The organism is Streptomyces sp. NPDC001816 (assembly GCF_042892235.1).
Lineage (GTDB): Bacteria > Actinomycetota > Actinomycetes > Streptomycetales > Streptomycetaceae > Streptomyces.
In genome coordinates this window covers 860,392-916,537 of the sequence record NZ_JBIATY010000003.1, presented here as the reverse complement: position 1 = coordinate 916,537, position 56,146 = coordinate 860,392, and the positions used below count along the sequence as shown (strand labels likewise).

At 69.6% G+C, this 56,146-nt stretch carries 54 protein-coding genes, 2 tRNA genes, 1 other RNA gene and 2 pseudogenes (2 of these 59 running past the window's edge); 46 read left to right on the top strand and 13 right to left on the bottom strand.

Features of this window, described 5'->3' with window-relative positions:
* Positions 1 to 588 carry the 3' portion of a hypothetical protein gene (locus ACFYZZ_RS15310; protein WP_389175629.1) on the top strand. It extends 297 nt beyond the left edge of the window, so the window shows 588 of its 885 coding nt (coding positions 298-885); the start codon falls outside the window, past its left edge; it ends in the stop codon at positions 586 to 588.
* 93 nt (positions 589 to 681) lie between these two features.
* Here the strand turns inward: ACFYZZ_RS15310 and ACFYZZ_RS15305 are convergent, their stop codons facing one another.
* Entirely contained in the window at positions 682 to 876 is a 195-nt protein-coding gene (locus tag ACFYZZ_RS15305; RefSeq protein WP_386581038.1) for a hypothetical protein, read from the bottom strand.
* Positions 877 to 1,137: 261 nt separating this feature from the next.
* Here ACFYZZ_RS15305 and ftsE point away from each other — a divergent pair, with 261 nt between their 5' ends.
* From ftsE to ssrA, 5 genes are all read left to right on the top strand, one after another.
* The gene (ftsE, locus tag ACFYZZ_RS15300; RefSeq protein WP_386581035.1) at positions 1,138 to 1,827 is read left to right on the top strand and encodes a cell division ATP-binding protein FtsE; all 690 of its coding nucleotides are present in this window, start codon (positions 1,138 to 1,140) and stop codon (positions 1,825 to 1,827) included.
* 36 nt (positions 1,828 to 1,863) lie between these two features.
* Positions 1,864 to 2,781 (top strand): permease-like cell division protein FtsX, encoded by a 918-nt coding sequence (ftsX, locus tag ACFYZZ_RS15295; protein ID WP_386581033.1) that lies wholly within the window; start codon positions 1,864 to 1,866, stop codon positions 2,779 to 2,781.
* A 67-nt stretch (positions 2,782 to 2,848) separates the two neighbouring features.
* Positions 2,849 to 4,036, top strand: a complete 1,188-nt coding sequence (locus tag ACFYZZ_RS15290) for a S41 family peptidase (RefSeq protein WP_389175626.1) — start codon at positions 2,849 to 2,851, stop codon at positions 4,034 to 4,036.
* Between the two features lie 58 nt (positions 4,037 to 4,094).
* Complete coding sequence (gene smpB, locus ACFYZZ_RS15285) at positions 4,095 to 4,637, top strand: SsrA-binding protein SmpB (protein WP_389175782.1); 543 nt, start codon at positions 4,095 to 4,097, stop codon at positions 4,635 to 4,637.
* 111 nt (positions 4,638 to 4,748) lie between these two features.
* Positions 4,749 to 5,117: a transfer-messenger RNA gene (ssrA, locus tag ACFYZZ_RS15280) on the top strand.
* A 416-nt stretch (positions 5,118 to 5,533) separates the two neighbouring features.
* Here the strand turns inward: ssrA and ACFYZZ_RS15275 are convergent.
* Together ACFYZZ_RS15275 and ACFYZZ_RS15270 are read right to left on the bottom strand one after the other, a co-directional pair.
* A pseudogene (locus tag ACFYZZ_RS15275) lies at positions 5,534 to 5,626 on the bottom strand (LacI family DNA-binding transcriptional regulator); the annotation flags it as partial.
* Positions 5,627 to 5,705: 79 nt separating this feature from the next.
* On the bottom strand, positions 5,706 to 6,974 hold the full coding sequence (locus ACFYZZ_RS15270; protein ID WP_389175625.1) for an MFS transporter: 1,269 nt from the start codon (positions 6,972 to 6,974) through the stop codon (positions 5,706 to 5,708).
* A gap of 84 nt (positions 6,975 to 7,058) precedes the next feature.
* Here ACFYZZ_RS15270 and ACFYZZ_RS15265 point away from each other — a divergent pair, with 84 nt between their 5' ends.
* From ACFYZZ_RS15265 to ACFYZZ_RS15255, 3 genes are all read left to right on the top strand, one after another.
* Positions 7,059 to 8,024, top strand: a complete 966-nt coding sequence (locus tag ACFYZZ_RS15265; protein WP_389175623.1) for a LysR family transcriptional regulator — start codon at positions 7,059 to 7,061, stop codon at positions 8,022 to 8,024.
* Positions 8,025 to 8,198: 174 nt separating this feature from the next.
* A complete protein-coding gene (locus ACFYZZ_RS15260; RefSeq protein ID WP_389175622.1) occupies positions 8,199 to 9,587 on the top strand; it encodes a nitrate/nitrite transporter in 1,389 nt (462 codons plus the stop codon).
* 85 nt (positions 9,588 to 9,672) lie between these two features.
* Positions 9,673 to 10,833 (top strand): uroporphyrinogen-III synthase, encoded by a 1,161-nt coding sequence (locus tag ACFYZZ_RS15255; protein ID WP_389175620.1) that lies wholly within the window; start codon positions 9,673 to 9,675, stop codon positions 10,831 to 10,833.
* Positions 10,834 to 10,868: 35 nt separating this feature from the next.
* Here the strand turns inward: ACFYZZ_RS15255 and ACFYZZ_RS15250 are convergent, their stop codons facing one another.
* Entirely contained in the window at positions 10,869 to 11,408 is a 540-nt protein-coding gene (locus ACFYZZ_RS15250; RefSeq protein ID WP_389175618.1) for a DUF1772 domain-containing protein, read from the bottom strand.
* 315 nt (positions 11,409 to 11,723) lie between these two features.
* On the opposite strand from ACFYZZ_RS15250, the gene ACFYZZ_RS15245 reads away from it, so the two are divergent.
* Positions 11,724 to 12,257: a helix-turn-helix domain-containing protein gene (locus ACFYZZ_RS15245; protein ID WP_389175616.1), complete on the top strand. Its 534-nt coding sequence runs from the start codon at positions 11,724 to 11,726 to the stop codon at positions 12,255 to 12,257.
* On the opposite strand, the gene ACFYZZ_RS15240 is transcribed toward ACFYZZ_RS15245, so the two are convergent.
* A complete protein-coding gene (locus tag ACFYZZ_RS15240) occupies positions 12,208 to 12,747 on the bottom strand; it encodes a peptidoglycan-binding protein (RefSeq protein WP_386580854.1) in 540 nt (179 codons plus the stop codon). The genes ACFYZZ_RS15245 and ACFYZZ_RS15240 overlap by 50 nt on opposite strands.
* 323 nt (positions 12,748 to 13,070) lie before the next feature.
* Between ACFYZZ_RS15240 and ACFYZZ_RS15235 the strand changes: the two genes are divergently transcribed.
* From ACFYZZ_RS15235 to ACFYZZ_RS15210, 6 genes are all read left to right on the top strand, one after another.
* Complete coding sequence (locus tag ACFYZZ_RS15235; RefSeq protein ID WP_389175614.1) at positions 13,071 to 13,667, top strand: CGNR zinc finger domain-containing protein; 597 nt, start codon at positions 13,071 to 13,073, stop codon at positions 13,665 to 13,667.
* A 279-nt stretch (positions 13,668 to 13,946) separates the two neighbouring features.
* A complete protein-coding gene (locus ACFYZZ_RS15230) occupies positions 13,947 to 14,531 on the top strand; it encodes a sigma-70 family RNA polymerase sigma factor (RefSeq protein ID WP_079071569.1) in 585 nt (194 codons plus the stop codon).
* 50 nt (positions 14,532 to 14,581) lie between these two features.
* On the top strand, positions 14,582 to 15,346 hold the full coding sequence (locus tag ACFYZZ_RS15225) for an anti-sigma factor family protein (protein ID WP_389175612.1): 765 nt from the start codon (positions 14,582 to 14,584) through the stop codon (positions 15,344 to 15,346).
* A gap of 60 nt (positions 15,347 to 15,406) precedes the next feature.
* Positions 15,407 to 17,785 carry a HelD family protein gene (locus ACFYZZ_RS15220; RefSeq protein WP_389175611.1) on the top strand — a complete coding sequence of 793 codons (2,379 nt, stop codon included), beginning with the start codon at positions 15,407 to 15,409 and terminating at the stop codon, positions 17,783 to 17,785.
* Positions 17,786 to 18,139: 354 nt separating this feature from the next.
* Positions 18,140 to 19,570, top strand: coding sequence for an NAD-dependent malic enzyme (locus ACFYZZ_RS15215; protein WP_389175609.1), 1,431 nt, complete (start codon positions 18,140 to 18,142; stop codon positions 19,568 to 19,570).
* A gap of 279 nt (positions 19,571 to 19,849) precedes the next feature.
* Positions 19,850 to 20,131, top strand: coding sequence for an HU family DNA-binding protein (locus ACFYZZ_RS15210; RefSeq protein ID WP_018549700.1), 282 nt, complete (start codon positions 19,850 to 19,852; stop codon positions 20,129 to 20,131).
* A 107-nt stretch (positions 20,132 to 20,238) separates the two neighbouring features.
* Here the strand turns inward: ACFYZZ_RS15210 and murA are convergent, their stop codons facing one another.
* The gene (murA, locus tag ACFYZZ_RS15205) at positions 20,239 to 21,579 is read right to left on the bottom strand and encodes a UDP-N-acetylglucosamine 1-carboxyvinyltransferase (protein ID WP_389175607.1); all 1,341 of its coding nucleotides are present in this window, start codon (positions 21,577 to 21,579) and stop codon (positions 20,239 to 20,241) included.
* Between the two features lie 265 nt (positions 21,580 to 21,844).
* Here murA and ACFYZZ_RS15200 point away from each other — a divergent pair, with 265 nt between their 5' ends.
* The 10 genes and pseudogenes from ACFYZZ_RS15200 (at position 21,845) to ACFYZZ_RS15155 (ending at position 32,063) form a co-directional block, all read left to right on the top strand.
* Entirely contained in the window at positions 21,845 to 22,417 is a 573-nt protein-coding gene (locus tag ACFYZZ_RS15200; protein ID WP_386580864.1) for a YqgE/AlgH family protein, read from the top strand.
* 29 nt (positions 22,418 to 22,446) lie between these two features.
* The gene (locus ACFYZZ_RS15195; protein ID WP_031159440.1) at positions 22,447 to 22,728 is read left to right on the top strand and encodes a DUF3039 domain-containing protein; all 282 of its coding nucleotides are present in this window, start codon (positions 22,447 to 22,449) and stop codon (positions 22,726 to 22,728) included.
* Positions 22,729 to 23,138: 410 nt separating this feature from the next.
* Positions 23,139 to 23,282, top strand: a complete 144-nt coding sequence (locus tag ACFYZZ_RS15190) for a hypothetical protein (RefSeq protein ID WP_389175604.1) — start codon at positions 23,139 to 23,141, stop codon at positions 23,280 to 23,282.
* Positions 23,279 to 23,910, top strand: a pseudogene (locus tag ACFYZZ_RS15185) (carbohydrate ABC transporter permease). Before ACFYZZ_RS15190 ends, ACFYZZ_RS15185 begins: the two are co-directional and overlap by 4 nt.
* A gap of 1 nt (position 23,911) precedes the next feature.
* On the top strand, positions 23,912 to 25,537 hold the full coding sequence (locus tag ACFYZZ_RS15180; RefSeq protein ID WP_389175602.1) for a beta-N-acetylhexosaminidase: 1,626 nt from the start codon (positions 23,912 to 23,914) through the stop codon (positions 25,535 to 25,537).
* A gap of 224 nt (positions 25,538 to 25,761) precedes the next feature.
* Entirely contained in the window at positions 25,762 to 26,655 is an 894-nt protein-coding gene (locus tag ACFYZZ_RS15175) for an FAD binding domain-containing protein (RefSeq protein ID WP_389175600.1), read from the top strand.
* Positions 26,652 to 28,280, top strand: a complete 1,629-nt coding sequence (locus ACFYZZ_RS15170) for a 2Fe-2S iron-sulfur cluster-binding protein (protein WP_389175599.1) — start codon at positions 26,652 to 26,654, stop codon at positions 28,278 to 28,280. Before ACFYZZ_RS15175 ends, ACFYZZ_RS15170 begins: the two co-directional genes overlap by 4 nt.
* Positions 28,277 to 30,586, top strand: a complete 2,310-nt coding sequence (locus ACFYZZ_RS15165; RefSeq protein ID WP_389175597.1) for a xanthine dehydrogenase family protein molybdopterin-binding subunit — start codon at positions 28,277 to 28,279, stop codon at positions 30,584 to 30,586. Before ACFYZZ_RS15170 ends, ACFYZZ_RS15165 begins: the two co-directional genes overlap by 4 nt.
* Positions 30,583 to 30,708: a hypothetical protein gene (locus tag ACFYZZ_RS15160; RefSeq protein WP_386580881.1), complete on the top strand. Its 126-nt coding sequence runs from the start codon at positions 30,583 to 30,585 to the stop codon at positions 30,706 to 30,708. Before ACFYZZ_RS15165 ends, ACFYZZ_RS15160 begins: the two co-directional genes overlap by 4 nt.
* A 194-nt stretch (positions 30,709 to 30,902) precedes the next feature.
* Entirely contained in the window at positions 30,903 to 32,063 is a 1,161-nt protein-coding gene (locus ACFYZZ_RS15155; protein WP_389175595.1) for an SUKH-4 family immunity protein, read from the top strand.
* Positions 32,064 to 32,088: 25 nt separating this feature from the next.
* Here the strand turns inward: ACFYZZ_RS15155 and ACFYZZ_RS15150 are convergent, their stop codons facing one another.
* The 3 genes from ACFYZZ_RS15150 to ACFYZZ_RS15140 form a co-directional block, all read right to left on the bottom strand.
* Positions 32,089 to 32,877, bottom strand: coding sequence for a VOC family protein (locus tag ACFYZZ_RS15150; RefSeq protein ID WP_389175594.1), 789 nt, complete (start codon positions 32,875 to 32,877; stop codon positions 32,089 to 32,091).
* A 192-nt stretch (positions 32,878 to 33,069) separates the two neighbouring features.
* Complete coding sequence (locus ACFYZZ_RS15145; RefSeq protein ID WP_389175593.1) at positions 33,070 to 34,008, bottom strand: sigma-70 family RNA polymerase sigma factor; 939 nt, start codon at positions 34,006 to 34,008, stop codon at positions 33,070 to 33,072.
* Positions 34,009 to 34,018: 10 nt separating this feature from the next.
* Positions 34,019 to 35,212 carry an NAD(P)/FAD-dependent oxidoreductase gene (locus ACFYZZ_RS15140; RefSeq protein ID WP_389175592.1) on the bottom strand — a complete coding sequence of 398 codons (1,194 nt, stop codon included), beginning with the start codon at positions 35,210 to 35,212 and terminating at the stop codon, positions 34,019 to 34,021.
* 434 nt (positions 35,213 to 35,646) lie between these two features.
* Here ACFYZZ_RS15140 and fxsT point away from each other — a divergent pair, with 434 nt between their 5' ends.
* The 4 genes from fxsT to ACFYZZ_RS15120 all read left to right on the top strand — a co-directional run bounded on the left by fxsT (position 35,647) and on the right by ACFYZZ_RS15120 (position 41,185).
* Positions 35,647 to 38,187, top strand: a complete 2,541-nt coding sequence (gene fxsT, locus ACFYZZ_RS15135; RefSeq protein WP_389175590.1) for an FxSxx-COOH system tetratricopeptide repeat protein — start codon at positions 35,647 to 35,649, stop codon at positions 38,185 to 38,187.
* Positions 38,188 to 38,593: 406 nt separating this feature from the next.
* Positions 38,594 to 39,430 (top strand): Shedu anti-phage system protein SduA domain-containing protein, encoded by an 837-nt coding sequence (locus ACFYZZ_RS15130; protein WP_389175588.1) that lies wholly within the window; start codon positions 38,594 to 38,596, stop codon positions 39,428 to 39,430.
* Positions 39,431 to 40,155: 725 nt separating this feature from the next.
* Entirely contained in the window at positions 40,156 to 40,617 is a 462-nt protein-coding gene (locus ACFYZZ_RS15125) for a GntR family transcriptional regulator (protein ID WP_389175586.1), read from the top strand.
* Position 40,618: 1 nt separating this feature from the next.
* On the top strand, positions 40,619 to 41,185 hold the full coding sequence (locus ACFYZZ_RS15120) for an HD domain-containing protein (protein ID WP_389175584.1): 567 nt from the start codon (positions 40,619 to 40,621) through the stop codon (positions 41,183 to 41,185).
* On the opposite strand, the gene ACFYZZ_RS15115 is transcribed toward ACFYZZ_RS15120, so the two are convergent.
* Together ACFYZZ_RS15115 and ACFYZZ_RS15110 are read right to left on the bottom strand one after the other, a co-directional pair.
* On the bottom strand, positions 41,173 to 41,646 hold the full coding sequence (locus tag ACFYZZ_RS15115) for an NUDIX domain-containing protein (protein ID WP_389175582.1): 474 nt from the start codon (positions 41,644 to 41,646) through the stop codon (positions 41,173 to 41,175). The genes ACFYZZ_RS15120 and ACFYZZ_RS15115 overlap by 13 nt on opposite strands.
* Before the next feature lie 2 nt (positions 41,647 to 41,648).
* Positions 41,649 to 42,407: an XRE family transcriptional regulator gene (locus tag ACFYZZ_RS15110; RefSeq protein WP_389175580.1), complete on the bottom strand. Its 759-nt coding sequence runs from the start codon at positions 42,405 to 42,407 to the stop codon at positions 41,649 to 41,651.
* 652 nt (positions 42,408 to 43,059) lie between these two features.
* On the opposite strand from ACFYZZ_RS15110, the gene ACFYZZ_RS15105 reads away from it, so the two are divergent.
* The 15 genes from ACFYZZ_RS15105 (at position 43,060) to ACFYZZ_RS15035 (ending at position 54,948) form a co-directional block, all read left to right on the top strand.
* On the top strand, positions 43,060 to 43,350 hold the full coding sequence (locus ACFYZZ_RS15105; RefSeq protein WP_389175780.1) for a hypothetical protein: 291 nt from the start codon (positions 43,060 to 43,062) through the stop codon (positions 43,348 to 43,350).
* Positions 43,347 to 44,012 (top strand): GGDEF domain-containing protein, encoded by a 666-nt coding sequence (locus ACFYZZ_RS15100; RefSeq protein ID WP_389175578.1) that lies wholly within the window; start codon positions 43,347 to 43,349, stop codon positions 44,010 to 44,012. Before ACFYZZ_RS15105 ends, ACFYZZ_RS15100 begins: the two co-directional genes overlap by 4 nt.
* A complete protein-coding gene (locus ACFYZZ_RS15095) occupies positions 44,012 to 45,121 on the top strand; it encodes a conjugal transfer protein (RefSeq protein ID WP_389175576.1) in 1,110 nt (369 codons plus the stop codon). The genes ACFYZZ_RS15100 and ACFYZZ_RS15095 overlap by 1 nt, the downstream gene beginning before the upstream one ends.
* On the top strand, positions 45,121 to 45,471 hold the full coding sequence (locus ACFYZZ_RS15090) for an RRQRL motif-containing zinc-binding protein (protein WP_389175574.1): 351 nt from the start codon (positions 45,121 to 45,123) through the stop codon (positions 45,469 to 45,471). Before ACFYZZ_RS15095 ends, ACFYZZ_RS15090 begins: the two co-directional genes overlap by 1 nt.
* Before the next feature lie 17 nt (positions 45,472 to 45,488).
* Positions 45,489 to 45,884 (top strand): DUF6251 family protein, encoded by a 396-nt coding sequence (locus ACFYZZ_RS15085; RefSeq protein ID WP_389175572.1) that lies wholly within the window; start codon positions 45,489 to 45,491, stop codon positions 45,882 to 45,884.
* 76 nt (positions 45,885 to 45,960) lie between these two features.
* Positions 45,961 to 46,158, top strand: a complete 198-nt coding sequence (locus ACFYZZ_RS15080; protein WP_389175570.1) for a DUF6257 family protein — start codon at positions 45,961 to 45,963, stop codon at positions 46,156 to 46,158.
* Between the two features lie 90 nt (positions 46,159 to 46,248).
* Positions 46,249 to 48,330, top strand: a complete 2,082-nt coding sequence (locus ACFYZZ_RS15075) for a cell division protein FtsK (protein ID WP_389175568.1) — start codon at positions 46,249 to 46,251, stop codon at positions 48,328 to 48,330.
* Positions 48,331 to 48,740: 410 nt separating this feature from the next.
* Positions 48,741 to 48,929 (top strand): hypothetical protein, encoded by a 189-nt coding sequence (locus ACFYZZ_RS15070; protein ID WP_389175566.1) that lies wholly within the window; start codon positions 48,741 to 48,743, stop codon positions 48,927 to 48,929.
* On the top strand, positions 48,926 to 49,132 hold the full coding sequence (locus ACFYZZ_RS15065) for a hypothetical protein (RefSeq protein ID WP_389175564.1): 207 nt from the start codon (positions 48,926 to 48,928) through the stop codon (positions 49,130 to 49,132). Before ACFYZZ_RS15070 ends, ACFYZZ_RS15065 begins: the two co-directional genes overlap by 4 nt.
* A gap of 171 nt (positions 49,133 to 49,303) precedes the next feature.
* Entirely contained in the window at positions 49,304 to 50,182 is an 879-nt protein-coding gene (locus ACFYZZ_RS15060) for a DNA primase (protein WP_389175562.1), read from the top strand.
* Positions 50,179 to 50,502, top strand: coding sequence for a hypothetical protein (locus tag ACFYZZ_RS15055; RefSeq protein ID WP_389175560.1), 324 nt, complete (start codon positions 50,179 to 50,181; stop codon positions 50,500 to 50,502). Before ACFYZZ_RS15060 ends, ACFYZZ_RS15055 begins: the two co-directional genes overlap by 4 nt.
* Complete coding sequence (locus ACFYZZ_RS15050; protein ID WP_389175558.1) at positions 50,499 to 52,058, top strand: YfjI family protein; 1,560 nt, start codon at positions 50,499 to 50,501, stop codon at positions 52,056 to 52,058. Before ACFYZZ_RS15055 ends, ACFYZZ_RS15050 begins: the two co-directional genes overlap by 4 nt.
* Before the next feature lie 342 nt (positions 52,059 to 52,400).
* On the top strand, positions 52,401 to 52,628 hold the full coding sequence (locus ACFYZZ_RS15045; RefSeq protein WP_389175556.1) for an excisionase family DNA-binding protein: 228 nt from the start codon (positions 52,401 to 52,403) through the stop codon (positions 52,626 to 52,628).
* An 84-nt stretch (positions 52,629 to 52,712) separates the two neighbouring features.
* On the top strand, positions 52,713 to 53,990 hold the full coding sequence (locus ACFYZZ_RS15040) for a tyrosine-type recombinase/integrase (protein WP_389175554.1): 1,278 nt from the start codon (positions 52,713 to 52,715) through the stop codon (positions 53,988 to 53,990).
* A gap of 277 nt (positions 53,991 to 54,267) precedes the next feature.
* On the top strand, positions 54,268 to 54,948 hold the full coding sequence (locus ACFYZZ_RS15035) for a hypothetical protein (protein ID WP_389175552.1): 681 nt from the start codon (positions 54,268 to 54,270) through the stop codon (positions 54,946 to 54,948).
* A gap of 241 nt (positions 54,949 to 55,189) precedes the next feature.
* Here ACFYZZ_RS15035 and ACFYZZ_RS15030 read toward each other — a convergent pair.
* Together ACFYZZ_RS15030 and ACFYZZ_RS15025 are read right to left on the bottom strand one after the other, a co-directional pair.
* A tRNA-Cys gene (locus ACFYZZ_RS15030) sits at positions 55,190 to 55,261 on the bottom strand.
* 19 nt (positions 55,262 to 55,280) lie between these two features.
* Positions 55,281 to 55,378, bottom strand: a tRNA-OTHER gene (locus ACFYZZ_RS15025).
* A gap of 175 nt (positions 55,379 to 55,553) precedes the next feature.
* On the opposite strand from ACFYZZ_RS15025, the gene ACFYZZ_RS15020 reads away from it, so the two are divergent.
* Positions 55,554 to 56,146 carry the start of an MFS transporter gene (locus tag ACFYZZ_RS15020; RefSeq protein WP_389175550.1) on the top strand. 859 nt of this gene lie beyond the right edge of the window, so the window shows 593 of its 1,452 coding nt (coding positions 1-593); its start codon is at positions 55,554 to 55,556; its stop codon lies beyond the right edge, outside the window.

The following is a 56,146-nucleotide window of genomic DNA, read 5'->3' as shown; positions in this document are numbered from 1 at the left end:
TCCACCGGTGGCACCACCACCGGCGGCGACGACAGCACCGGCGGCACCACCACCATCGGTGGCGTCATCGGCGGCGACACCGGTGGTGACAGCTCGACCGGTGGTGACAGCAGCACCGGTGGTGACAGCTCGACCGGCGGCGACAGCAGCACCGGTGGTGACAGCTCCACCGGTGGCGACAGCTCCACCGGTGGCGACAGCTCGACCGGCGGCGGCAACAGCTCCGGTGGTGACAGCTCGACCGGTGGCGACACCGGCGGCAACGGCAACTCCGGTGGCAACGGCAACTCGGGTGGCAACGGCAACTCGGGCGGCAACGGTTCCTCCGGTGGCAACAGCAGCACCGGTGGCAACGGCCACACCACCCCCGACGGTGGCAACAACAACGCGTCCCAGGAGGAGGGCTCCTCGGCCCTCACCGACACGGGCTCGGACACCTCGGCCCAGGGCGGCGACAAGCAGCTCGCCGAGACCGGTGCCGGGCAGACCGTGTTCCTGATCGTTGGCGCCGCGACCATGATCGCCGGCGGTGTCGGCTTCCGCGTCCTGCCGCGTCTGGTGAACGGCCGGGGCGGCGCGGCCGCCTGAGCGTAGCCTCACGGTCACGCACTGTAGGCACAGTGGAGACGGAAGGGCCCGGAGCTTCGCGCTCCGGGCCCTTCCGGCGTTCCTGAGGCCTTCTTACACGGTCTGGTGCGCCAGCAGCGCCACCGCGGCGATCAGCACCGCCAGCAGTGTGATCAGCGCCATCGGGTTCAGCCCGGCGAAGAAGCCCTCCTGCTGCTGCAGCCGCTCGCGGTTGGCACGGCACACCGGGCACCGGCCCTCACTCACAGGCGACGCGCAGTTCGCGCACACCAACCGGTCGTACGTCATGCGCTCGCCCTCCTTGCACCGGCCATCACACATATAACGCACACGGGAACGAGAACGTTCCCCCTCCACTCTGCCAGGTTCCCGCGGAGCTTGCGCGGGGTGCCGGTACAGCCCGTGCCCCTGGGTGGGGAAGCTCACGCTCGTTGAAAAGTCCCGTACAAAAACGCACAAGCCTCCACCAACCCCGCCCGGACCCTGCGCCCCCGGCCCCGGTTCGCGTATGGTCACGCACATCTACCCCCGGCGACCCGTGGTGCATCCGTGATCCGATTCGACAACGTCTCCAAGGTCTACCCCAAGCAGACCCGCCCCGCGCTCAGGGATGTGTCCCTGGAAGTGGAGAAGGGCGAGTTCGTCTTCCTCGTGGGGTCCTCCGGCTCCGGAAAGTCCACCTTCCTGCGGCTCATCCTCCGCGAGGAGCGGTGCAGCCACGGCCAGGTGCACGTCCTGGGCAAGGACCTCGCGCGCGTCTCCAACTGGAAGGTGCCGCAGATCCGCCGCCAGCTCGGGACGGTGTTCCAGGACTTCCGCCTGCTGCCCAACAAGACGGTCGCGGAGAACGTGGCCTTCGCGCAGGAGGTCATCGGCAAGTCGCGCGGCGAGATCCGCAAGTCCGTGCCGCAGGTGCTCGACCTCGTCGGGCTCGGCGGCAAGGAGGAACGGATGCCGGGCGAGCTCTCCGGTGGTGAGCAGCAGCGCGTGGCCATCGCGCGGGCCTTCGTCAACCGGCCCAAGCTGCTCATCTGCGACGAGCCCACCGGCAACCTCGACCCGCAGACCTCCGTCGGCATCATGAAGCTGCTCGACCGCATCAACCGGACGGGCACCACCGTGATCATGGCGACGCACGACCAGAACATCGTGGACCAGATGCGCAAGCGCGTCATCGAGCTGGAGAAGGGCCGCCTCGTCCGAGACCAGGCCCGCGGCGTCTACGGCTACCAGCACTGACCGCACGAGATCCACGGAAAGGCATAACCAGTCGCCATGCGCGCCCAGTTCGTCCTGTCGGAGATCGGTGTCGGTCTCCGCCGCAATCTGACGATGACCTTCGCCGTCATCGTCTCCGTCGCCCTGTCCCTGGCCCTGTTCGGCGGTTCGCTGCTGATGAGCGACCAGGTGAGCACCATGAAGGGCTATTGGTACGACAAGGTCAACGTCTCGATCTTCCTGTGCAACAAGAGCGACGCACAGTCGGACGTCAACTGCTCCAAGGGTGCGGTCACCGAGGACCAGAAGAAGCAGATCCTCACCGACCTGCACAAGATGCCGATCGTCGAGAAGGTCGCGTACGAGTCGCAGGACCAGGCGTACAAGCACTACAAGGAGCAGTTCGGCAACTCCCCGCTGGCCAGCTCGCTGACGCCGGACCAGATGCAGGAGTCGTACCGCATCAAACTCAAGGACCCGCAGAAGTACCAGGTGATCGCGACCGCGTTCAACGGGCGCGACGGTGTCCAGTCGGTGCAGGACCAGAAGGGCATCCTGGACAACCTCTTCCAGCTGCTGAACCTGATGAACCGGGCGGCGCTCGGCGTGATGGCGCTGATGCTGCTCGTCGCGCTGCTGCTGATCGTCAACACCGTGCGTGTCTCGGCGTTCAGCCGTAGGCGCGAGACCGGCATCATGCGCCTGGTCGGTGCCTCGGGCTTCTACATCCAGGCGCCGTTCATCATGGAGGCCGCGGTCGCCGGACTCATCGGCGGTGGCCTCGCCTGCATCTTCCTGGTGGTCGGGCGGTACTTCACCATCGACCACGGCATGGCGCTGTCCACCAAGCTCACGCTGATCAACTTCGTAGGCTGGGACGCGGTGTTGACCAAGCTCCCGCTGATCCTCGCCACCAGCGTCCTCATGCCGTCACTGGCGGCATTCTTCGCACTGCGCAAGTACCTGAAGGTGTGACACATACCAAGAGGGCCGTACGGACATCCGACCGTACGGCCCTTCGCGTTCCCCTAGACTCACGCCCATGTCAGGCCGCGACCTGTTCTGTCAGCCCCGCCGCATCCGCCGCGGGGCCGCCCTGACATTGGTGTTCGCCGGCGTCCTCGTCGCGGGCGCCGCCACCGGCTCCTTCCCGGACACCGGCCAGGCAGTCGGTGCCGGCCGCAGGGCCGCCGCGGATGCCGCGCACGCGGATCTCGGGCACGAGGACGTGCAGCAGGCCGCCGCGGAGGCCATGGCCGACGGCAAGTCGCCGATGGAGGCCGCCGAGCGGGCCGTCAGCCGCAGCGGCGACCGCTGGGGCGCCGTCTACTCCGAGGGCGAGTACCAGGAGTTCCAGGAGGCCCTCGACGGCCAGTACACCGGCGTGGGCCTGTGGGCGCGGCGCGAGCGGGACGGCCGGATCGCGGTGACCCGGGTGCAGCCCGGCTCGCCCGCCGCCGACGCCGGGATCCGCAGAGGCGACCGGCTGCGCAGCGTCGACGGCGACACGGTCGACGGACGGCCGGTCACCGAGGTCGTCTCCTTACTGCGCGGCGACGCGGAGGACGCGGCCGCCGGCACGACGGTCACGCTCGGCCTGCAGCGCGGCACGCGCGCGTGGACCGAGACCCTGCACCGGGCCAGGCTGTCCACGGACTCGGTGACTGTCCGCAGGCTGTCCGACGGGGTCACCGTCATCCAGATCGCCGCCTTCACCAAGGGCTCCGGCGACGCCGTCCGCGCCGTCGTACGGCAGGCCCCGGCCGACGCCGGCATCGTGCTCGACCTGCGCGGGAACTCCGGCGGCCTGGTCACCGAGGCGGTGGACACCGCCTCCGCCTTCCTCGACGGCGGCCTGGTCGCCACCTACGACGTCGACGGCGCCCAGCGCGCCCTGCACGCCGACACCGGCGGCGACACCGACCGGCCCCTGGTCACCCTGGTCGACGGGGGCACCATGAGCGCGGCCGAGATGCTCACCGGCGCCCTCCAGGACCGGGGCCGCGCGGTCGTGATCGGTTCCCGCACCTTCGGCAAGGGCTCCATCCAGATGCCGACCGAGCTGCCCGACGGCTCGGTGGCCGAGCTGACCGTGGGCCACTACCGCACCCCCTCCGGCCACAAGGTGGACGGCCGGGGCATCACCCCGGACCTGGAGGCGGGGCCGGAGGCCCTCCAGCGGGCGGAGACGGTGCTCACCGGCCTCGGCGATCCCTCCCAGCGCCCTTAATACGCTTCCCACCCACCCCCTCCGTGGTGCGAAAATGGTCTGCACTATGAGCAAGGGAATGTACGTACCGAAGGAGTCCCAGCCCAAGCAGGGCGGTGGGGCCGCGAAGGCCAGGGACGGCGAGAAGGGCGGCAAGCGCAAGATCGTCGCCCAGAACAAGAAGGCCCGGCACGACTACGCGATCGTCGACACCTACGAGGCCGGGCTCGTGCTCACCGGCACCGAGGTCAAGTCGCTGCGTGAGGGACGGACCTCGCTGACCGACGGCTTCGTCCAGATCGACCGGGGTGAGGCGTGGCTGCACAACGCCCACATCCCGGAGTACCACCAGGGCAGCTGGACCAACCACTCCGCGCGCCGCAAGCGCAAGCTGCTGCTGCACCGCGAGGAGATCGACAAGCTGGAGTCCAAGGCCCAGGAGACAGGTCACACCATCGTGCCGCTCGCCCTGTACTTCAAGGACGGCCGCGCGAAGGCCGAGATCGCGCTCGCACGAGGCAAGAAGGAGTACGACAAGCGCCAGACCCTGCGGGAGCAGCAGGACCGGCGTGAGTCGGACCGTGCGATCGCGGCGGCGAAGCGGAGGCAGCGCCGCGTCTAGCCGGGGCCGCCGGGAATAAGCTGGCACCGGCGTGCGTTGGTCACGTAGGATGGCACTGCACTCCACAGAGAGTGCGTCCCCCCTCTCAGGAGGGGATTGAAAAATCAACATGGGGATGATCGGTTTCGACAGCGGCTGTCGAAGCAGGGGAAGCGTGTCGAGGAAGCGGCAATGATCTCGTAAACCATATGTCGCAAAAAATAATCGCCAACACCAAGCGCGATTCCTTCGCCCTCGCTGCCTAAGTAGCGACTTGCGAAGTGTCAGCCCGGGGCTGTTCCCGACCCGGATCCTGGCATCAGCTAGGGAACTAAACCTTGATCCCGGTCACGGGGTGAAGAGGGAAACCAAACAGTGACTGGGCCTGTCGGCGACTTGTTCGCGTGATCGCCGGGGCCGAGAAAATCACAGCGGACTGCACACGGAGAAGCCCTGATTCCGCACCGTTGGACGCGGGTTCGATTCCCGCCATCTCCACGATCGGGAGGCCTCTGGCCTCTCAACCCATGTGGGCACAGGCCCCGCCGCTTCGAGCGGCGGGGCCTGTGTCATGTCAGGGCGGCCGCACACCAGGTGAAGCCTCGCTGACGGCCCAAGTGGGTGAAGGCCCCGCTGCATCGGCAGCGGGGCCTTCACCGTCGTACGGGACATACCCCCGTCATGCCCCGTACGCGCGGGCAGGCCGCGTGATGCGGGTGATCTCCGCGTCGCGCTCCCATTGAATTCTGCATGCCGGGCGACCTCGGCGCGGCGCGGAATAGGCCGGTTTGTCGCACCCCTTGCCCGTCCCACGCCTCTGACCTGCGGTTTGGGACGCGTCCCTGAGACGGAGCGGGACTTCAGGGCGCGCTGCGGGGTGCGGTGCTCGCGCGTTCCGTCAGGCGGGGGGCAGCAGGGTCGCCCGAGATCGGGCGCTTACCGCTGGCGGCGTAGGAGACGGTGCTGGGGGAGACCCCGGCGTGCCGCGCCACATCGGTGATCCTGACCATCGGCTCCCTCGTCGAACCCGTTCGATGAGGGACGTCGAAGCGCTGCGACGGAGGAAGGTAGGTGCGGGCGGTGCAGGCGTCAACGGGTGTGACGGGAATTGCCGTTGACGGCTCGACGGGACGAATGCGCGGCCGTCGCCGCCGAGTTGATGAGCACGGCCGCGCCGGCCGCCGCGGCCGGGACGGCGAAGGCGAGGGCGGGGGAGAAGTGGTCCGCCGCCCAGCCGCCGGCCGCCGAGCCGCACGCGATGCCGGTGAGCAGGCCGGTGACGACGAGGCTCATGCCCTCGTTGAGCCGGTCCGCCGGGGTGCGCTCCTGCACCTGGGTCATCGCGGTCACCATCGTCGGCGCGGTCGCCATGCCGGCCAGGAGCAGCGCGCCCGCCAGGACCGTGAGCGAACCCGCGGTGGCGGCCGCCAGCCAGGGCAGGGTCATCAGCCCGGCCATCGCGAGCAGACACCGGGAGAGGCCGAGGCCGGCCGGCTTCAGCGCCCCGTACAGCAGGCCCGCCGCGCAGGAGCCGGCCGCCTGCAGCGCGAGGACCACACCGGCCGCCGCGCGGTGCCCCTGGGCGTCGGCGTAGGCGATCGTGACGACCTCCATCGAACCGAACACCGCGCCGGTCGCCACGAAGCAGGCCAGCAGCGGCGGCATCCCCGGGCTCCGCAGCGGCGACGGCGCCTTCGAACGGGCCTGCGGCGGCGGCTCGGTCGCCCGCTGCGCGGTGAACAGCAGCATGCCGGCCAGCAGCAGGACGGCCCCGGCGAGTGTGCCCGCCTCCGGGAAGAACGTGCCGGTCAGGAAGGACGCCAGCACCGGGCCGAGCATGAAGCACAGCTCGTCGGCCGCCTGCTCGAAGGAGTTCGCTGTGTGCAGCGCGCCGGGGTCGTCGCGCAGCAGATGGGCCCAGCGGGCGCGGGACAGGCCGCCGATGTTCGGGGTGGCCGCGGTGGCGGCGTACGCGGCGAACAGGGTCCAGTCCGGGGCGTCGTAGCGCACGCACAGCAGCAGCGCGAGGCTGCCGAGCACGGCCGTGAGCGTGGCCGGTACGGCGACCCGGGCCTGCCCGTGCCGGTCGACGAGCCGGGCGATCCAGGGCCCGGCCAGCCCGGTCGCCGCGAGCCCGGTGGCCGTGACGGCACCGGCGAGGGCGTACGAGCCCCGGGATCCGGCGATCATCACGACCGCGCTCACACCGAACATGCCCATGGGGAGGCGGGCGATCAGGTTGCCGGCGGTGAAGGCGCGGGCGCCGGGGAGGGAGAAGAGGTGGCGGTATCCGGCGGGTTGTGCACGTCTGCCGGGTATCTGGATATTCGGGGTGTCTTCGACGGTCTGGTGCGGCATGGCTCTACGTTCACCCGGAGTCGATCTCCGGGTCCAACACCTTCTCGGTGCCGATTCACGCACCCGCGTTGTAAATTGCCCGTCATGCCCGCCGCCATAGAGCCCCGCCTCCTGCGTGCCTTCCTCGCCGTCGCCGAGGAGCTGCACTTCACCCGCGCCGCGGCCCGCCTGTACGTCGCCCAGCAGGCGCTCAGCCGGGATGTGCGGCGGCTGGAGCGGGAGTTGGGTGCCGAACTGTTCGTGCGGACCACCCGGCAGGTGACGCTGACCGCGGACGGCGAGCGGCTGCTGCCGCACGCCCGGCGGGTCCTCGCCGCGCAGGACGACCTGCTCGCCGCCTTCGGCCAGGCCCGGCCGCTGCTGGTCGACCTCAACTCCGCGGGCCTGGCCACCGGCCGCCGCGTGCTGCACCGGGCACGGGAACTCGCCCCCGACTGTGAGCTGATGGCCCGCTACGAGAGCGGCCTCACCGGAGCCGCTGCCGAGCTGCTCGCCGGCCGTCTCGACGCCTCCTTCGGGCGCTTCGCCGGCCTGGATCCCGCCGTGCGCTCCGGTCTTGAGCAGCAGCCCGTGCGCTACGAGCCGATGGCCGTGGTGCTGCCCGAGGACCACCCGCTGGCCGCCCGGTCGACGGTGCCGCTGGCGGCGCTGGCCGGGGAGACGGTGTACGCCGGTGCCGGGAACCCGCGCACCCGGGAGTGGACCGACCTGGCCCTGCGCCTCTTCGAGGGGCGCGGCATCCGGCTCGCGCCCCCTCTTCCCCTGGCGGTCGGGGACGAGGAGTTCGAGCGGATCATGTCCAAGACCCGCGCCCCGATCCTGGCCGTCGTGGACTTCCCGGTCATGCCCCGCACGGTGCTGCGGCCGCTCGTCGACCCCGTGCCGCTGTCGCCCGTCTCGCTCGTCTGGCGCAGGGGGCTGGTCCACCCGGCGCTGGACGCGCTCCGGAGGGCCGCGGCCGAGATCGCGAAGCGTGAGAGGTGGCTACGACAGCCCGCCGACCGATGGATTCCGGCCATCGACGATCGTGTGATGAACCCCTACGGCTGACGCCCGGGGAACGCATGCCCTCCGCCCTCACCGACGGCTCACGCCGCGAGTGAGAGCAACGTTCCCTTCCGGTCACCCACAGCCACAGGCAGGAAACGCGCCCTCCCTACCTTCGGGACTCATCACCGCTCAGCACCCCGAACCACCCGAGCCCCGGAGCACCGTGGAGGCGTCATGACAGCCCCGAGTACAGCCCCCGCCCCGAGCAGCAGCAGGGGAGGCCGCTGGATCGAGAACTGGGATCCGGAGGACGAGGCCTTCTGGAACGCGACCGGCGAGAAGGTCGCCCGCCGGAACCTGATCTTCTCCGTCCTCTCCGAGCACATCGGATTCTCGATCTGGACCATGTGGTCCGTGCTGGTGCTCTTCATGGGCCCGGAGTACGGCCTGACCCCCGCGGACAAGTTCCTGCTGACCTCGATGGTCACGCTGGTCGGCGCCGTCGTCCGCGTCCCCTACACCTTCGCCGTCGCGCTCTTCGGCGGCCGGAACTGGACGATCATCTCCGCCGGCCTGCTGCTCGTGCCGACCGTCGCCGCGTTCGCCGTGATGAAGCCGGGGACGTCCTTCGACACCTTCCTCCTCGTCGGCCTGCTCGCGGGCATCGGCGGCGGTAACTTCGCTTCCTCCATGACCAACATCAACGCCTTCTTCCCCCTCAGGAAGAAGGGGTGGGCGCTCGGGCTGAACGCCGGTGGCGGCAACATCGGCGTGCCGGTCATCCAGCTGGTCGCCCTCGCCATCATCGGGGCCAGCGGCGGTCCGCGTCTGCTGCTGGGCATCTACATCCCGCTGATCCTGGTCGCCGCCGTCCTCGCCGCCCTCTTCATGGACAACCTCTCCTCCGTGAAGAACGACACCGGCGCCGCCAAGGACGCCGCGAAGGACGCCCACACCTGGATCATGTCCTTCCTCTACATCGGCACCTTCGGGTCGTTCATCGGCTACGCCTTCGCCTTCGGACAGGTGCTGCAGGTCCAGTTCGGGCGTACGCCGCTGCAGGCCGCGTACCTCACCTTCATCGGCCCGCTCCTCGGCTCCCTCATCCGGCCCGTGGGCGGCTGGCTCGCCGACCGGTACGGCGGCGCGAAGATCACCCTCTGGAACTACGTGGGCATGGCCGCCGCGACCGGCGTGCTCGTCGTCGCCAGCATGCAGAAGTCGCTGCCGCTGTTCGTGTCGGTCTTCGTGGCGCTGTTCGTGCTGACCGGCCTCGGGAACGGGTCGACGTACAAGATGATCCCGGGGATCTTCCAGGCCAAGGCCGTCGCCAAGGGGCTTCAGGGCGAGGAGGCGGCCGCCTACGGCCGGCGCCTGTCCGGTGCCTCCATGGGACTCATCGGGGCCGTCGGTGCGCTCGGCGGTGTCGGCATCAACCTCGCCTTCCGCCAGTCCTACCTCTCCTACGGCTCCGGCACCGGCGCGTTCGTCGCCTTCCTCGCCTTCTACGGCGTCTGTTTCGTGGTTACGTGGGCCGTATACCTTCGCCGCCCGGCTGGGCAGGTTCACGCCAATGCTGCCGCCTCGGAGGCGAAGCCGCAGCTCAGCTACGCCGAGGTGTGACGTAACACCGGCGACATCAAGCCGAACCGAGCCTGTCACGAGCCGTTGACAGGCTCGTTCGGCATGTGGGTCAGGTAGGAGAGCCATGGACGACGAACAGCAGCAGGCCGGACAGACGGAACACGGGCCCCTCGCGGGCTTCACGGTAGGTGTGACCGCCGCGCGCCGCGCCGACGAGCTGGGCGCGCTGCTCCAGCGGCGCGGAGCCGCCGTCCTGCACGCGCCCGCCCTGCGCATAGTGCCCCTTGCCGACGACGGCGAACTGCTCGCCGCCACCAAGGAGATCATCGACCAGTCGCCGGACGTGGTGGTGGCGACCACCGCCATCGGGTTCCGGGGCTGGGTCGAGGCCGCCGACGGCTGGGGGCTCGGGGAGCAGCTGCTGGCGCGGCTGCGCGGGGTGGAGCTGCTGGCCCGCGGACCCAAGGTGAAGGGTTCCATCCGGGCCGCAGGGCTCACCGAGGAGTGGTCGCCGTCCAGCGAGTCCATGGCCGAGGTGCTCGACCGGCTGCTGGAGGAGGGCGTCGACGGGCGCCGGGTCGCCGTGCAGCTGCACGGGGAGCCGCTGCCCGGGTTCGTCGAGGCGCTGCGGGCCGGGGGAGCGGAGGTGCTTCCGGTGCCGGTGTACCGCTGGATGCCGCCGGAGGACATCGGTCCCGTCGACCGGCTGCTGGACGCCGTCGTCTGGCGCGGGGTGGACGCGCTCACCTTCACCAGCGCGCCGGCCGCCGCGTCCCTGCTGTCGCGGGCCGAGGAACGGGGGCTGCTCGCCGAGCTGCTGGCCGCGCTGAGCCATGACGTCCTGCCCGCCTGCGTCGGCCCCGTCACCGCGCTGCCGTTGCAGGCCCGGGGCGTGGACACCATACAGCCGGAGCGGTTCCGGCTCGGGCCGCTCGTTCAGCTGCTCTGCCAGGAACTGCCCGCGCGGGCACGGTCCTTGCCGATCGCCGGGCACCGGGTGGAGATCCGGGGCCACGCGGTGCTGGTGGACAACGACCTGAAGCCGGTGCCACCGGCGGGCATGTCCCTGCTGCGGGCGCTGTCCCGCCGCCCGGGCTGGGTGGTGGCCCGCGCCGAGCTGCTGCGCGCGTTGCCGGGCGCCGGCCGCGACGAGCACGCGGTGGAGACGGCGATGGCCCGGCTGCGTACGGCACTCGGGGCACCGAAGCTGATCCAGACGGTGGTGAAGCGGGGGTACCGGCTGGCGCTGGATCCGGCGGCGGACGCGAAGTACGCGGACGCGTGAGAGGCCGCTCGGTGTCGCCCGGTGGGCCGCCGACTTCATGCTGTGGTTCTTCCTGTTCGAGGACGTGACGGCGACGCGTCGCCCGGGTTCCGCCCGGAGCGCCCGTGGACCAGCAGTGCCCGCGTCAGGAGTGCCACCGCCGCCGTCGACCCCACCGCCCGGGCCACGTTCCACGCCACCCACGGTCCCTCGAAGTGCTCGCGGAGGGCGGACGGGTCCCCCTTCGCCGCGAGGGCGTTGTTCAGGGGGATGTTGAAGGCCACCGTGATGAAGAAGACCAGGGCGTAGGCCGCCAGGGCCGCCCACGTCCAGCGGGCGGCGGGGGTGGCGCGCAGTTGCCACGCCGACCATCCCGTCAGTGCCAGTGCCCCCATGAAGCTCAGGAAGAACACCGGGTTCTGGATCACGTCGTTGATGTTGCGCATGACCTCGACGTACGTGCGGTCGTCGCTGCGGGCCAGGGCCGGCATGACCGCGCAGGCGAAGATGTAGAAGACCCCGGCGATCAGGCCCATCGCGACCGTGGCCGCGCTCAGGACGACGTTGCCGGTCCGTGCTTCCCTCGTATGCGTCATGCCTTCCAGCCAACCGGAGCAGCCCCCGCCCCGGACATGGCCGAAGCGCGCACCCGCATACGCGGGCGTCCAGCTACGCCGCCGCCTGCACGGCCGTACGACGTTGTGGGTACCGGGTCACCGGCAACGGGCCCGGCGGTGCAGGCAGGTCACGCGGCAAAGGGCGCTCGGCTCACGCCGTGCGACCAGGCGTGCTCCGGGCTGCCGGGCGTGCGCTCTGCCGGATGTTTTCGGCCGGGCGTCAGGCTGACGCCGGACTGTGGTGGGGAGAAGCCGCACCCGCAGACGGCGCGGCGAGCACTCGGGGGGACGAGGATGACACGCTGGCAGCCCCTGCCGGATTCGCTGCCGCGGGAGGCACGGCACCTGGTCGAGCAGCTGCGCGTCCTGAAGGGCCGTACCGGACTCAGCCTTGCCGAACTGGCCCGGCGCACCGCGTACAGCAAGTCGTCCTGGCAGCGGTATCTCAGCGGGGCCAAACTGCCGCCCAGGGGAGCGGCGTCGGTGCTCGGCCGGCTGGGCGGGGCGGACCAGGCGCGGCTGCTGGCGCTGTGGGAGCTGGCCGAACAGGCATGGCGGCCCGGCGGGCCGCAGCCCGCCGGGCCGCCGGCGGAGGTCGCCGCAGCCGATGCCGTGGGTGATGCCGGGGCCGGGCCGGAGCCGGGCGGCGGCGCGCACGGGCGGTGGCGGACGGCGGCGCTGGCCGCGTTCGCCGTCATCGTGCTGCTGGTCGCGGGGTTGCTGTGGGCACTGCCCCGCAGGGCGGGTGACCGAACGGCCGCCCGCCCCCGGGGTGTTCTCAGCCGAGCTGGTCGTAGTAGGCGAGCTTCCAGGGGCCGGTGGCCTTGATCCGCACCCGGTACTTGCCGCTGACGCGCTTGAGGGTGACGTTCCGTGCGTCACCGAGGTACGTCACGGTGCCGCCCGAGGTGGGGCCGGTGAGCCAGCGCTGGGCGAACGCCCAGCTCGGGTCGGTGACGACGCCGTCGTTCTCCGAGAGGTGGTAGTGCTCCTGCCACCACTGGGTGGCCGACTCGGTCTCGGGGCCGAAGGTGCCGTCGATCTGGTTCTTCTTGAAGGTGTGCGTGTCGCCGTCCTCGTCCTGCCACTGGGCGCCGTCCGCGTACAGGACGGTCTGCCACAGGGCCGTGGCGTTGCTCTCCGCGTAGTCGTCGACGCCGAGGTCCTCCTCGTCCTGGAAGTCGTCGGCGACGGCTCCGTTGCCGTCGATGCCGTGGTACGAGGCGGCACTCGCGCCGGGTGCCAGGGCGATACCGGTCGCTCCGGCGCCCAGCAGCGCGGCCGTCGTCATCGCGACGACCCGGGTGCGCATGCTCATGAACGTTTCCTTTCTGAAACCGCCGTCCCCCGTGGTTCCCCCCTGGGGCGGCTCCGGTGCTTTCGCAGGACACAGCGTCATGGCCGTGGGCGGGAGCCACGAGCCCTGCCCGGGTTTCTGGACCGGAAGGGGCCGACCCGCGCTCCGGGCTCCGCCATCCCCGCCGGGGACGGGTCGGGCGGGGAACGCCGTGGGCCGGACGGGACGGCACGCCGAAAGGCGGGCGTGCCACCGGCGGTACAAGGGGTTCCGCAGTCGTGTGCGGGCAGGCACTGTGAAGAGGAGCGACGCAACGTTCCCCTGCCCTAGGCGGTGACAGGCACATGGCACTGGGTACGGCCACGGTCCCGTACGAGCTGCGGTTCGACGCCGGGCGGATCTGCCTGGATCTCCTCGCGACCACCCACCCGGTCGAACGGCTGCACGCCGTGGGGCCGTTGCGCGCCTGGATCAGCGGGTCGGGGCTGGTGCCGCCCGGCACCCCGCTGGACCATGCCGACGTCTCCTGGCTGGCGGGGTTCCGGGAACTGCGCGGGTGCGTCGGCCAGTTGGTACGCACCGCGAACCCGGCGGACTCGAGGTCGTACGAGCGCGCTCTCGTCCGGCTCAACGAGGTCGCCGCCCGTGCAGCGCCCCCGGTCCCGTGCGCGGTGCGCGGCGAGGACGGCACACTGGTGCGGGAGTTGGCGCAGGCGCCCGGGTGCGCGGGGCTGCTCGCGGTCGTCGCGCGGGACGCGGTCGAGCTGCTCACCGATCCGGTGGCGCGGGCGGCCGTGCGCGAGTGCGCGGGGGACAACTGCCCCATCGTGTACCTGGACACGTCCCGCGGGCGCAGAAGACGCTGGTGCTCCAGCGAGGTCTGCGGGAACCGTGAACGGGTCGCCCGGCATCGACGGCGGGTGGCCCTCACACAGGCCTGAGTGTCCGGTACGGGCCTTCTGTCGCATTGCACCCTTGTGGCAGCCGGAGTGATTTCCGCAACACCGCACGGCGCCGCGTTTGTTGACGGTCCGGCGCGGGCAGCTCGGCCGCCCTCGGCGATGTGTCGGAAATGTAAAGATCACGCGGTGGGAATGTGTGCGCATGTCCTGCTCGTCACACCACTCCCAAGAAAACTCCCAGCTCGCTTTGAACATCACGTCGCCCCTGTCCGTACGGGTGGGCGAGCGACCGACTGGGGGAACCCCCGGACACCGGAGGTGGGCGTGCGCAAGGATGCGGCCGTGGCCAATGAACGTGGAACGAGGGCCCGACATCGCATGTCCTCACAGCCCTCGGAACCGGATGAGGAGCTGATGCGTGCGCTCTATCGCGAGCACGCCGGACCTCTGCTTGCGTATGTCCTCAGGCTGGTCGCCGGAGACCGGCAGCGCGCCGAGGACGTCGTGCAGGAAACGCTCATCCGTGCCTGGAAGAACGCCGGTCAGCTCAATCGGGCGACCGGTTCGGTACGCCCCTGGCTGGTGACGGTCGCGCGCCGCATCGTCATCGACGGCCACCGCAGCCGGCAGGCCCGGCCGCAGGAGGTCGATCCGTCGCCGCTGGAGGTCATCCCCGCGGAGGACGAGATCGACAAGGCGCTGTGGCTGATGACGCTGTCTGACGCGCTCGACGACCTGACCCCGGCCCACCGGGAGGTGCTCGTCGAGACGTACTTCAAGGGGCGCACCGTCAACGAGGCGGCCGAAACCCTGGGCATACCCAGCGGAACCGTCCGTTCTCGGGTCTTCTACGCCCTGCGGTCCATGAAGCTGGCACTGGAGGAGCGGGGGGTGACGGCGTGATGAGCAGGTACGGGGGGTTCGGCACGGGTGGTTCGGGTATGTCTGGGTCCATGCAGGGATCTCAGGCTCCGAACGAGCACGAAACCGTCGGCGCCTACGCCCTCGGGATCCTCGACGACGCCGAGGCAACCGCTTTCGAGGCCCACCTCGCGGGCTGTGAGTGGTGCGCCCAGCAGCTGGACGAGCTGGCCGGGATGGAGCCGATGCTGGCCGCCCTCGCGGACCTGCCCGGCTCCGGCAGCACGCCCGCGATCGGCGAGTCGCTGTCCGCCAAGCCGAGCCCAAGACTGGTCGAGAAGCTGGTCGACGAGGTCTCCGAGCGCCGCGCGCTGAAGCGGCGCAAGGGCTTCTACCTGGTCGCGGCCGCTGCCGCGCTGATCATCGCCGGCCCGGTGGCCGTCATGGCGACGAGCGGCGGCAGCGACTCGGGGCAGAGCGCCACACCGCTGGCAGCCACCGCCCGGACGACCTTCGACCAGCTGCCCAAGAAGGTCTCGGGCACGGACAGCACGACGGGCGCCAGCGCGACCGTCGCCATGGGAGAGAAGAACTGGGGCACCTCGACGGTCCTTGAGCTGAAGGGCGTCAAGGGTCCGCTCAAGTGCTCCCTGGTCGCCGTCACCAGCAACGGTGAGCGCCAGACGCTGGGCTCCTGGTCCGTCCCGAAGTGGGGCTACGGCATTCCGGACGCCAAGACGGAGGAGGCCAAGAACCCCCTCTACATCGGCGGTGGCACGGCCCTGAAGCCGAACGAGATCGACCACTTCGAGGTCGTGACGTTCGACGGGAAGAAGCTCGTCCAAGTGGACGCGTAGCCTCGGCGGGCCCCCTTCGCGTACGGTTGACGGCTGCCCAGCACGTCAGAAGGGGGCCCGGTGGCCGCTCAGGCTCAGCAGGAAACCGCGCTCGACTCGGTCCGGGACCGGGAGATCAGCGTCGAACAGGAACACCTCGACCGGGTGTACCGACGCCTCGAGGAGAAGATCCACGAGGCGGAGTTCCTCATGAACGACGCGGCCAAGCGCGGCCAGGTCGGCACGCCCGGCGCGCTCGCCGAGCGGGACGCCCAGGTCTTCCGGGCCGGTATCCACCTGAACCGGCTCAACAACGAGTTCGAGGACTTCCTCTTCGGCCGGATCGACCTGCTGCTCGGCAGGGACGGCAAGAAGGGGCCCGACGGGGCGTACACGGCGGTGGAGCCCGCCGAGGGCGCGGTCCGGCCCGACAACACCGCCGACATCGCCGAGACCCTGCACATCGGCCGGATCGGCGTGCTCGACGAGGACTACTCGCCGCTGGTCATCGACTGGCGGGCACCGGCCGCCGCGCCCTTCTACCGGTCCACCCCGAAGGACCCCGGCCGGGTCGTGAGGCGCCGGGTCATCCGCTCCAAGGGCCGCCAGGTCCTCGGGGTCGAGGACGACCTGATGCGCCCGGAGCTGACGGCGTTCCTCAACGACCGCGAGCTGCCCGTCATCGGCGACGGCGCGCTGATGGCCGCCCTCGGCCAGGCCCGCAGTCACACCATGCGGGACATCGTCTCCTCCATCCAGGCCGAGCAGGACCTGGTCATCCGCGCCCCCGCCGCCTCCGTCACCTACGTCGAGGGCGGCCCCGGCACCGGCAAGACCGCGGTCGCCCTGCACCGCGCGGCCTACCTGCTCTACCAGGACCGCAGACGCTACGCGGGCGGCATCCTGATCGTCTCGCCGACCCCGCTGCTGGTGGCCTACACCGAGGGCGTGCTGCCCTCGCTCGGCGAGGAGGGCCAGGTCGCCATCCGCGCGATCGGCTCGCTCGTCGACGGCGTGGAGGCCACGCTGTACGACTCCCCGTCCGTGGCCCGCGCCAAGGGTTCGTACCGGATGCTGAAGGTGCTGCGGAAGGCCGCCCGGGGCGCGCTGGAGCTGGGGCCGGCCGCTCCGGCGGGGCAGCTCGCCCTGGACGAGTACGACGAGGCCGGCGAGCCGCAGGCCTTCGACGGCCCCCCGTCCCGCCTGCGCGTCGTCGCCTTCGGCCGCCGCCTCGAACTGGAGGCCGCCGAGCTGGAACGGGTCCGCCGCACCGCCCTGGGCGGCACCGCGCCGGTCAACCTGCTCCGCCCGCGCGCCCGCAAGCTGCTCCTGGACGCCCTGTGGGCGAAGTCCGGCGCGGCCGGCCGGCACACCGACCCGGAGCTGGCCGCCGAGCTGCGCTCCTCCTTCGACGAGGACATCACCAGCGAGGACGTCTTCATCGCCTTCCTCGACGCCTGGTGGCCCGAGCTGACCCCGAAGGGGGTCCTCGCCGCCATGGCCGACGAGCGGCGGCTCGGCCGCTGGGCCCGCCGGATCCTCAACCCCGGCGAGGTCCGCAGGGTCGCCCGCTCGCTGAAGCGGGACGGGTACTCCGTCCACGACGTCGCCATGCTCGACGAGCTGCAGGCGATCCTCGGCGCCCCGGCCCGGCCGAGGAAGAAGCGCGAATTCGATCCGCTGGACCAGCTCACCGGCCTGGACGAGCTGATGCCGGTGCGCGAGGAGACCCAGCGCGAGCGGGCCGAGCGCCTCGCGCAGGAACGCACCGAGTACGCGCACGTCATCGTCGACGAGGCGCAGGACCTCACGCCGATGCAGTGGCGCATGGTCGGCCGCCGCGGCCGGCACGCCACCTGGACGGTCGTCGGCGACCCGGCGCAGTCCTCCTGGTCCGACCCGGACGAGGCGGCCGAGGCCCGCGACGAGGCCCTCGGCACCCGCCCCCGGCGCCGCTTCCAGCTCACCGTGAACTACCGCAACCCGGCCGAGATCGCCGAGCTGGCCGCCAAGGTGCTCGCCCTCGCCATGCCCGGCTCCGAGGCGCCGTCGGCCGTACGGTCCACCGGGGTCGAGCCGCGATTTGTGAGAACGAACGATGGCCGCGGCACCGTCGTACGGGACTCCCTGGAGAAGACCGTGCGCGCGGCGGCCGAGCAGCTCCTCGGCCTGGTGGACGGCACGGTCGGCGTGGTCGTCGCGATGAACCGGCGCGAGGAGGCCCGGCGCTGGCTGGCCGGGCTCGGCGACCGGGTGGTGGCGCTCGGCAGCCTGGAGGCCAAGGGCCTGGAGTACGACGCGACGGTCGTCGTCTCCCCGGCGGAGATCGCCGACGAGTCCCCGGCCGGCCTGCGGGTGCTGTACGTGGCGCTGACCCGGGCCACCCAGCAGCTGACGGTGGTCTCGGGAGAACGGGACGAACCGGACGCGGCGGGGGTGCCCGACCTGCTGCGGGACTGAAAGCTGTGAAGTCGGCCGACGGGAATGGCCTTACGGGATCCGTTTGTTAGCCTTGGTGTGGCACCGGCCCGATCCAAGCCCCCGGGCCCAACCTTCGTCCCTCAGAGGGACCACTTGCCGCGAGGCGAGCATGGCGGGTCGGTGTCATGAACGTGTGGGAGGCCCACATCACCCTGTGATGTGGGCCTCTTTCATTGCCTGATCGAATCTCGTATGGTGGAAGTGATTTTCCGAAACTACGCACCCGCTGTGAACAAAACGTCCGCAATCCCGGGCGGCTATCACGTACTCACCGGTAGGTGCGACGATCGGACGGCACAACTCGCGACACGGTGAAAGCAGAGGAAGTCGGCCATGGCAACGGCGCCCAGCGTCTCCTACTCGATGACCATCCGGTTGGAGGTGCCCGCGAGCGGAAGTGCCGTCTCGCAGATCACCACAGCCGTGGAGTCCTCCGGAGGCTCGGTCACGGGCCTCGACGTCACCGCGTCCGGCCACGAGAAGCTCCGCATCGACGTCACCATCGCGGCCACCTCGACCACGCACGCCGACGAGATCGTCGAGAAGCTCCGCGGCATCGAGGGCGTCACGCTCGGCAAGGTCTCCGACCGTACGTTCCTGATGCACCTCGGCGGCAAGATCGAGATGCAGTCCAAGCACCCGATCCGCAACCGTGACGACCTCTCGATGATCTACACGCCGGGCGTGGCTCGCGTGTGCATGGCGATCGCCGAGAACCCCGAGGACGCACGCCGCCTCACCATCAAGCGCAACTCGGTTGCGGTCGTGACGGACGGCTCCGCCGTGCTGGGCCTCGGCAACATCGGCCCCAAGGCCGCGCTGCCCGTCATGGAGGGCAAGGCGGCCCTCTTCAAGCGCTTCGCCGGCATCGACGCCTGGCCGCTGTGCCTGGACACCCAGGACACCGACGCCATCGTCGAGATCGTCAAGGCGATCGCCCCCGGCTTCGCCGGCATCAACCTCGAGGACATCTCCGCGCCCCGCTGCTTCGAGATCGAGGCCCGCCTGCGCGAGGCCCTCGACATCCCCGTCTTCCACGACGACCAGCACGGCACCGCGATCGTCGTCCTCGCCGCCCTGACCAACGCACTTCGCGTCACCGGCAAGGCGATCGAGAACATCCGGGTCGTCATGTCCGGCGCCGGCGCGGCCGGCACGGCCATCCTCAAGCTGCTGATCGCGGCGGGCGTGAAGAACGCCGTCGTCGCCGACATCCAGGGCGTCGTGCACGCCGGCCGCGCGGACCTGGTGGACGCCCCGGCCGACTCCCCGCTGCGCTGGATCGCCGACAACACCAACCCCGAGGGCCTGACCGGCACCCTGAAGGAGGCCGTGCGCGGCGCCGACGTCTTCATCGGCGTCTCCGCCCCGAACGTCCTCGACGGCGACGACGTGGCCGCCATGGCCGAGGGCGCCATCGTGTTCGCGCTCGCGAACCCGGACCCCGAGGTCGACCCCGCAATCGCCCGTCAGACGGCCGCTGTTGTGGCCACCGGCCGCTCCGACTTCCCGAACCAGATCAACAACGTGCTGGTCTTCCCGGGTGTCTTCCGCGGCCTGCTGGACGCGCAGTCCCGCACGGTCAACACCGAGATGATGCTCGCCGCCGCGAAGGCCCTCGCCGACGTGGTGACCGAGGACGAGCTGAACCCGAACTACATCATTCCGAGCGTCTTCAACGACAAGGTCGCGGGCGCGGTCGCCGGAGCGGTGCGCGACGCGGCCAAGGCGGTCGGAGCGGCGTCCGAGCCCTTCGTGCCGTAGGGTTCAGAAGCTGTGGGAGCGACTGTGCAGGGGCTGTGAGGATCGACACGGCAGCCCCCGCACCGGCGCGTCGTGGAACCCCCCACCGGCGGGTGCCCTCTAGGGTGACGGCCCAGCAGGCGTTTTTCGTGTGACTCCCTAGGGTGTTCTCACGACTCCTACGGGTGCCGGATTGGCTTTCCCGCCGCAGGTAGGGGCAGGATGCGTCTCTGGGCGCGAGCGCATCGGCATCGATCTCACCTCACGCCTCAACGGCAAGAAGAACACGGGAGTAACAACATGAACCGCAGTGAGCTGGTGGCCGCGCTGGCCGACCGCGCCGAGGTGACCCGCAAGGACGCCGACGCCGTTCTGGCCGCGTTCGCCGAGGTCGTCGGCGACATCGTCTCCAAGGGCGACGAGAAGGTCACCATCCCCGGCTTCCTGACCTTCGAGCGCACCCACCGTGCCGCTCGTACCGCGCGCAACCCGCAGACCGGTGAGCCCATCAACATCCCGGCCGGCTTCAGCGTGAAGGTCTCCGCGGGCTCCAAGCTCAAGGAAGCGGCCAAGGGCAAGTAAGCGCTCCGCTGAGAGCGCCGATGGGGCGGCACCCGTAAGTCTTCGGGTGCCGCCCCATCGTTGTTGCGGTCAAAAACGGCCTTAAACGCCGGCCGGGCTGGTTGTCGTCAGCCGAGTGCCTTGCCCGGCAGCTCGACCTTCGCGCCCAGCTCCATCAGCTTCTCCATGAAGTTCTCGTAGCCGCGGTTGATCAGTTCGATGCCGTGGACCCGGGAGGTGCCCTCGGCCGCGAGGGCCGCGATCAGGTACGAGAAGCCGCCGCGCAGGTCGGGGATGACCAGGTCGGCGCCCTGCAGCTTGGTCGGTCCCGAGACGACCGCGGAGTGCAGGAAGTTGCGCTGGCCGAAGCGGCAGTCGGAGCCGCCCAGGCACTCGCGGTAGAGCTGGATGTGCGCGCCCATCTGGTTGAGCGCCGAGGTGAAGCCGAGCCGGGACTCGTACACCGTCTCGTGGATGATGGACAGGCCCGTGGCCTGCGTCAGGGCCACCACCAGCGGCTGCTGCCAGTCGGTCTGGAAACCGGGGTGCACGTCCGTCTCCAGCGCGATGGACTTCAGCTGGTCGCCCGGGTGCCAGAAACGAATGCCCTCGTCGTCGATCTCGAAGGCACCGCCCACCTTCCGGTAGGTGTTCAGGAACGTCATCATCGAGCGCTGCTGGGCGCCGCGGACGTAGATGTTGCCGCTGGTCGCGAGAGCCGCGGAAGCCCAGGACGCGGCCTCCAGACGGTCCGGCAGGGCGCGGTGGGTGTAGCCGCCGAGGCTGTCCACACCGGTGATGCGGATCGTGCGGTCGGTGTCCATCGCGATGATCGCGCCCATCTTCTGCAGCACGCAGATGAGGTCCTCGATCTCCGGCTCGACGGCCGCGTTGGACAACTCCGTGACACCCTCGGCCAGTACGGCCGTCAGCAGCACCTGCTCGGTCGCGCCGACGGACGGGTACGGCAGCCGGATCTTCGTACCGCGCAGCCGCTGCGGCGCCTCCAGGTACTGGCCGTCCGCGCGCTTCTCGATGGTCGCGCCGAACTGCCGCAGCACGTCGAAGTGGAAGTCGATGGGCCGGCCGCCGATGTCGCAGCCGCCGAGGCCCGGGATGAAGGCGTGGCCGAGACGGTGCAGCAGCGGACCGCAGAAGAGGATCGGGATACGGCTGGAACCCGCGTGGGCATCGATGTCAGCGACGTTCGCGCTTTCCACATGGGTCGGGTCGAGCACCAGCTCACCGGGCTCCTCACCCGGTCGGACCGTCACCCCGTGCAGCTGCAGCAGGCCGCGTACGACACGCACGTCACGGATGTCCGGAACGTTGCGCAGTCGACTCGGCGCGCTGCCCAGCAGGGCGGCGACCATGGCCTTCGGTACGAGGTTCTTCGCACCGCGGACACGGATCTCGCCCTCCAGCGGGGTTCCGCCGTGGACAAGCAGGACATCGTCGTTGACGGTCATGTATCTCGCGTTCCGATGAGTCGGGCAGGGGTCGGCCGATCACTTAGCGCGGGGGCCGGAGAGACAGGGTAATCGCCGATCGCCCCCCTGCCGTAAGCCCAAGTACCACCCAGCCACGTCATAGCTGTGTCACAACACGAACCGTTCCGCACCGGGCACATGGGGTCACCGCGCGCGGGGCTTGCGCCCACGCGCCCTGAGCTGCGTTCACTCGCCCAACCGATTGGCTCCCCACACCGGGGAAAGATGCGGGATCATGTCTGGCATGACCGAGGTGTCCTCGCTCACAGGGCGGCTGCTCGTGGCCACGCCCGCCCTGGCGGACCCGAACTTCGACCGCGCGGTGGTGCTCCTTCTCGACCACGACGAGGAGGGCTCCCTCGGTGTCGTCCTCAACCGCCCCACCCCGGTGGACGTGGGCGACATCCTGGAGGGCTGGGCCGATCTCGCGGGCGAGCCCGGCGTGGTCTTCCAGGGCGGACCCGTCTCGCTGGACTCGGCGCTCGGCGTCGCGGTCATCCCGGGCGGTGCCAACGGGGACAGCGCCCCGCTCGGCTGGCGGCGGGTGCACGGCGCGATCGGCCTGGTCGACCTGGAGGCCCCGCCGGAGCTGCTCGCCTCGGCCCTGGGCTCGCTGAGAATCTTCGCCGGATACGCCGGCTGGGGCCCCGGCCAGCTGGAGGACGAGCTGGTGGAGGGCGCCTGGTACGTCGTCGAGTCCGAGCCGGGCGACGTGTCCTCGCCGGCCCCGGAGCGACTGTGGCGCGAAGTACTCCGCCGCCAGCGCAACGAGCTGGCGATGGTGGCCACGTATCCGGACGACCCGTCGCTCAACTGATGCCTGTGAGCTTCAGTACCCTTGCTGATATGAGCACTCTTGAGCCCGAGCGCGGGACTGGTACCGGGACCCTCGTAGAGCCGACGCCACAGGTGTCCCACGGCGACGGCGACCATGAGCGCTTCGCCCACTACGTCCAGAAGGACAAGATCATGGCGAGCGCCCTCGACGGGACTCCCGTCGTGGCGCTGTGCGGCAAGGTGTGGGTGCCCGGCCGCGACCCGAAGAAGTACCCCGTGTGTCCCATGTGCAAGGAGATCTACGAGTCCATGGGCAGCGGCGGCGACGACAAGGGTGGCGACAAGAAGTAGGGGTCTCCCCGCCCGGCTGAGGATCGCAAGGCTCCCGGGACGCGTCTGGACGCGTCCCGGGGGCCTTTGTGTTTTCTGGTCACAGAGTGGTTGAGACCTCTTGTCGCCATGTTCATGTTGTTCATAGCCTCTGTGGTGTTGTGCAGAGCGAAACATTCATTGCATATGTTGCAACCTGAAGGCGGATGGTGGAGGCGGCGGACAGAGTCCAAGCGCGTCACCTTCCGCTCGGATGCCGCGCAGGCCTACGGCGACCGGTGCCTGTCCTGGCAGATCGACCGGCGCACGGTTTCGATATGGACGACCTCGGGCCGGGTCAGGGGGATCGACTTCACTGGCAGCCCAGAGCAGTTGGAGCTCCTGGCTTCCTGCCGACAGGGCGAGTCGGACCTTGCGCACCGGGACGGCATGTGGTTCCTGGCGGCGACCCGCGACGTGCCCGAGGTGTCCCCGAATGCCTCGGCTCGGCGATCGGCGTGGTGATGCTGCTGATCCTGCTCGCCGTGACGCTGGGGTACCTGCGGATCCTGCGCCGTGAGGGGGAGGAGCTGTGAATCTTCTTCGGGTGCGTGTGGCGCGGCCGTGGCGGTTCGTTGCAGAGGTCTCGGCCCTGCTGATCGCGGTCGCCGTCGCCTTCCCGCTGTACTGGATGGTGCTGAGCGCCTTCAGACCGGCCGGCGAGATCGAGTCCGACCGGCCCCGGCCGTGGACGCTGTCGCCGTCCCTGGACTCCTTCCGGCGGGTCTTCGGGCAGCAGGAATTCGGCCGTTACTTCGCCAACAGCATGGTGGTGGCGGGCAGTGTGGTGATCGCCTCGGCGGTGATCGCGTTTCTCGCCGCGACCGCCGTCGCACGATTCCGTTTCCGCTTCCGGACCACCTTGCTGATCATGTTTCTGGTGGGGTTCGTGAAAGCCGTGCCACAAGCGCTGGAGCAGGCCGCGTACCTGGAGGGGCGAGCCGCGGGAGATTCCTCTGGCAGATCCTTTTCCCGCTCGTCTTCCCGGGCCAGGTGGGCACGAGCGTGTTTTCCTTCATCTCGGCCTGGAACGACTTCCTGTTCGCCGAGTCCTTCATCATCAGCGACACCTCGCAGTCGACCCTGCCGATGGTCCTGCTGGTCTTCTTCGTACTCGTACAGCGACGCCTGGTCCCGGGACTGGGCGGAGCGGTAAAGGACTGACGTGACTGAACTGATTCCGAACCCCCGTAGCGTCGTCGCCGGTTCCGGCGAGGTGCGGCTGACGGCGCACTCCCAGCTCTACGCCGGCACCGCCACGGAGGGCGTCGGTCACTGGCTGCGCACCGTCCTCTGGCAGGCCACCGGCCTGCCGCTGCGCGAGGGGCGGGAGCTCGACGACACCGAAGGCGACGGCATCGGGCTCCAGCTCGACTCTGAGCTCGGCCCCGAGGAGTACCGCCTCGTCAGCGACTCGACCGGCGTCCTGATCGAGGGTGGCAGCGCGACTGGTGTCTTCTGGGGCGCCCAGACGCTGCGTCAGCTCCTCGGCCCCGACGCGTACCGCAGGGCCCCGCTCAGCCGCGACCGCGCCTGGATCGTGCCGCATGTCACGATCGAAGATGCCCCCCGCTTCCGCTGGCGCGGTCTCATGCTCGACGTGGCCCGGCACTTCATGCCCAAGGAAGGCGTCCTGCGCTACCTGGACCTGATGGCCGCGCACAAACTCAACGTCTTCCACTTCCACCTGACGGACGACCAGGGCTGGCGGATCGAGATCCGGCGCCACCCCAGGCTGACCGAGGTCGCGTCCTGGCGGGCGCGGACGAAATTCGGACACCGGGCCTCGCCGCTGTGGGAGGAGAAGCCGCACGGGGGTTACTACACCCAGGACGACATCCGGGAGATCGTCGCCTACGCCGCCGAGCGGCATATCACTGTCGTCCCGGAAATCGACGTACCGGGCCACTCGCAGGCCGCCCTCGCCGCGTATCCGGAACTGGGCAACACCGACGTCATCGACACCCCCGCGCTGACCGTGTGGGACACCTGGGGGATCTCGTCCAACGTACTCGCCCCCACTGACACCACCCTGCGGTTCTACGAGGGGGTGTTCGAGGAAGTCCTGGAGCTGTTCCCGTCGGAGTTCATTCACGTCGGCGGCGACGAATGCCCCAAGGAGCAGTGGCGCGAGTCGGTCGCCGCCAAGACCCGCATCACGGAACTCGGGCTCGCCGACGAGGACGAGTTGCAGTCCTGGTTCATCGGGCACTTCGACAAGTGGCTTACCGCGCGTGGGCGTCGGCTCATCGGCTGGGACGAGATCCTGGAGGGCGGACTCGCGCCGGGCGCGGCGGTGTCCTCCTGGCGTGGCTACGGCGGCGGCGTCGCGGCCGCGCGTGCCGGGCACGACGTCGTCATGTGCCCGGAGCAGTACGTCTATCTGGACCACCGGCAGGCCCCGGGCGAGGACGAGCCCGTGCCGATCGGCTTCGTGCGCACCCTGGAGGACGTCTACCGGTTCGAGCCGGTTCCGTCCCAGCTCAGCGAGGCGGAGGCCCGTCATGTGCTGGGGACCCAGGCCAACGTCTGGACCGAGGTGATGGAGGACACCGCGCGCGTGGACTACCAGACCTTCCCGAGGCTCGCCGCCTTCGCGGAGGTCGCCTGGAGCCGGCTTCCCGCCCCGCAGGAGCGGGACTTCGCGGACTTCGAGCGCCGTATGGCCGCCCATTACGGGCGACTTGACGCCCTCGGAGTCGCCTACCGGCCGCCCACCGGGCCGCGGCCGTGGCAGCGGCGCCCCGGTGTGCTCGGCCGGCCGCTGGAGGGACCGCCTCCGAACAGATAACGGAAAAAACCTTTCGGGATCACCGAAGAGTGGCAATAGGAATATGCCGGTGAAGCCATGCGAAAACGGACCATCTCCCCGATGAGGTGGGCGAATGCCTCCTAGCGGACCCCCGCGTTCGGGCCTTGCGAAGATGTGCCAGAGTTGCCACGTCCGCCCTGTGAGCACGTACCGTACGGCCACACAGGAGGGACCAGGTGGGGCAGCGGGAAGGGGCAGCCGGTTTGACCACGCACGCACCGCAGGCGGCGCAGGCCGTCACGCTGCCCTCGACACTGGACGAGGCCGTGGCGGCGCTCACCGCCATGCCCACGGCCGTCCCCGTGGCGGGCGGCACCGACCTGATGGCCGCCGTCAACTCCGGCCAGCTCAGGCCCGCCGCCCTGGTGGGCCTCGGGCGGATCAGCGAGATCCGCGGCTGGCAGTACCAGGACGGCCACGCGCTGCTCGGCGCGGGCCTCACCCACGCGCGCATGGGCCGCCCCGACTTCGCGGCCCTGATCCCGGCGCTCGCCGCCGCCGCGCGCGCCGCGGGCCCGCCGCACATCCGCAACGCCGGCACCCTGGGCGGCAACATCGCCACCGCCGCCCCCACCGGGGACGCGCTGCCGGTGCTGGCCGCCCTGGAGGCGACGCTGATCATCGCGGGACCGGGCGGAGCCCGCCGGGAGATCCCGGTGTCGCACCTGCTGGCCGGCGTGGAGATGCTGCGCGGCGGCGAGCTGATCGGCTACGTACGCGTGCCGCTGCTGCACGCCCCGCAGGTCTTCCTCAAGGCGACCGGACGCACCGGCCCGGGCCGTGCGGTGGCCTCCGTGGCCCTGGTGCTCGACCCGGCCCGGCGCGGGGTGCGGTGTGCCGTCGGTGCCATAGCGCCGATGCCGCTCAGGCCCCTGGAGGCCGAGCAGTGGGTCGCCGGGCTCATCGACTGGGACAACGACCGCGCGCTCGTCCCGGAGGCCCTGAACGCCTTCGGGGAGTACGTCGCCGCGGCCTGCATCCCCGACCCCGTCCCGGAGCCGGACGGTTCGGTGGTCCCGCTTCCGCCCGCCGTACTGCACCTGCGGCGCACCGTCGCCGCGCTGGCCCGACGAGCACTGGGGAGGGCGCTGTCGTGACCGACGACCAGCACGGAGAGGGCGCGCCCCAGGGCGGCAGCCGCTGGGACCCGCTGCCCCAGGGCGACTACGACGACGGCGCCACCGCCTTCGTCAAACTCCCCGAAGGCGGCATCGACGCCCTGCTGTCCGGTGACAGCCCCCTGGCCGCCCCCGGCCACGGCTACGTGCCACCGCAGATAACGGCGACCCACGGGACGAGCGCCCCGGCCGCCACCGGCAGCTGGACCGTGCCCGCCGACGGCCACCAGTGGCCCGACCCGAACGCCGTGCCCCAGGAGCAGGCGGCGGACGACCGGTTCACGTACCACCCCGCCGCCACCCAGCAGTGGACCTTCGAGGAGCCTGCGGCCCCGTCCGGGCCCGGGCACGACGTCACCGGGCAGTGGTCCATCCCGGTCGCCGGCGGCGATCTCCCGGACGAGTCGGGCGAGTTCACCACGTCCTCGCTGGTCGAGCAGTGGGGCGGCACCCCTCCGGCCACCCTGCCCGGCGGCGCGCCCGCGCCCTGGGCGACGGAGACCTCGGGCGGGTCGTGGGGGCAGCCGGAGCCCGGCGCCGAACCTCACACCGAACCCCACACGGCCGACGCGTCCCCGGCGCCGGAGTACGCGCCCACGGCGCCGTACGCCGCCACAGGGCCCGCACAGGCCCCTGAGGGCCCCGCTGACGGCCCGGCGCAGCACGGTGAGGCCGCGACCCCGACGGCCCCACAGGAGGCCGTGGAAACGCCGGACACGGCCGCACCCCCCGCCCCGGCGGACCCCGTGCCCCCGGCCGCCCCGGCGGACACCCCGGACACCGCGCCGGAAGCCGCCCAAGCCGACCCGGCCGGCCCACCGGAGGACACCGGGACCGCAGACCCGGTCGAGCCCGCGGCACACACCCCGGCCCCCGAGGACCCGGCGGCCCCCGGACACGACGCCGCCGAGGACTCCGCCCAGGCCTCCCAGGGGCCGCGGGACGACCACCCCCTCGCCTCGTACGTGCTGCGCGTCAACGGCGCCGACCGGCCCGTCACCGACGCCTGGATCGGCGAGTCCCTGCTGTACGTCCTGCGGGAGCGGCTCGGTCTCGCCGGGGCCAAGGACGGCTGCTCGCAGGGCGAGTGCGGCGCCTGCAACGTGCAGGTGGACGGGCGCCTGGTGGCCTCCTGCCTGGTCCCGGCGGTCACCGCGGCCGGCGCCGAGGTCCGTACCGTCGAGGGCCTGGCCGTCGACGGGCAGTCCTCCGACGTGCAGCGGGCGCTCGCCCGGTGCGGTGCCGTGCAGTGCGGTTTCTGCGTGCCGGGCATGGCGATGACCGTGCACGACCTGCTGGAGGGCAACCCGGCGCCGACCGAGCTGGAGACCCGGCAGGCCCTGTGCGGCAACCTGTGCCGCTGCTCCGGCTACCGGGGCGTCCTGGACGCCGTCAAGGAAGTCGTCGCCGAACGCGAGGCGCACACCGCCGCCGACGCTGAGACGGACGGGGACCAGGCACGTATTCCGCACCAGGCGGGCCCGGGCTCCGGCGGCGTCAACCCGTCGGCGTTCGAGGGCCACGGTGTCTTCGACAGTCCCGGCACCTTCGGTACACCGGGACCGCACGAGCAGCACTACGGCCAGGACGGAGGCCAGGCGTGAGCAACGAAGCCGCCACCGCGACCACCGCGGCCGAAGCGGCCCCGGAGGCCGAGCCGCTGCCGCACGGCCTCGGCGCCTCGCTGCCGCACGCCGACGCCCGCGCCAAGACCGAGGGAACCTTCCCGTACGCGGCCGACCTGTGGGCCGAGGGCCTGCTGTGGGCGGCCGTCCTGCGCTCCCCGCACGCGCACGCGCGCATCGTGTCCATCGACACCACCCACGCGCGCGAGATGCCCGGCGTACGGGCCGTCGTCACCCACGAGGACGTGCCCGGCACCCCCCGGTACGGCCGGGGCACGCCCGACCGCCCGGTGTTCGCCTCCGAGGTCGTACGCCACCACGGCGAGCCCATCGCGGCCGTCGCCGCCGACCACCCGGACACCGCGCGGATGGCCGCCGCCGCCGTCATCGTCGAGTACGAGGTGCTCGACCCGATCACCGACCCGGAGCAGGCCTTCGAGGCCGAGCCCCTGCACCCCGACGGCAACCTGATCCGGCACATCCCGCTGCGCCACGGCGACCCGGACGCGGTCGGCGAGGTCGTCGTCGAGGGCTTGTACCGCATCGGCCGCCAGGACCCGGCCCCGATCGGCGCCGAGGCCGGTCTCGCCGTGCCGCGGCCCGACGGCGGCGTGGAGCTGTACCTGGCCTCCACCGACCCGCACACCGACCGCAACACGGCCGCGGCCTGCTACGGCCTGTCACCCGATCGGGTGAAGATCGTCGTCACCGGGGTGCCCGGCGCCACCGCCGACCGCGAGGACCAGGGCTTCCAGCTCCCGCTCGGCCTGCTCGCCCTCAAGACGGGCTGCCCGGTGAAGCTCACGGCCACCCGCGAGGAGTCCTTCCTCGGCCACGCCCACCGCCACCCGACCCTGCTGCGCTACCGCCACCACGCCGACGCCGACGGCAGGCTGGTCAAGGTCGAGGCGCAGATCCTCCTCGACGCGGGCCCCTACGCCGACACCTCCGCCGAGTCCCTCGCCGCCGCCGTCTCCTTCGCCTGCGGCCCCTACGTCGTCCCGAACGCCTTCATCGAGGGCTGGGCCGTCCGCACCAACAACCCGCCCTCCGGCCATGTGCGCGGCGAGGGCGCCATGCAGGTGTGCGCCGCCTACGAGGCGCAGATGGACAAGCTTGCCAAGAAGCTGGGCGAGGACCCGGCCGAGCTGCGCCTGCGCAACGTGCTCGCGACCGGGGACGTCCTGCCGATCGGCCAGACGGTCACCTGCCCGGCGCCGGTGGCCGAACTCCTCCAGGCGGTCCGCGACCACCCCCTCCCGGCCCTGCCCAAGGACACGCCCGAGGATGACTGGCTGCTGCCCGGCGGCCCCGAGGGCGCGGGCGAGCCGGGCGCGGTGCGCCGCGGCGTCGGCTACGGCCTGGGCATGGTGCACATGCTCGGCGCGGAGGGCGCCGACGAGGTCTCCACGGCGACCGTGAAGGTCCACGACGGCGTCGCGACCGTGCTGTGCGCGGCCGTGGAGACGGGACAGGGCTTCACCACCCTCGCCCGCCAGATCGTCCAGGACACGCTCGGCATCGACGAGGTGCACGTGGCACCGGTCGACACCGACCAGCCCCCGGCGGGCGCGGGCTGCCGCGGCCGCCACACCTGGGTCTCCGGCGGCGCGGTGGAGCGCGCGGCCAAGATGGTCCGCACGCAACTGCTGCAGCCCCTGGCGCACAAGTTCGGCATGTCGACGGAGCTGCTCCAGATCACCGACGGCAAGATCACCTCGTACGACGGCGTGCTGTCGACGACCGTCACCGAGGCGATGGACGGCAAGGAGCTGTGGGCCACCGCCCAGTGCCGCCCGCACCCCACCGAGCCGCTCGACGCAGAGGGTCAGGGCGACGCCTTCGTCGGCCTCGCCTTCTGCGCGATCCGCGCGGTGGTGGACGTGGACATCGAACTCGGCTCGGTCCGGGTGGTCGAGCTGGCGGTCGCCCAGGACGTGGGCCGGGTGCTGAACCCGGCGCAGCTGGCCTCGCGCATCGAGGCGGGCGTCACCCAGGGCGTGGGCATCGCCCTGACCGAGAACCTGCGCACGCCCCGCGGCCTGATCCGCCACCCCGACCTGACCGGATACGCCCTGCCGACCGCGCTGGACGCGCCGGACATCCGGATCGTGAAGCTGGTCGAGGAGCGGGACGTGGTCGCCCCCTTCGGCGCCAAGTCGGTCAGCGCGGTCCCGGTGGTGACGTCACCGGCGGCGATCGCCTCGGCCGTCCGCGCGGCGACGGGCCGCCCGGTCAACCGCCTCCCGATCCGCCCGCAAGCCGCGGTGGTCACCCCCCAGTGACCACGCCCCCCGAGGAACCGCGCTACGAACCCCCGCCCAGCGTGGGCAAGTTGTTCGTCTGGATCCTGATCTTCGCGGTGGCGGCCCTGGCGGTCGTGCTGGGCGGCATCTACTTCACGTGAGGTCGACGATCGCGTAACTCCTGGCCGGAGTGGAACGCGCGAGGCTCGCCCGACGTCCTTTCCGACGGGCGTTGTCAGTGGTGCGGCGTAGTGTTCTGGGCAGTGGGGGACCGCCGCTTTCCGAGGGAAGCCGGAGGGCGGGCGGGCATGCCCAGCCCAGGGACCGACGCACCGAGGAAGATCGCGGGGGAGCGATGAGCACGACCGATGCCGGGGTGCCGGCGATCACGCTGACCGAGGCGGAGCTGGACCGGTACGTCACGCACGCGCCGACGCGCGGCCTGCTCACGGGCCCCGGACTGCCCACGGACACCGACCTGTTGACGTTCTCCCCGCTCCGCACGCACGGCCTGCGCACCTTCGGTGACGCCACGGACGGCCCCTTCCACCTGGCGGAGGAGCTGCGCGGCCGCCTGGTGATAGGCGAACTCCTCAACCCCGCGGGCATGGAGCGCGAGTCGATCCTGCTCGACGGCGACACGGGCGAGCTGACGACCGCCTACCTCGTCGCCCCCTCCGACCCCCGCCCCTTCGCCCCCTCCCTCGACATCCTCCTGCGCTTCGCCGCCGTCACGGAGGAACTCGCGGGCCTGCGTGGCCGCTTCTCCTCCCTGTCGGGCCAGTACGGCCCCAGGACGGTGACCGAGGCCTCCCGCCGCCTCCTCGCGCTCTTCGAGGAGGGCACGGACGGCGAGGTCCCGCCGTACTGGAAGGCGGCGGCCCTGATCCGCCCGCTCGCCCTCATCGCCGGCCCCGGCACCACGTCCGGCCTCACCCTGGACGTCCCCGGCCGCGTCCTGGACCAGGAGTTCGGCCACGGCCGGGTGGTCCGCTTCGAGGAGGTGGACTTCCCCGCCACGCTCACCCACGAGCCGACCCGCCGCTTCCTGCGCGAGACGGGCCTGCCGGAGGAGCCGGTCCTCTTCCACGCCGACACGGACGTCCCGCTGCCCACCCTCACCGAGTACTTCACCGGCGAGCGAGCCGGCGAATACCCCCTGGAGGACCTCCCGGCCCACTCCGACCACCTGATCCGCCTCGGCTACCTGGTCGAGGACAACAGCCTGGTGATCGACGGCAGAACGGGCGCGATCCTCACCTTCAGCGAGCCGGAGGCGACGCTCTACCCCCTGAACACCGACATCTCCACCCTGGCCTTCACCCTCTGGCTCCTGCACCACGAGCGCACGATCGACGAGCACCTGGGCAACGAACTGACGACGGAGGCCTACGACCAGCTGGCCGCGGCGATGATCCGGACCCTGACCTCGATCGACCCCACGGCCCTGTCCCAGAACACGGACTGGCACTACTGGACGGAACTGTTCCAGGACGAGGCGGGCGGAGTGCTCTGAGGCGGGTCGCGCCGAGACCGGACTCTCAGCCCATGGCGCTCTTGATGATGGCGAAGGCGGCACCGACGGGGTCGAGGAACATGGCGAAGCGGCCGACCCCCGGCGCGTCGGTGGCCGGGATGAGGACAGTGGCTCCGGCAGCGGTGGCCTTGGCGAACGTGGCGTCGCAGTCACTCACCTCGAAGTAGGGATGCCACTCCGCCGTCGATCCGGCGTCGAGGTTCTCCTGGGGCAGCTGCATCAGCCCGCCGTGGTTCCCCTCCTCACCGGCACCGGACGGGGCCAGCAGCGTGTACGTCAGCTCCGGGCCCATCTGCACATCGTTCATCCGCCAGGAGAAGACCGACCCGTAGAACGCCTTCACCGCGGCGGCGTCGGTGGTGTAGAGCTCGACCCAGGACAGACTGTCGGGGACGCCGACCACCTCCAGGCCGCTGGTCTCGCCCGGCTGCCAGACGGCGAAGTCCGCGCCCGTGGGGTCGGTGAAGGCAGCCATCCGCCCGAAGGAGAAGACGTCCGCCGGAGCGACCCGGACCCTGCCGCCCCCCTGCTCCACGGCCTTGGCGGTGGCATCGGCGTCCGGCGTGTGGAAATACACCGTCCAGGAGGGCCTCGCCCCCTCTTCGGTGAGCGGACCGAGGCCCGCGACCGTCTTCCCGTCCAGCTGGAAGAAGCCGTAGCCGCCCGCCTCCGGTCCCGCCGACCGGAAGTCCCAGCCGAAGACGGCGGAGTAGAAGACGGCGCTCGCGTCGGTGTCCGGGCTGCCCAGATCCAGCCAGTTCGGAGCGCCCGGCACGTACTCGGTCGTCAGCATGGTGTGATCCTCCGCGTGGGTTCGGCACGCCGCCGCCCGCCGCACCAGCTCGGGCGAACCGCGTTTCTCGGGTCCGCACTCAGAAACGAATACACCTCTGCGGGGTTTCGGCCCATGGCTCATCGGGGCGGGGTGAAGGAGCAGCCGTATCCGGCTGCTCCGACTCAGGTCACTGGATTCCGGTGGCCCTGGTCACCACGCGCTGATGACAGGCGCGTCGGGTTCGTGAAGCCGCCAGGCCTCATTGAGGCGCACGAGTCGGCCCGCGGCGGCGATGCCGCGCAGCGACGCGACCTTGCCGTCGCCGACTTCGAACACCACGGCGCCCACGACGCGGTCGTCGATCACGGCGACGACCGCCGGGGAGCCGTTGACCAGTGCGATGTGGAGCGCGGGGGAGCCGCCGGCCAGCCGCCGCTTCGCCGGAGTGGGCTTGAAGCCGGCCCGCACGTAGGAGGCGATGCGCTCGCGCGTCGTGTAGCGCAGCAGCCGCCTGGCCAGTCCGGCGCCGTCCGAGACCGCGGTCGCGTCGGCGGTGAGCATCGCCACCAGCCGTTCGGTGCGCCCCGACATGGCGGCGGCGAGGAACTCCTCGACGATCCGGCGCGCGGAGGCGGGGTCCACCTCGTCGCCGCCCCGGCGCTCGGCGGCGACCCGGCGTCGGGCCCGGTGGACATGCTGCTGGCTCGCGGACTCGGTGATGTCGAGGATCCCGGCGATCTCGGCGTGGGGATACGAGAAGGCCTCGCGCAGGACGTAAGCGGCCCGCTCGACCGGCGAGAGGCGCTCCATGAGGGTCAGTACGGCCAAGGACACCGATTCGCGCTGCTCGAAGGTTTCGGCAGGGCCGAGCATCGGGTCGCCTTCAAGGAGTGGCTCGGGCAGCCAGTCGCCGACGGCGCGCTCATGGCGTGCCTGCGCCGAGCGGAGCCGGTCGAGGCAGAGATGGGTGACGACCTTGGTCAGCCACGCCTCGGGCACCTCGATCCGTTCCCGGTCCGCGGCCTGCCAGCGCAGGAACGCGTCCTGCACGGCGTCCTCGGCGTCGGCGGCCGAACCGAGCAGACGGTACGCGAGCGAGGCCAGCCGGTCCCGGCTGGCCTCGAACCGATCGATGGCTGCACTGTCCATGCGGAGCAGCCTAGGCGGCGGCCCTCACACCGCCCAGGTCGGGCGCCGTGGCCAGGCGGCGCCTGCGCTTCGGCATGCCGAAGGTCGGGTGGACGATGCTCCACCCGGCCCCCTTGAGGATGCCCGCCTTGAGCCACGTGGCGGTCCGGCCGCCCAGGTACCAGGACTTCGACCGGACGTCCCCGTCCACCATCTGGAAGATCGCGTCCCGCCGCCCGAGGCTGATGTGGTTGCCGTGGTACTTCAACCCGGTGGTCGGGACCTTACTGCCCGTCAGGCGCGCGATGATCGCGGCGGTCGCCTGCATGTTGGTGTAGCCGGCCGAGGCACAGGACATCGGCAGCGGCCTGCCGTTCTCGCCGATCGCGTAGGCGCAGTCACCGGCGGCGTAGACATCCGGGTGCGAGACCGAGCGCATGCTGCGGTCGACGACGATCTGGCCGGTCTCGGCGACTTCCAATCCGCTGGCTGCCGCGATGGAGGGCACGACGAACCCGGCCGACCACACGGTCACGTCGGCCGGGATGGACGTACCGTCGGCGGCGATCGCCCGTGTCGGCTCGACGGCTTCGATGCCGGTGTGCTCGTGGACGGTGATGCCGAGCCGGTCGAAGGCCTGGCGCAGGTGACGGCGGGCCTTCGGGGAGAGCCAGGCGCCCAGCTCGCCACGGGCGGCGAGCGCGACCGAGAGGTCGGGCCGGGACTCGGCGAACTCGGTGGCGGTCTCGATGCCGGTCAGCCCCTCACCGACGACCAGCACGGTGCCGCCCTCGCCAAGACCGGCCAGGCGCTCGCGCAGACGCAGCGCCGAGGACCGGCCGGTCACGTCGAACGCGTACTCGGCCACGCCCGGGACGCCACGGCGGGCCACAGAGCTGCCGAGCGCGTAAAGAAGCGTGTCGTACGCGAGCTCGCCGTTCTCGCCGTCCTCGCCGGTCACGGCGACGGTCCTGCGCTCGGGGTCGACGCCGGTGACGCGCGCCAGCCGCAGCCGCACCCCGGTGCCCGCGAACACGTCGGCGAGCTTGCGGGACGCGAGATCCTGGCCGATCGCGAGCTGGTGGAGCCGCATCCGCTCAACGAAGTCGGGCACGGCGTTGACGACGGTGATCTCGGTGTCGGCGGGCGAGAGCCGGCGGGCCAGGTTCCCGGCGGCGAAGGCCCCGGCGTATCCGGCGCCGAGTACGACGATGCGGTGCTTCATGGCGTTGCTCCTTCTCGTTCGCGTGCCCCTTGAACGAGATGGCGCCCCGATTGCTGACAGGAGTTGGGTGTGACGCGGGTCACCCGACCGCAGTAGAGGCCGTGGCGGGATTCGAACCCACGTAACTCGCTTTGCAGGTTTGTCCGGGCTAGTCAACGCGAGATCCGGACGTGTTCACCGGCGTTCGTTGCTGTGCGAACGCGGTTCCCGTTGCAGCTGGTTGAACGGCTCTGAATGGCCGCGTACAGCGATGAACGAGACGGAAACTGAGACGGGGCCGCCCGCTTGGGTACTGACGAACCTGTCCTGTCGGGTTTCATGCTCTGGCACGGTATGAGCGAGGGACGGGGGCGGGCATGGCGCGCAGACGTGGAGCGTGGACTGGATCAGCAGTGGCGGCCGCTGCTGCGTTGGTGACAGCGATGCTGGGACCGGTGACCAATTATGCGAGCGCGACGGTGCCGGAGTGGGCGGCGCATGCGTGGGTGGTATGGCCTGCGTTCGGAGTGCTGGTGGCTGCCAGTGTGGGGTTGCTGCTGTGGGGGCGGCGCCTGGACGGCGGGTCACCCTCGGTTCGACTGACGTCGCTCGATCGGCTGGCCGGAGCCCGGCACGGCTCGCTGCGGCGTCCGTATGTCGAGCGGATGCGTGGCCGCGATACGGAGTCAGCCGTGTTGATGCGGATGTTACGTCGGCCGCAGGGCAGGTTTGCGGTGGTGTGTGGGGCTGGGGGCCTGGGGAAGACCACGCTGGCCGCGCAGCTCGCGACGCAGGCGGAGAAAGACGGCTGGGCGGTGTACTGGCTGCGCTATCGCAACGCCGTGGAGTTGACCCAGCAGCTGACGCAGGTGGCGGTGGCGCGCGGACTGCCGGAGGCGGCCTTGGAGGCAGCGCGGGCGGGGCAGGAGAGCTTGCCTGATGTCGTATGGCGGCAGTTGGAGTCGTCACGTCGGTGGCTGGTTGTACTCGACAACGTCGATGACGCCCAGGCGGTGGGCCCTGGAGATGAGCCGTTGGCGCATTACCGAGGATGGATCCGCCCTCGTGGCGGTGGTCTGCTGCTAGTGACCAGCCGGGATGCTAGCGAGCAGACCTGGGGAACGCGTGCCGAACTGCTGCGGTTGCAGCCCTTGGCCGTGCCGGATGCGGGCCAGGTTCTGCTGGATGCGGCACCGCAGGCCGGCACGCAGCAGCAAGCGCAGGAACTAGCGTCCCGCCTGGGTGGCCTGCCGCTGGCTCTGCACGCGGTTGGTTCCTACCTCGCCACCGCCACTAGTCGCTACCGAAGCTTCGACCAATACCGCCGGGCCCTAGACGCCGAGCTGCCCACGCTCCTCGGTGCTCAGCACTCCAACGCAACGGATCCGGACGTCGCTCGCACTGTGGTGCGCCACACCTGGGAGGTGTCTCTTGACCAGCTCACGGCAGAAGGGAACACACTGGCCCGTCCGCTACTGCGGATGCTGTCCCTGATGCCCCAGGCACCCATCCCGCTGTCCCTGATCACCCCGAGCCTGCTGGCAGATGTAACGGGTGAGGTGGTCACGGTGGTCGCTGTGGAAGCGGCGCTCGCCGGCCTGCACCGCTACGGTCTCCTCGGAGTGATCGAACCTGCCGCCGAAGATGAGGTGACCCAGGAGGATATCGCGCAAGTGGTGCTGCATCCCTTGATCCGGGAAATCAGTAGCCTTGCTCTCAGGGCCGAAACAACCGATCTCGCCTATTGGCACCGAGTTCTCACCGACCGGCTAACCGAAGCCGCCCACGATGTTGCGAGCGTCGGGCGTCCCGGATGGCCAGCCGCCCGCCTCTTGGCCCCGCACCTACGGGTCCTGATCGATCACAGCACTTCGGAGACACTTATCGAAGACGTCGCCACGGTCGATGCCCTTACCGAGGTTCTGCATGATGCTGGCGCATATACGTTGCAGTGCGCTCTAGACCAACAGGTTGTCGCCGTGCATATTCGTCTTCTAGGTCCCGAACATCCCCGAACTCTGGCCAGTTGCAACGACCTGACACGCGTTCTGCGCGAAGTGGGCGAGTATGCGCAGTCAGTACACCTCGGCCGGAGGACACTCGATGACTGTACGCGGATTCTGGGTCCCGAGCACCCCCACACTTTGGACAGCCGGAACAACCTCGCTGCCGCTCTGCGTGACATGGGTGAGAACGCGCAAGCAACTGATCTGTGGCAGAGGACGCTTGACGATCGCACACGGATTCTGGGCCCTGAGCATCCCGACACTGTGATTAGCCGGAACAACCTGGCTGTTGCTCTGGACAGGATGGGTGACCATGAACAGGCGGCTGACCTGTGGCGGAGGGGGATCGATGACTGTACGCGAATTCTGGGCCCCGAGCACCCCGAGACTCTGATCATTCAGAACAACCTGGCCAACGCTCTGCATCACATGGGCGAGCACGAGCAGGCAGTTGACCTTCATCAGAGGACGCTTGACGACCGTATGCGGGTTCTGGGTCCCGAGCACCCCCACACTCTGATCAGTCAGAACAACCTGGCCAACGCTCTGCGCGACATGGGTGAGTACGCGCAGGCGGCTGACCTTCATCGGAGAGCGCTTGACGGCTACACGCGGAGTCTGGGCCCCGAGCACCCCCACACTCTGAACTGCCGCGACAACCTGGCCAACGCTCTGGACAGGATGGGTGAGCACGAGAGGGCGGCCGACCTGTGGCGGCGGACGCTTGACGACCGTATGCGGGTTTTGGGGCCCGAGCACCCCGACACCCTGGACAGCCGCAACGGTCTTGCTGTCGCTCTGCACAACATGGGTGAGTACGCGCAGGCGGCTGACTTGCATCGGCGGACACTTGAGGATCGCACGCGGATTCTGGGTCCCGAGCACCCTGGCACTCTGCACAGCCGCAGTAACTTGCAGCAAAGCCTCATTGCTTCACGCTCGGCGCGCCGTCGACTAGATCGCCGGCTGCGACGTTGGACTCACCGATGATCTGACGATGACGCCCGCCAACCTGCTGCTCCGTGGCGCACGTTTTGCAGGTTTGTCCGGACTGGTCAGGGGTCGATCCGGACCCGTTCGAGGGCGTTCAGGCTCGTACGGATGCTGCGGCCACCGGGGTTGAGTGAACGGGTTCGGACGGCCACGTGCGGGGTTGAACGAGACGGAAACTGAGACGGGGCTGCCGGATGCGCCCGGAGCTTGCCGAGGTGCTTCCTACAACCGACTGGGTCAGCCAACTTTGTCCACATCAGGTGCAGTTGTCTGCGACTGATGCCAACATGCTGGCATGGGTGTATCGCACCGCTCATCGGACGAGCGAGATGTCATTCGGGGTACGGATCCGGACACAGATCCAATGCGCCCGAGGGGCCTTGCTTGGGAGACGTACTCAGACATGGCGCTTGCGGACTGGTACCGGCTCCTGAGCCAGGATCCAGAGGAGGATGGGATCCAGCGATTCCTTGAGCTGCATCCCTCAATGATTCCAGGAGGTAGCGGTGATATCGGCCCCGGTGGGCATCATGGCTCGGACATGGGAGGCGTGTTCCGACGACCCAAACTGATTGGTGGGGGTCGGACATTCGAGCCGGACTTCATGTGGGTCACTCACTCTTCCGCCCTCGTCACGCCAATTCTGATTGAGATCGAGAAGCCATCGAAGCGCTGGTTCAGAAAGGACGGTCGGCCCACTAGCGATTTCACCCAAGCTCGCGATCAACTTAATGACTGGCGTTCCTGGTTCGCTCGCGAAGGGAACAAGGCTCTTTTCCGCGACACGTTTCTATTCCTTGATGATAAATGCGAGGATCGACCGCTGGAGCCGCAGTATGTGTTGATCTATGGTCGCGAATCGGAATTCAGACTTGGTGGCGGCCATGTAAACCCTGGTGAATTGCGATACAAGCGTGATCAACAGCGAGCGAGAGACGAGTCTTTTATGACGTTCGACGCGCTACGCCCGCGCTACGATCACCGTAACTCGATGACGCTGACCATGACTGCCTACGGGCCAGAAGCTCACGCATTCTCGCCGGTGTTTGGGACGAGCGCGTCTATTGGAGAGGGTGCGCTCATCTTGGGTGACCCGCAAGCCGCCCTTACTCGGTCGGTCATGATGACGGACGAGCGGCGCGCTTACTTGGCGAAGCGGTGGGCTTACTGGCAGGAAGACGAGCGTCAAAAGAACGCTGTTCCTGGCGGAATCTTTTTCCGTACTTTGGGGATTGAGTAGAAGCAGACTCAAGGCTAGACGCATAGGGAAACGCAAGGAAACGGAGGCAACGTGTCTGCTGGTTCACGGACGTTCGCAAACGGGAGACCGCATATTTATTACACCGTACGTGGCGGTAGGAAATTTTTGGACGTACACCTCCCGTACTCGGAATCGAATAAAAGCTATCTCCAGTATCTTCGCAACTCGGATCGGCGAACCAGCGTCACTTATAACGCGAGCACGCGGCGCTGGGCCCTGCCTGCGTCGCAGTATGCTCTTTTGAGGTCGGAGCTACTTCAGAAGTACGGGACGATCGATGTAACGATCGAAGGAGCAACACTAGAGAAATGCACTTCGATGTGTGCCAACGCCAACCCGGGCACATCTGATAAGTGTGAGTGCGTATGCTTGGGGACGAACCATGGCCAGTCGGAGGCTGGCTATAAGTCCGTGGCTGATTACCTGCTCGTGAGTGCTACGAGCACATCTCAAACCGTCAGGCTGACCCTTCAGGGTGCGTGTGAATGAATGTGGTCGCAAAACTAGATGTTTGATCCACTTGCTCCCCTGGATTCTCCTCTGAGAATTGCTCGAAAAGGAATGTCAGCACGTGGGACGAGAATCTCCGCCTGTATCCACGCCATGGCTCCGAGTGGGCGCCACAGGCAGGCCGCAGCTCATCCGCTGATCAGTGCGACACTTAGCCCAACGCAGTGCAAGAGGTTACGGGTGAAGGAGTGCGAGTGTCGCAGGCAGCGAGCCCGCGGGGGACCTTCCAGCAGATCGCGGACGCGTTGAAGACGCAGATCGACGATGACCAAGACATGGCCGCGTTGCCCCCGGTTTCGGAACTCATGGAGAGGTACGCGGTCTCTCGTGGTGTCGTACTGCGAGCGTTTCAGGTACTTCGGACGAGCGGTGACGCGGAGCCGGTACCCGGTGGGCGCTGGCGTGTGCTCAGGCCGGGCGAGGCGGTGGACCGCCGGCCGCTTGAGGAGCGGATCGCGGCCATCGTCACGGATGATCGGCTGGAAGCCGGGGCAGCGTTCCCTAGTGCGTCTGCTCTCGCCACCAGGTTCGGGGTCTCACGCCCCACGGTGACAAAGGCGCTCGACAAGCTGGAGGCCGCCGGCGTGCTGGCGAGTGGAGGGCAGGGCAAGGTGCGGACCGTCCGCGCTGTGCCGAATCGAGAGGAGCGTGCGTAGCTTGTCGGAGCTGACGGATTGGGCATATCCCCTGGCTGAGTCCCTGCTGGCTGAGCCGCTGCCGCGTCGCTGGAAGCATTGCCTCGGAGTAGCCGAGCGGGCGCGCACCATCGCGGTCATCCTCGGGGAAGATGCCGAGTTGCTGGAAGCGGCGGCCGTGCTGCACGACATCGGCTACGCACCCGACCTCGCCAAGACCGGTTTCCACCCTCTCGACGGCGCCCGCTACCTGCGAGACGTCGCCAACGCCGACGAGCGCGTCATGCACCTGGTGGCGCATCACTCTTGCGCGTGGATGGAGGCTGAAGCGCGTGGCTTGCGCGAGGAGTTGGAGGGAGAGTTCCCTCGCGAGAGCGCGCACCTGAACGACGCACTCTGCTACTGCGACATGAACACCACGCCGGACGGCACTCCCACGAATCCCGTCGACCGGGTAAACGAGATTGCCGGACGGTACGGGCCGGAAAGCCTGATCGGTACGTTCATCCGTCGCGCTGAGCCCGAGATTCTCGCCAGCACGGCACGCGTACTTGAAAGGGTCGCCACCGCCAAGCGTCAGCCGATGTAGGGAGTCGGACGGGTCCGGTCCATCGCGTGCTCGATACGCAACCGCATCGTGGGGTGGACGTCCAACTGTGCCAAGTCCGCTGGGTCGACCCAGCGGACTTGTGTTGTCTCGTTGCTCGTACGCAGCTCACCACCGACCGGCTGGGCGCGAAAGCAGATGCTGAACTGTTGGCGGACCTCGCCGTCGTCGTACTGCATGACGTGGCCCGGATCGGTGTAGATCCCGGACATGTCGACGACTTCAGCCTTGATGCCGGTCTCTTCCCAGACCTCTCGGACCACTGTGGCACTGATGGATTCGCCCACGTCGTGGCCACCGCCGGGAAGTGCCCAACGTCCGTTGTCGGATCGCTGAATCATGAGCACCTGCCCCGCGTCGTTCTGTACGAAGGCGACGACAGAGGGCACGACTGAGTTGGCCGGCGGGGCGTCCGGGTCGTGCAAGTAGTCGATGCGTCCCATGCTCAAGCTCCTGTGATGTCGTGTTCGGTTACTGGCCTGGCGCCTTCCCAGGTCTGCTGAACGCTATTGGCAAAGGTGTCGAACAGACTTCCTCCGGGGAGTCGTCGCAGGTGGAGGACGGGCGCCATGTAGGCGCCGATGCCGTACACGTGCGTGTTGGCCAACATCTCGTCATCAGCGCGGTAGATCGAGTTGTAGAGCACCGTGTCATGCAGGCGGAAGGCGATCTCGGGATGGCTGGTGAACAGCGGGCGGTAGTTGACCAGCGCATTGCGGATCTTGCCATCCATGATGCGATGCCCTTCGTCGATGCCGCGTCGGATGACGGCCTCGCACTCTGGATCGCCCATGAGCACTCGGATGCGGACGCCGCTCTTGGACTTCTCCTTCAAGGTCGAGAAGAAGAGGGGGTCCTCTGCCAGGTAGATGCCGGCATACACGAGGATGTCGATGCGCTCCGTGGCGCGCTCGCACATTTCCCGCCAGAGGCTTGGTGGCATGACGTGCCGATGAGGGTAGACAGCCATGATCTCGGCCTTGCTCAGGTCGGCTGCGGAGTCCTGAGTCCGGGAGTCGTCCCACAGCGTCGTCACGTCGACGTTGAGCGCTGCTGCCGTTGCGTACTGGTGGCGTCGGTACGGCACCTTGCCCTGCGTGATCCAGCGCTCCACGGTCTTCGGGTTGACCTCGATCTCGTCCGCGAGGCTCTGAACGGTCATGCCACGGGCTAACAGGGCCGACCGCAACCGTTCATTGGGCATCTGCACCCCTTCGTGGGACGTCTAGGGAGCTCTTGACGGTAGTCAGCTGCTCGGGAGCTGTCCATGTAGGGGGTAACCAACTCCCCTGACCTGGGGCGATTCTGATGGTGCGCCAAGAAGTCCCGGCGCAAAACCAAGAGGTTCCGTCGCTGTACTTGACGGCCCCTAATGTAGTACCTGTAAAACAGGTACTACACGCCCGGAGGGTCCTCGAAAGGGGCTCGAAGGAAGCGCCCGTTCCTTGAGAACTCAACAGAGTGCTTTGAGTTTGACGGGGCTTGGCCCCGTCCCCGTGACGGCCGGGTGATGACCGTCGACGACCGCCGCCGGCGTCGGTGTCCTACTGATGGCCCGCCCGGCTCACGGTCGTTCTGCTGGCGCCGAGCAGTGCGAATAGGGCGCCCCGACAGTTCGAGGGTCGGGACCGGGCGGCCGTGGCGACGGCACCCGGTGAAGTCCTCGAATCTCTTTCGACAGCCCCGGTAACCAGCCGCGAGGGCGCGGGATCAGATTCCGCCCGGGGCGCTTGGCCCGCTGCAACCGCGCGGCGTTGGCCCATCACCTCGGACGCGGCGGCACTCCCGGACAAGGACAGCCCGCCGCTTCCGATCTCCCATCCCGACGCAGCAAGAGGAGAGAACCCAGCATGCGTATGCGCACCTTCGTCGCCGGCCAAGAGGCCTACGGAGACATGGAGTTCGCGGAACTGGCGCTCGGCATCGACATCGACCTGCTCCGGGGCCCGCTGACCCCCGAGACGGTCGACGAGCGCGCCGCCCGCGAGGACGCGGCCCGTGACATCCTTGCCGACCTGCGCGAGCGGGCTGAGGACGGCGACGAGATCGCCGGTTGGGACGCCCTGTACGCCGACGCGCTCACCCGCACCGTGCCGTTCCTGCGCGCCGCTCGCGGCCACCGGACGGGAGCGGGGGAAGCGGCATGAGTGCGTTGACGTTCGCCACCGCTACTGGTCTTCCGTTACTGGTCGGCTGGTCCGTTCACGCGCTGCGGCTCACCCGCCGGATCGAGGCCGCCCGACGTGACCCGCTGTCCGGGCTGTGGACGCGGGACGCGTTCGAGGAGCGTGCCCGCAAGAGCCTGTCCCAGGGGCGGCAGCGGGCAGTGCTCGTGCTGGACCTGAACTGGTTCAAGCAGATCAACGACACCCGTGGACATGCGGCCGGAGACGCGGTGATCCGTGCGACCGGCATGCGTCTGGGGGCGTGGGCGGCCGAGCACCACGGCGTTGCTGGCCGGTTGGGCGGGGACGAGTTCGCCGCCGTCACCGACGTGTGCGGCGAGGCCCACACCGTCACCGAGAACCTGAGCGCCAAGCTGCTGGACCTGACCCGCAGCCTTGAGCAGCCGGTGCCGTACCCGGGCGGGGACATCGACGTACACGTCTCGATCGGCGTCGCCCGCCACGGTTGCGCCCCCGCCGACCTGTCGTCCCTGCTGCGGCTGGCCGATGAGCAGATGTACCGCATCAAGCGGGAGGGCGGGGGCTTCAGCATCGCCCCGCGGCAGGAGCAGACGCCCGCGCTGCCCACCGTCCACGGCCGCCGCTACGGGCGGCCGGGCACCTCCGCCAGGGAGGTGGCGTGATGACCGAGCGCAAGCCGCTGACGAAGGTTCAGGTCGGTGTGCTGACGGCCGCGTTCGTGCCCATGCTCGCTACAGGCGTGGTCGGCGGTATCGGCACCTACAGCAACATCGGGCATGCCTACGGCAGGGGCACCGCGCTCGGTGCCCTCGGTGCCGGTGAGGGCGCCACGGCCGTGCTCGCCCTGGTCCTGCTGGGGCTGACCATGCTGGGCCAGTCCTCGCCGCGCGTCGTCCGACTGGGGCTGTGGCTGCTGCCGGCCGCCGCGGCCGTCATGGGCGCGATGGCCGCGCCGGACGCGGGCCGGACCGTCATCTACGCGCTGACCCCGATGGGCATGTCCGTCTCGGCCGAGGGCATGGCGTTCCTCGCCCGCCGGATCGTGGTGCACACCGACGGACGCGACGCGGAGAACGAGCGGCGCATCGCCGACATTGTCCAGGCCCTGGCTTACCACCGGGCGCGTGCCGCCCATCACCCGAGTGATCGGGTCAAGAAGTGGTCGGAGCGCAAGTCGTGGCGACTCGCCCGCAAGGTCGGGGTCGGTGACGTCGCGCTTGGATCGAGGCTGCTGGACGTCCAGCGCACCCGGATCACCGACGGCGCGGACGCCGCTCTTGCCTCGATGTTCGGTGCCGCCGCCCCGCTTCCCGCCCCGCCCGCGAATGCGGAGGAATCTACCGAGACCATGAGGAATCGGTCTAGGGCTGACCTGCGGGAATCGACCCCGGCGCCCACGGTCACGCTGACCCGACTGAGTGTGCCGGATCCTGTCGCGGTCGACCTGGGCAAGTCGACCCTGCCGCTCAAGCCCGTACGGGCGATTCCCGCGCCGATCCCGGCGCCGGTCGTGCGGTCGGTCCCGGCGGTGTCGAGTCGGCCGCGTCGGGCGACGGGCCGTGTTCCGCAGGTCGCTCGATCGCCCCGTCCCAAGCGCACCCCGGATCAGTTGCTTGCCGAAGCGCGGTCGGCCACGGCCGGGTGGACGGACGCGCAGATCACCGCTGAGGGGATCCGCCGCGAGGTGCACACCTCGCCGGCGAACGCCCGGATGCTGCGTGACACCCTGCTCGCCGAGCGCGCGCAGCACACTGCCCCGACGGCGCCCTGATGTCCGCCGCGCGGTTCTGGGACCCGGACGGCGTCAGGTACGGGATCCCTACCTACCCGCTTCACCTGGCCCCGGACGGGCTTGCGACGCGTCGGCAGCTGCGGGCGCGTGGGCTTCGGCCGGGTGGTCAGGAGGTGGCGGCGCAGTTGATGTGGCGCTACCCGCGCGGCATCGCGGTCGCTTACCTCTACCGCCTCGACCTGGCCAAGCCTGTCCGCCCGATGACCCCCGGTCGATGGCGTGCACACGAAGCGATGATGCGCCCCCGCCGGACCTGCCCCGCCTGCCGCCGCGACGTGGGCTACGTCCTTCGCACCTCGATCGGTACCTGTGAGCCCTGCTCCAACTGACCTGTGGGAGATTCCAGATGGATCCCGAGCGTCTTCCTGTTCCCGGTGTCGTCCGTCTCCCGGACGGCCGGTTCGTCTACGACGACACCCCCTCCGCCATCGCCCCCGCCCTGCCGCAGCAGCACGTGGCCCCGGCTCCGGTGGTGGTGCAGCACATCCACCAGGCGCCGCCGGACCGCACCGTGCAGCGCATCGCGCTTGGCTCAGGCGTCGGTGCCGGCGCCGTCGCGGCCGGGGTGTACTTCGGCCCGCTGCTGGTCGGCGTGCTCACCGCCATCGCCGCCAACCTGGCCATCCTCGCCCTGCTGGCCGTCGTCATGGTCTGGGGCGTGGTCACCGTCGTCCGCAGTGTGGGCGGCGAAGACGGCAGGCGGGCCGCGAGCAACGTGCGCCGCGCCCGCGGCCGTCGCTGACGGCTGCCTGTGGCCCCGGACCCGTGTCCGGGGCCGTGGGGAGCCGGACAGTCCGGCCCGGATCGGAGTGACAGTCGTGAGCAGCAACCAGCCCCGCCTCACCGCCGGCGAGAAGACGCGGATCGCCTGGTACGTCGCCCGGATGGCCAAGCGCAGCATGGCCGACGACCGGCAGTTCGGCGGCCGGGTCGACCAGCGCGACCTTCAGCGCAAGGTCGACCGCGTCATTGAGCAGGCCCGCCGCCGCGAGGAGCGCGCCAAGAACAGCAAGTAGCAACGCCCCGGGGGCGGTCATCCCGGCCAAGGAAACAAGGCCGCCCCCGGGCCACCCCACCACCCTCATGAGCAGCAGGGAGTACTCAGCATGGCTGACAGTACGACGGGCCCGCACCTGCGGCCCGTAGCCGACACCGACCGCGACGACGACGCCCCGGCGGCGCCCGTCGCCGTGGACAACCCGGCACTGCCGGACCCGAAGGTGCGCATTGAGAAGCGCAAGCCGGTTCTTGCCGGATGGCTAACCAACCGGCGTGACTTCGTCGCGACCGCCCGCCACACCAGCGCGAACGTCGGCTACGCCGCCCTCTACCACGGGGTGCGGCTGCCGGTGTACGCCGGACGCCTCACCCTCATGTCACCGAGGGGCGCGTGCCGCTTCATCGCCACGACAAACCGGTGGGTGTGGGACCGCGAGGCCGCACCGCTGCGGGAGTTCGCGGTCCGCACTGAGGACGTCGAGGAGTACATGCGCCTGGCCCGGCTCCGTGCCGGCCGCATCCGCCTGCGCGGCCTCGTCACGCTGATCGCGGCCGTGTTCGGGCTCGGATTCGCCCTGTACCTGTACGTCCTCGCCCCCGAATACCTGTACGCGTTCGCCGCCGGCGGGGTGCTGCTCCTCGGTGTCGGTGGACAGCAGCCCGACGCGCCGGTGGTTGGTCCGGCGGTGTTGAAGACCGAGGTGCAGAAGCTCACCGGCTCGATCGTCCTGCGCGGTCTGGACTCGATCGGGAACGCGAAGATCACGGCCGCGATCAAGAAGGGCGGTGACATGAACGGGATGCGGTTCGTCTCGGAGATCGTCCGTGACGGGCCCGGCTACCGCGCTGACCTCGACCTCCCGTACGGCGTCACGCCCGAGGACATCATGGACGCACGCAAGCCCCTCGCGTCCGGTCTGCGCCGCAAGGTCGGCTGCGTGTGGCCGTCCCCCGACCCCGAGCAGCACGAGGGCCGCCTGGTGCTGTGGGTGGGCGACAAGCCGATGAACGAGACCACCAAACCCGCCTGGCCGCTGGAGAAGTCGGGCACGGTGGACCTCTTCCGCCCGGTGGTCTTCGGCAACGACCAGCGCATGCGCGACGTGACGGTCACGCTGATGTTCGCCTCCATCGTCATCGGCTCGGTGCCCCGCATGGGCAAGACCTTCCTCATGCGGCTGCTGCTCCTCATCGCCGCCCTCGACCCCCGTGCCGAGATCTACGCGTTCGACTTCAAGGGCACCGGCGACTTCGGCGCCCTGGAGCCGGTCTGCCACCGCTACCGCGCCGGCGAGGAAGACGACGACATCGAATACGTCGTCCAGTCCCTGCGGGAGCTGCGGGAGGAACTGCGCCGCCGCGCGAAGATCATCAAGTCCCTGCCCCGCTCCCGGTGCCCGGAGTCCAAGGTCACCCCCGAACTGGCCAACGACAAGAGCCTGGGACTGCACCCGATCGTGGCCGCCTTCGACGAGTGTCAGCTGCCCTTCGAGAACGACGAGTACGGTGCGGAGATCGAGGAGATCTGCGAGGACGTCACCAAGCGCGGCCCCGCCCTCGGGATCGTGGGCATGTTCGGCACCCAGCGCCCGGACGCGAAATCCCTGCCGCCGGGCATCAGCGCGAACGCGGTCCTACGGTTCTGCCTCAAGGTCATGGGCCACACCGCCAACGACATGGTCCTCGGCACCGGCGCCTACAAGGCCGGCATCCGCGCCACCATGTTCTCCCGCTCGGACCGGGGCATCTGCTGGATGGCCGGCGAGGGCGACGACCCCCGCATCGTCGCGTCCGCGTTCGTGGACGCGCTGGGCGCCGAACGCATCGTCGCCCGCGCCCGCAAGGCCCGCGAGGAGTACGGCAACGTCACCGGCCACGCCATCGGCAAGGGACCGGAGAACACCGGTACCGGCTCCGACATCCTCGCCGACGTCCTCGACGTCATCGCCGCCGACGAGAAGGCCGTGTGGTGCGAGCGCATCGCCGCCCGGCTCACCGTCGCCCACCCCGACACCTACGCCGGATGGGCGGGCGAGAACGTCACCGCCGCCCTCAAGCCCTGGGGCATCAAGCCGGGCCAGGTGTGGGGGCAGACCGACGACGGCAAGGGCGCCAACCGACGCGGCATCAACCGCGCCGACATCACCGCCGCGATTACACGCCGTAACGCCGACCGGGTCGCCGCCTAACCCGAGCAGCACTGCTAGACCTAGCAGCCGCCACCGCTAGGTCTAGCACCCCCACTAGCACCCCGCATGGCTGCTGACCTGCCCGCTAGCGTCTAGCGGCCCACCTGCGGAAACACCCCGAATCCGCCCCTGGAAGGGATGTGAGCCCTAGTGGCTCTCGCTAGCCTCGCCGTCCTGCTGACCCTCGCCGGTTACGCAGTGTTATGCGCCATCCAACCGTTCGCCCCGTGCCGGAAGTGCTCCGGAACCGGCCTCCGGCCCTCCCGCCGCACGGTCAAACTCTGCCGCCGCTGCCGTGGCCAGGCCTACCGGCTCCGCATCGGCCGCCGCCTGCTCAACACCGGACGCGACATCCACCGCGCCGACACCCGACGACCCCACCGCCCCAACTCCGACAGGGGGTTCACCTCATGGCCGTGACCGTCTCGCTCGTCTTCCTCTTCGGCCTGGTCCTGTTCTTCCTGCTGCGCTCCCACAGCCTCACCCCCGGCGCCGCGTTCACCGCCGTGATGTTCGGGTTCTTCCTCGCCTCCACCGGCGCGGCCGGACCCATCAACGAGATGGCCGCCGCCATCGTCCACGCCATCCCCAACCCGTGACCGGGCCCGGCACGTTCGAGATCCGGATCATCTGCGCCCCGGAAGACGCCGACCGGATCACGGCCGCCCTCGCCGACGCGTTCACCACCGGCCCGGTCCGGGCGTATCCGACCCGCGACCGCAACCGCGTCCGGCTCTACCTCACCGCCACCGACCGCGCACCCGCCCCGGTGCTGCGGCCTGTGCGGCCAGACCACCTGTAACGCCCGTGGGCGGCGGCACTCCCGGACAAGGACAGCCCACCGCCCACGGTCTCCGAGTCCCGACGTAGCAGAACAGGAGACCTACAGCATGACCGAACTGCGCGCTTTCAGCGAGGGGCCCAAGGTCCCGGCCACTCGAACCGGGCGAGTCCTGCCCGTGGGGCTGATCTCGTGACCGCGACGCCCGAACCCCTGCGCCTCGCCCTCGCCCTTGCGGCAGCCGGCGTGCCGCCGTTGCCCCTGCGCCACGGCAAGACCCCGTTCGGCAACTGCCCCGCCTGCAAGAACAGCGGCTGCGGGGACCGGCCGAACATGAAGGCGGCGGGCCCGTGCCGGTGCCCGGCCCCGTGCCACGGGTGGGCCGCTGCCACCACTGACCCGTCCGTGCTGAGCTCGCCCGCGTGGGCGGTGGCATGGCGTCACGCCGTGGCGGTTGCCTACCACCCCGGCGGGGCCGGGGTGACCGTGGTGGACCTGGACGACGCTGCGGCGGTCGCGTGGGCCCGCGAGACCCTGCCCGCCACCCGCATCGTGCCGACGACGCGGGGCGAGCACTGGATCTACAGGGGCACCATGCCCTCGTCCAACGCGGTCCGACCGGGCGTGGACATCAAGTCCCTGATGCAGTACGCCCGATGGCTTGGCCCCGGGGCCGGTCGCATGGTCGACCTGCCGGCGGCCGTGCGCGCCCTCGCGGTGAAGGAAGACACCACCCCCGCGCGCAGCGAGGTGGCTTCTTCCCTCCCGGCGCGCGCCCCGTGGGACCGGGCGGTGGCCACCGGGTGCCGCCACACCGAGCGGTACGTGCGCACCGGTCTGGAACGCGGCCTCGCCCTCGTACGGGCCCGCACCGAATCCGGCGCTGGATCACAGGCGTTCGGCGTTGCCCGGTTCCTCGCCGCCCAGCACACCGCGTGCCCCGGACCGTGCGGCCTCGCCGCGATCGGGGAAGAGATCGTGGCCGCCGCCGTCTCCGTCGGCGTCCCGGAGACCTACGCCCGTCGCGCGGTCGCCAACGGCCTTGAGGCGGCTGTGGAGCGCGCGGCATGAACAATGCATCCCGAAACATCATGAACTGCCCTCAGGGCGCCGTACAGCGCCCGCCACGGCCGCGCGTGGGCGAACCGAAGGTCGCCGCCCGCAAGGGCGTCCTTGCTGTCGTTGGTTCTGACCCGCAGACGGTCACCGTCACCGGCATCATGCCGGGGCTCCAAGTCCAGTGCGAGGGCGTACCGGTCGCGGACTGGCTGTGCTCGTGCGGGCACCACGAACGCGCCTGGGGCCGCGCCGCCGTCATCGCCCTCACCGACCGCGTTGACGTCGGCGCCTGCCCCCACACCGCCCCCGCCGAAGGGAGGGCAGCAGCGTGAACACACAGCCTGTGGACGCCGACTTGTGGGCCGGACTGCCCACCCTGGAAGAACCGCCCGGCGAGGACGACAAGGCCCCGGACGTGTGGGAGGACCCCATTCCTCTCACCGGCCGGCGCGAGCGTCCGACGTTCCCCGCCCACGTCTTCCCCGCCTGGTTGGGGGAGTTCGTGGCGGCCGTTGCTGAGGAGACGCAGACCCCGGTGGACCTCGCCGGGTCGGTCGCCCTCGCTGTCCTCGCCACGGCGGCCGGCGGCCGGTCCGTGGTCCACGTACGCGGCAACTGGCGCGAGCCCACCAACCTCTACACCGTCGTGGCCCTCCCGCCCGGCAACCGCAAGTCCGCCGTCTTCGGACTGCTGACCGACCCCCTCTATGAGGCGGAGAGGCAGCTCAAGATGGCGATGCAGCCCGTCATCGTCGAGGCGGAGCTGACGGCGAGACTGGCCAAGGAAGCGGCGGAGAAGGCCGCCGCCAAGGCCGCGTCCGCCGACGGCGACAAGCGGGATGAGATGGTGGCCACGGCGGTCGGTCTCGCACAGACCGCCGACACACTCACTGTCCCTGCCGAACCGGTGCTGTTGGCGGACGACTCGACACCCGAGACGGTCACCTCGCTCATGGCCGAACAGGGCGGCCGGCTGTCGGTGATGAGCGCGGAGGGCGGCATCTTCGACATCATCGCCGGCCGCTACTCCGGAGCCCCGAACATGGAGGTGTTCCTCAAGGGGCATGCCGGGGACCGGCTGAGGGTCAACCGGCAGACCCGCCGCGAGTACATCGACGCCCCCGCCCTGACCGTCGGACTGTCCGTGCAGCCGGACGTGCTGCAGGACATCGGCAAGGTGAAGGGGTTCAAAGGGCGGGGACTGCTGGGCCGCTTCCTGTACTCGTTGCCCGCGTCCATGGTCGGCTATCGGAAGACCGTCACCGACCCCATTCCCGAGCAGACGGCCGCCACCTACAAGGCGCGGGTTATCGACCTCACGCTGTCCCTCGCGGAGTGGACGGACCCGGCCGTCATCCAGCTCAGCCGCGAGGCGGACGCGGCCCTGATCGTCTATCAGGACCGCGTCGAACCGATGCTCAAGGCGCGAGGCGGGAAGCTCGGCCACATCAGCGACTGGGCCGGGAAACTCGCTGGCGCGACCGCTCGCATGGCCGCGCTGCTGCACCTCGCCGAACACGGTGGCAACGGCTACGCCCATCCGGTCACCGAAGAGACCATGCGCGCAGCGATTGAGCTGGGGGAGTACTACACCGCCCACGCCCTCGCCGTGTTCGACGCCATGGGCGCCGATCCGGTCGTCTCCCGCGCCCGCAGCGTCCTGGACGCACTACGGGACAACCGGTGGGAGGACGTGAGCCGGCGGGACGTCTTCACCGTCCTGTCTCGCAGCGAGGTGCCCACCGTCGCCGACCTGGAACCCGCCCTCGCGCTGCTGGAAGACCACGGATACCTGCGGTCCTACCAACCCGAGCGCACCGGCAAGCGCGGCAGGCCCCCCGCACCCCGCCTACTCGTCCACCCCTGCCTGCGGGGCAGCGGCCGGTGACCCCCGGCCGCGCCCTCAACCCCTTCCGCACAAACCGCAAAATCGCAAAAACCCCCGGATACCCACGCTGACCTGCGGCGGGACCCTGAGCCCACGGTGGCGAGGGGCCCGCCGCACAATCCCGCGATATTCCGCAAAAAAACCGAGCACCACCCCGCCCACCGGAGCCGGCCACCGGCCGCCCCCGATTTTTGCGGAATATCGCGGGTTTCTGCGGACCACCGCCCACCACCGCCCGCACACCACATCACCGCAGGTCAGCGGCACCACCCGTCTTTTCTGCGGATTTTGCGGTTTGTGCGGCGGCACCCACCCGCGAACTCAGCCCTACCGGAGTGAGCCTTGGACGAACACGGCACCCTCACCACCCCCGCCGAGGACGACACGACGCTTGTACTCCTCAAGGTCGAAGAGGCCGCCCGCCGACTCCGCGTCGGCCGCACCACCTGCTACGCCCTCATCCGCACCGGCGCACTGGAATCCGTGATGGTCGGAAGCCTGCGCAGGGTCCCGGCCGAGGCCGTTCCCGAGTACGTCACCCGTCTCCGCACCGCCCAACGCGCCGCTTGACGACGCCCGGGGCGGCGGCACTCCCGGACAGGACAGCCCGCCGCCCCGGTCTCCATCCCGACACAAAGAAGCAGGAGCCTGCCTGTGGCAGAGGAAAAGAAGAAGCGCACCCGGCAGCCGAACGGCCGCAGCTCGATCTACTTCGGCAAGGACGGTAAGTGGCACGGCCGCGTCACCGTCGGCATCCGTGACGACGGCACGCCGGACCGCCGCCACGTCGAACGCAAGACCCGTGCCGAAGTTGCGGCTGCTGTCCGCGAGTTGGAGAAGCAGCGCGACGCCAAGACCGTACGCAAGCCGGGCAAGCCGTGGACGGTCAAGACTTGGCTCACGCACTGGATCGAGAACGTCGCGCCCCTCGCCGTCAACGACAACACCATGGTCGGGTACGGCGTCGCCGTGCGAAAGCATCTCATCCCCGGCTTGGGGGCTCACCGTCTCGACAGGCTCAAGCCCGAGCACATCGAGACCTTCTACGCCAAGATGCAGGGCAACGGCAGCAAGCCCGGGACCGCCCACCAGGTGCACCGCACCTTCCGCACCGCCCTCAACGAGGCCGTACGGCGCGGCCACCTCGGCAAGAACCCCGTGCTGTTGGCCAAGGCTCCCAAGACAGGTGAGTACGAGGTGGAGCCCTACACCGTCCAAGAGGTACAGAGGTTGCTGAAGGCCGCTGACCAGAACCGCAACTCCGCGCGGTGGGCCGTCGCCCTCGCGCTCGGACTGCGTCAAGGGGAGGTGCTTGGGCTGAAGTGGGAGGACGTGGACCTTGAGGGTGGGTTCCTCGTTGTCCGTCGTAGTCGTCACCGGCCGCAGTACGCCCACGGGTGCACAGAGCCCTGCGGACGCAAGGCCGCCGGGTACTGCCCGCAGAGGCGACGCACCAACCCGGAGATGTCGACCACCAAGTCCCGTGCCGGCCGCCGAACGGTCGGTCTCCCGGAACAGCTCGTAGACCTACTGCGGGCCCATCACAAGGCGCAGGAAGCGGAGCGCGAAGCGGCTGGGAAGCGCTGGGTGGAAGGCGGGCTGGTGTTCCCCGACGAGCACGGGCGCAGTCCGTCCCACCGTCGGGACTGGGCTGAGTGGAAGACCCTCCTGGCAGAGGCGAGCGTCCGGGACGGGCGACTGCACGACGCGCGGCACACGGCCGCCACTGTTCTACTGATCCTCGGTGTCCCCGAGCGTGCCGTCATGGGCCTCATGGGGTGGTCGACCACTGCCATGGCCACTCGGTATCAGCACATGGTCGACGCGGTGCGGACCGAGGTGGCAAAGCAGGTTGACGGGCTGATCTGGAAGGCCGATGCGGTCCTGTCGGATGACGACGGCGGCGCTGGCGGACTCTCCCCAAGGGGCTGAGACGGACGAAGGCGGTACCCCCCGAGGGTGCCGCCGCTTCTCTAATGATTGCGGGCAGGAGGCGCCGTTGGGTTGATGAATCAGTTTCGGAGACCGACGGAGGCAACCTCACGGCCTGGTCCCAGCCGCGGTGAGCGCCGTAGACCATCGTTACGAGTGGAGCCCGCCAGACTTCTATGTGGTTGTTGAAGATGGTTCTATAACTGCGCTTTACTGGGCTGAAGTTGCAGCTCGCGGCACTAGGCGTAGCGTGGGAAGTCAGGGGTGTTGGTAAGGGGTGCGTGACACGTCGGGAATTGAGGTTGTCCCGATAACGGCGTTGCCGAACTCTGAGGCTCTGTCATTTCGAGTCATTATCCGTTCAGTCGTTCTCGGGGTGGCGTCGAAAGTGAATCCATTCGATGGGAGAGTCCTCATGGGGTTGAAAATCGTATTCCGTGACGCCTTCGGCTCCATGCTCCGGCGGGCGCTTGTTGTCCCTGTCGCCACGGTCCTGGCGACCACGGCACTAGGAACGGCTGCCCATTCGGCCCCTCGGTTGTTCGATGCGGACGGCTACATTGATTTCCAGATGATGGATGCAGAGACTTTCGGTCCGAACCACCGCTGTGACAAGCAAATCAAGGTCTTCAACAATCCGGGGAGTACGCCCGGGCACTTCTGGTACTTCGCGACGTGTGGCGGAGAGGTGAGGGCCGAATTCCATTACACCATCTCGCGTAACCCCGATGGCTCGATAGTGATGACGGACGCCAAGGCCCTTCTTTTTGAAGGCACGAGCGCAGACACCCGCGACTTGGACGGCGACGCATCCTACTTCTGGTCCGTGTTGGGTCAGCCAGGATGGATAATCCCCAGGCCGGGCTCGGATACCAAGCACTTCCATGTAGAGAACTGGATGGAGAGTGAGCCTGACGATAAAGCTGACATAACGTTCGTGATCGCCAACTGGGGATGACCCGTTGGGTAGGGGATCCACGCTGCGCACCGCAACATCACAAGGCGGTGGCGGACGACCTACTGATCCTGGCGGACAAGGACGACATCGGCTCGGGCGCCTAGTCGGATCGGCGACATCGCCCGCGCCGCACTCGCCCTCAAATCCGCGGAGAGAATGAGACGGGAACTGAGACGCTCAACGACGAGAAGGGTGGCAGCCACTTGCGGCTGACACCCTTCTAGCCTGGTCAAGGTGCTAGAGGCCGTGGCGGGATTCGAACCCACGTAACTCGCTTTGCAGGCGAGCCCCTGAACCACTCGGGCACACGGCCGTGATCATCTTCTGTTGTTCGGCCGTGGTGGGATTCGAACCCGCGTAACTCCCCGCGAGCGGAGCTCGCTGATGGATGCAGCGCAGGCGAGCCCCTCAACCACTCGGGCGCACGGCCGTGTTTCGTGGAATGAACGTACGGGGCGGCCAGAGAGGGGTTCAAGGGAAACCCCGCCGCTGCAACGCGACTGCCACACCGCGTTCATGAAACGGCGGGAGTACGACCAAGGTCGCAGGTGGGGTGGGACTACCGACAGGGGTCACTTGCCGTTGTGGGCCTTACGCTGGCGAGCATGAGTGCCCTTGAGTCCCCTGACACCGCTGTTGTGGATGATGCCGCCGGCAGAGGCGGCGGTGTGCTGGGCCGGGCCTATCGGGCGCTCAGTGTCGGGATCGTGTCCGTCGTGCTGCTCATCGCCTTCGAGGCGACCGCCGTAGGGACGGCGATGCCCGTCGCGGCGCGGGAGCTGGACGGCGTGGCGCTGTACGCGTTCGCCTTCTCGGGGTACTTCACGACCAGCCTGTTCGGGATGGTGCTCGCCGGGCAGTGGTCCGATCGCAAGGGTCCGCTCGGGGCGCTGACCTCGGGGATCGCGGCGTTCGCCGCGGGGCTCGTCGTCGCCGGGACCGCGCAGAGCATGTGGGTGTTCATCCTGGGCCGGGCCGTGCAGGGCTTCGGCGGCGGGCTGGTCATCGTCGCGCTGTACGTTGTCGTCGGCCGCGCCTACCCCGAGCGGCTGCGGCCCGCGATCATGGCGGCCTTCGCCGCCGGGTGGGTCGTACCGTCCATCGTCGGCCCCCTCGCCTCGGGCGCCGTGACGGAGCATCTCGGCTGGCGCTGGGTCTTCCTCGGCATTCCGGTGCTGGTCGTCTTTCCGCTCGCTCT

Coding starts and splice junctions, on each gene's coding strand:
- ACFYZZ_RS15260 (WP_389175622.1), top strand. CDS start 8,199: ATGACAGCCCCGAGTACAGCCCCCGCCCCGAGCAGCAGCAGGGGAGGC.
- ACFYZZ_RS15150 (WP_389175594.1), bottom strand. CDS start 32,877: ATGCTGACGACCGAGTACGTGCCGGGCGCTCCGAACTGGCTGGATCTG.
- smpB (WP_389175782.1), top strand. CDS start 4,095: ATGTACGTACCGAAGGAGTCCCAGCCCAAGCAGGGCGGTGGGGCCGCG.
- ACFYZZ_RS15130 (WP_389175588.1), top strand. CDS start 38,594: ATGGCGCTTGCGGACTGGTACCGGCTCCTGAGCCAGGATCCAGAGGAG.
- ACFYZZ_RS15070 (WP_389175566.1), top strand. CDS start 48,741: ATGGCCGTGACCGTCTCGCTCGTCTTCCTCTTCGGCCTGGTCCTGTTC.
- ACFYZZ_RS15250 (WP_389175618.1), bottom strand. CDS start 11,408: ATGACGCATACGAGGGAAGCACGGACCGGCAACGTCGTCCTGAGCGCG.
- ACFYZZ_RS15105 (WP_389175780.1), top strand. CDS start 43,060: ATGCGCACCTTCGTCGCCGGCCAAGAGGCCTACGGAGACATGGAGTTC.
- murA (WP_389175607.1), bottom strand. CDS start 21,579: ATGACCGTCAACGACGATGTCCTGCTTGTCCACGGCGGAACCCCGCTG.
- ACFYZZ_RS15240 (WP_386580854.1), bottom strand. CDS start 12,747: ATGAGCATGCGCACCCGGGTCGTCGCGATGACGACGGCCGCGCTGCTG.
- ACFYZZ_RS15210 (WP_018549700.1), top strand. CDS start 19,850: ATGAACCGCAGTGAGCTGGTGGCCGCGCTGGCCGACCGCGCCGAGGTG.
- ACFYZZ_RS15140 (WP_389175592.1), bottom strand. CDS start 35,212: ATGAAGCACCGCATCGTCGTACTCGGCGCCGGATACGCCGGGGCCTTC.
- ACFYZZ_RS15270 (WP_389175625.1), bottom strand. CDS start 6,974: ATGCCGCACCAGACCGTCGAAGACACCCCGAATATCCAGATACCCGGC.
- ACFYZZ_RS15200 (WP_386580864.1), top strand. CDS start 21,845: ATGACCGAGGTGTCCTCGCTCACAGGGCGGCTGCTCGTGGCCACGCCC.
- ACFYZZ_RS15255 (WP_389175620.1), top strand. CDS start 9,673: ATGGACGACGAACAGCAGCAGGCCGGACAGACGGAACACGGGCCCCTC.
- ACFYZZ_RS15305 (WP_386581038.1), bottom strand. CDS start 876: ATGACGTACGACCGGTTGGTGTGCGCGAACTGCGCGTCGCCTGTGAGT.
- ACFYZZ_RS15155 (WP_389175595.1), top strand. CDS start 30,903: ATGAGCACGACCGATGCCGGGGTGCCGGCGATCACGCTGACCGAGGCG.
- ACFYZZ_RS15055 (WP_389175560.1), top strand. CDS start 50,179: ATGAACAATGCATCCCGAAACATCATGAACTGCCCTCAGGGCGCCGTA.
- ACFYZZ_RS15225 (WP_389175612.1), top strand. CDS start 14,582: ATGCAGGGATCTCAGGCTCCGAACGAGCACGAAACCGTCGGCGCCTAC.
- ACFYZZ_RS15095 (WP_389175576.1), top strand. CDS start 44,012: ATGACCGAGCGCAAGCCGCTGACGAAGGTTCAGGTCGGTGTGCTGACG.
- ACFYZZ_RS15115 (WP_389175582.1), bottom strand. CDS start 41,646: ATGGGACGCATCGACTACTTGCACGACCCGGACGCCCCGCCGGCCAAC.
- ACFYZZ_RS15090 (WP_389175574.1), top strand. CDS start 45,121: ATGTCCGCCGCGCGGTTCTGGGACCCGGACGGCGTCAGGTACGGGATC.
- ACFYZZ_RS15265 (WP_389175623.1), top strand. CDS start 7,059: ATGCCCGCCGCCATAGAGCCCCGCCTCCTGCGTGCCTTCCTCGCCGTC.
- ACFYZZ_RS15085 (WP_389175572.1), top strand. CDS start 45,489: ATGGATCCCGAGCGTCTTCCTGTTCCCGGTGTCGTCCGTCTCCCGGAC.
- ACFYZZ_RS15245 (WP_389175616.1), top strand. CDS start 11,724: ATGACACGCTGGCAGCCCCTGCCGGATTCGCTGCCGCGGGAGGCACGG.
- ACFYZZ_RS15290 (WP_389175626.1), top strand. CDS start 2,849: ATGTCAGGCCGCGACCTGTTCTGTCAGCCCCGCCGCATCCGCCGCGGG.
- ACFYZZ_RS15235 (WP_389175614.1), top strand. CDS start 13,071: ATGGCACTGGGTACGGCCACGGTCCCGTACGAGCTGCGGTTCGACGCC.
- ACFYZZ_RS15215 (WP_389175609.1), top strand. CDS start 18,140: ATGGCAACGGCGCCCAGCGTCTCCTACTCGATGACCATCCGGTTGGAG.
- ftsX (WP_386581033.1), top strand. CDS start 1,864: ATGCGCGCCCAGTTCGTCCTGTCGGAGATCGGTGTCGGTCTCCGCCGC.
- ACFYZZ_RS15100 (WP_389175578.1), top strand. CDS start 43,347: ATGAGTGCGTTGACGTTCGCCACCGCTACTGGTCTTCCGTTACTGGTC.
- ACFYZZ_RS15145 (WP_389175593.1), bottom strand. CDS start 34,008: ATGGACAGTGCAGCCATCGATCGGTTCGAGGCCAGCCGGGACCGGCTG.
- ACFYZZ_RS15075 (WP_389175568.1), top strand. CDS start 46,249: ATGGCTGACAGTACGACGGGCCCGCACCTGCGGCCCGTAGCCGACACC.
- ACFYZZ_RS15195 (WP_031159440.1), top strand. CDS start 22,447: ATGAGCACTCTTGAGCCCGAGCGCGGGACTGGTACCGGGACCCTCGTA.
- ACFYZZ_RS15110 (WP_389175580.1), bottom strand. CDS start 42,407: ATGCCCAATGAACGGTTGCGGTCGGCCCTGTTAGCCCGTGGCATGACC.